This window comes from Leisingera sp. M527 (genome assembly GCF_025141525.1).
GTDB lineage: Bacteria > Pseudomonadota > Alphaproteobacteria > Rhodobacterales > Rhodobacteraceae > Leisingera.
The window spans coordinates 3512599-3568671 of the sequence record NZ_CP081037.1; the positions used below are offsets into that span (position 1 = coordinate 3512599).

54 protein-coding genes, 2 pseudogenes and 1 riboswitch (2 of these 57 cut by a window edge) are annotated in these 56073 nt (G+C 62.0%); of the genes and pseudogenes, 17 read left to right on the top strand and 39 right to left on the bottom strand.

Going from position 1 to position 56073, the window contains the following annotated elements; genetic code table 11:
- Positions 1-821, bottom strand: the 5' portion of a protein-coding gene (locus K3555_RS17375) for a trimethylamine methyltransferase family protein (protein ID WP_260006423.1). The gene continues 700 nt to the left of window position 1, outside the view; only the first 821 of its 1521 coding nucleotides appear in the window; its start codon is at positions 819-821; its stop codon lies beyond the left edge, outside the window.
- A 94-nt stretch (positions 822-915) separates the two neighbouring features.
- Between K3555_RS17375 and K3555_RS17380 the strand changes: the two genes are divergently transcribed.
- Positions 916-1830, top strand: a complete 915-nt coding sequence (locus K3555_RS17380; protein WP_129369497.1) for a LysR substrate-binding domain-containing protein — start codon at positions 916-918, stop codon at positions 1828-1830.
- 1 nt (position 1831) lies between these two features.
- On the opposite strand, the gene K3555_RS17385 is transcribed toward K3555_RS17380, so the two are convergent.
- The 4 genes from K3555_RS17385 to K3555_RS17400 all read right to left on the bottom strand — a co-directional run bounded on the left by K3555_RS17385 (position 1832) and on the right by K3555_RS17400 (position 5487).
- Positions 1832-2692 (bottom strand): metal ABC transporter permease, encoded by an 861-nt coding sequence (locus K3555_RS17385; protein WP_260006424.1) that lies wholly within the window; start codon positions 2690-2692, stop codon positions 1832-1834.
- A complete protein-coding gene (locus tag K3555_RS17390; protein ID WP_259999508.1) occupies positions 2692-3570 on the bottom strand; it encodes a metal ABC transporter permease in 879 nt (292 codons plus the stop codon). Before K3555_RS17390 ends, K3555_RS17385 begins: the two co-directional genes overlap by 1 nt.
- Entirely contained in the window at positions 3570-4487 is a 918-nt protein-coding gene (locus K3555_RS17395) for a manganese/iron ABC transporter ATP-binding protein (protein ID WP_311198485.1), read from the bottom strand. Before K3555_RS17395 ends, K3555_RS17390 begins: the two co-directional genes overlap by 1 nt.
- 97 nt (positions 4488-4584) lie before the next feature.
- Positions 4585-5487, bottom strand: coding sequence for a metal ABC transporter substrate-binding protein (locus K3555_RS17400; RefSeq protein ID WP_311199993.1), 903 nt, complete (start codon positions 5485-5487; stop codon positions 4585-4587).
- 279 nt (positions 5488-5766) lie between these two features.
- Here K3555_RS17400 and K3555_RS17405 point away from each other — a divergent pair, with 279 nt between their 5' ends.
- Entirely contained in the window at positions 5767-6171 is a 405-nt protein-coding gene (locus K3555_RS17405) for a hypothetical protein (RefSeq protein ID WP_260006425.1), read from the top strand.
- Positions 6172-6198: 27 nt separating this feature from the next.
- Positions 6199-9219: a M10 family metallopeptidase gene (locus K3555_RS24830; protein ID WP_311199994.1), complete on the top strand. Its 3021-nt coding sequence runs from the start codon at positions 6199-6201 to the stop codon at positions 9217-9219.
- Between the two features lie 84 nt (positions 9220-9303).
- Here the strand turns inward: K3555_RS24830 and K3555_RS17425 are convergent, their stop codons facing one another.
- From K3555_RS17425 to K3555_RS17450, 6 genes are all read right to left on the bottom strand, one after another.
- Positions 9304-10875, bottom strand: coding sequence for an alkaline phosphatase family protein (locus K3555_RS17425; RefSeq protein ID WP_260006426.1), 1572 nt, complete (start codon positions 10873-10875; stop codon positions 9304-9306).
- 142 nt (positions 10876-11017) lie between these two features.
- The gene (locus tag K3555_RS17430; protein ID WP_260006427.1) at positions 11018-11773 is read right to left on the bottom strand and encodes an aspartate/glutamate racemase family protein; all 756 of its coding nucleotides are present in this window, start codon (positions 11771-11773) and stop codon (positions 11018-11020) included.
- A gap of 13 nt (positions 11774-11786) precedes the next feature.
- On the bottom strand, positions 11787-12953 hold the full coding sequence (locus tag K3555_RS17435; protein ID WP_260006428.1) for a Xaa-Pro peptidase family protein: 1167 nt from the start codon (positions 12951-12953) through the stop codon (positions 11787-11789).
- Positions 12946-14136 (bottom strand): diaminopropionate ammonia-lyase, encoded by a 1191-nt coding sequence (locus K3555_RS17440; protein ID WP_260006429.1) that lies wholly within the window; start codon positions 14134-14136, stop codon positions 12946-12948. Before K3555_RS17440 ends, K3555_RS17435 begins: the two co-directional genes overlap by 8 nt.
- Positions 14137-14138: 2 nt before the next feature.
- On the bottom strand, positions 14139-15284 hold the full coding sequence (locus K3555_RS17445) for an amidohydrolase (RefSeq protein WP_260006430.1): 1146 nt from the start codon (positions 15282-15284) through the stop codon (positions 14139-14141).
- 166 nt (positions 15285-15450) lie between these two features.
- Positions 15451-15993: a hypothetical protein gene (locus K3555_RS17450; RefSeq protein ID WP_260006431.1), complete on the bottom strand. Its 543-nt coding sequence runs from the start codon at positions 15991-15993 to the stop codon at positions 15451-15453.
- A gap of 234 nt (positions 15994-16227) precedes the next feature.
- Here K3555_RS17450 and K3555_RS17455 point away from each other — a divergent pair, with 234 nt between their 5' ends.
- Complete coding sequence (locus K3555_RS17455) at positions 16228-16707, top strand: YHS domain-containing (seleno)protein (protein WP_259987685.1); 480 nt, start codon at positions 16228-16230, stop codon at positions 16705-16707.
- A 108-nt stretch (positions 16708-16815) separates the two neighbouring features.
- Here K3555_RS17455 and K3555_RS17460 read toward each other — a convergent pair whose 3' ends face one another.
- The 12 genes from K3555_RS17460 to miaB all read right to left on the bottom strand — a co-directional run bounded on the left by K3555_RS17460 (position 16816) and on the right by miaB (position 28644).
- Positions 16816-17448, bottom strand: a complete 633-nt coding sequence (locus tag K3555_RS17460) for a d(CMP) kinase (protein WP_260006432.1) — start codon at positions 17446-17448, stop codon at positions 16816-16818.
- Positions 17445-18791: a 3-phosphoshikimate 1-carboxyvinyltransferase gene (gene aroA / locus K3555_RS17465; protein ID WP_260006433.1), complete on the bottom strand. Its 1347-nt coding sequence runs from the start codon at positions 18789-18791 to the stop codon at positions 17445-17447. Before aroA ends, K3555_RS17460 begins: the two co-directional genes overlap by 4 nt.
- A gap of 100 nt (positions 18792-18891) precedes the next feature.
- The gene (locus K3555_RS17470) at positions 18892-19668 is read right to left on the bottom strand and encodes a tRNA (guanosine(46)-N(7))-methyltransferase TrmB (protein WP_260006434.1); all 777 of its coding nucleotides are present in this window, start codon (positions 19666-19668) and stop codon (positions 18892-18894) included.
- 90 nt (positions 19669-19758) lie between these two features.
- A complete protein-coding gene (locus tag K3555_RS17475) occupies positions 19759-20415 on the bottom strand; it encodes a hypothetical protein (protein WP_260006435.1) in 657 nt (218 codons plus the stop codon).
- Between the two features lie 268 nt (positions 20416-20683).
- Complete coding sequence (metK, locus tag K3555_RS17480) at positions 20684-21865, bottom strand: methionine adenosyltransferase (RefSeq protein WP_259987694.1); 1182 nt, start codon at positions 21863-21865, stop codon at positions 20684-20686.
- Positions 21866-21871: 6 nt separating this feature from the next.
- Positions 21872-21921: riboswitch (SAM-SAH riboswitch) on the bottom strand.
- A gap of 53 nt (positions 21922-21974) precedes the next feature.
- A complete protein-coding gene (gene lnt / locus K3555_RS17485) occupies positions 21975-23483 on the bottom strand; it encodes an apolipoprotein N-acyltransferase (protein ID WP_260006436.1) in 1509 nt (502 codons plus the stop codon).
- A complete protein-coding gene (locus K3555_RS17490) occupies positions 23480-24379 on the bottom strand; it encodes a hemolysin family protein (protein WP_259987698.1) in 900 nt (299 codons plus the stop codon). Before K3555_RS17490 ends, lnt begins: the two co-directional genes overlap by 4 nt.
- Before the next feature lie 22 nt (positions 24380-24401).
- Positions 24402-24914 (bottom strand): rRNA maturation RNase YbeY, encoded by a 513-nt coding sequence (ybeY, locus tag K3555_RS17495; protein WP_260008557.1) that lies wholly within the window; start codon positions 24912-24914, stop codon positions 24402-24404.
- 80 nt (positions 24915-24994) lie between these two features.
- Positions 24995-26005, bottom strand: coding sequence for a PhoH family protein (locus tag K3555_RS17500; RefSeq protein ID WP_260006437.1), 1011 nt, complete (start codon positions 26003-26005; stop codon positions 24995-24997).
- A 142-nt stretch (positions 26006-26147) separates the two neighbouring features.
- A complete protein-coding gene (locus K3555_RS17505; RefSeq protein WP_260006438.1) occupies positions 26148-26453 on the bottom strand; it encodes a hypothetical protein in 306 nt (101 codons plus the stop codon).
- Positions 26454-26466: 13 nt separating this feature from the next.
- Positions 26467-27048, bottom strand: coding sequence for an OmpA family protein (locus K3555_RS17510; RefSeq protein WP_260008558.1), 582 nt, complete (start codon positions 27046-27048; stop codon positions 26467-26469).
- Positions 27049-27321: 273 nt separating this feature from the next.
- Positions 27322-28644 (bottom strand): tRNA (N6-isopentenyl adenosine(37)-C2)-methylthiotransferase MiaB, encoded by a 1323-nt coding sequence (gene miaB / locus K3555_RS17515; protein WP_260006439.1) that lies wholly within the window; start codon positions 28642-28644, stop codon positions 27322-27324.
- A gap of 128 nt (positions 28645-28772) precedes the next feature.
- Here miaB and K3555_RS17520 point away from each other — a divergent pair, with 128 nt between their 5' ends.
- The gene (locus K3555_RS17520; protein WP_260006440.1) at positions 28773-29642 is read left to right on the top strand and encodes a glycosyltransferase family 2 protein; all 870 of its coding nucleotides are present in this window, start codon (positions 28773-28775) and stop codon (positions 29640-29642) included.
- Positions 29643-29703: 61 nt separating this feature from the next.
- Here the strand turns inward: K3555_RS17520 and K3555_RS17525 are convergent, their stop codons facing one another.
- Positions 29704-31038, bottom strand: a complete 1335-nt coding sequence (locus tag K3555_RS17525) for a PLP-dependent aminotransferase family protein (protein ID WP_260006441.1) — start codon at positions 31036-31038, stop codon at positions 29704-29706.
- 90 nt (positions 31039-31128) lie between these two features.
- Between K3555_RS17525 and K3555_RS17530 the strand changes: the two genes are divergently transcribed.
- A complete protein-coding gene (locus tag K3555_RS17530) occupies positions 31129-32307 on the top strand; it encodes an MFS transporter (RefSeq protein ID WP_260006442.1) in 1179 nt (392 codons plus the stop codon).
- Between the two features lie 26 nt (positions 32308-32333).
- On the opposite strand, the gene K3555_RS17535 is transcribed toward K3555_RS17530, so the two are convergent.
- The 9 genes from K3555_RS17535 to K3555_RS17575 form a co-directional block, all read right to left on the bottom strand.
- Positions 32334-33128 (bottom strand): hypothetical protein, encoded by a 795-nt coding sequence (locus K3555_RS17535; RefSeq protein WP_260006443.1) that lies wholly within the window; start codon positions 33126-33128, stop codon positions 32334-32336.
- Positions 33128-33508 (bottom strand): hypothetical protein, encoded by a 381-nt coding sequence (locus tag K3555_RS17540; protein ID WP_259996883.1) that lies wholly within the window; start codon positions 33506-33508, stop codon positions 33128-33130. Before K3555_RS17540 ends, K3555_RS17535 begins: the two co-directional genes overlap by 1 nt.
- A 65-nt stretch (positions 33509-33573) precedes the next feature.
- Positions 33574-34533 carry a dynamin family protein gene (locus K3555_RS17545; RefSeq protein ID WP_260006444.1) on the bottom strand — a complete coding sequence of 320 codons (960 nt, stop codon included), beginning with the start codon at positions 34531-34533 and terminating at the stop codon, positions 33574-33576.
- Positions 34530-36575, bottom strand: a complete 2046-nt coding sequence (locus K3555_RS17550; protein WP_260006445.1) for a dynamin family protein — start codon at positions 36573-36575, stop codon at positions 34530-34532. The genes K3555_RS17545 and K3555_RS17550 overlap by 4 nt, the downstream gene beginning before the upstream one ends.
- 88 nt (positions 36576-36663) lie before the next feature.
- Positions 36664-37857: a hypothetical protein gene (locus tag K3555_RS17555; protein WP_260006446.1), complete on the bottom strand. Its 1194-nt coding sequence runs from the start codon at positions 37855-37857 to the stop codon at positions 36664-36666.
- Positions 37854-38837 (bottom strand): PP2C family serine/threonine-protein phosphatase, encoded by a 984-nt coding sequence (locus K3555_RS17560; RefSeq protein ID WP_260006447.1) that lies wholly within the window; start codon positions 38835-38837, stop codon positions 37854-37856. The genes K3555_RS17555 and K3555_RS17560 overlap by 4 nt, the downstream gene beginning before the upstream one ends.
- Positions 38821-40176, bottom strand: coding sequence for an FHA domain-containing protein (locus K3555_RS17565; protein WP_260006448.1), 1356 nt, complete (start codon positions 40174-40176; stop codon positions 38821-38823). The genes K3555_RS17560 and K3555_RS17565 overlap by 17 nt, the downstream gene beginning before the upstream one ends.
- Positions 40177-40187: 11 nt before the next feature.
- On the bottom strand, positions 40188-41546 hold the full coding sequence (locus K3555_RS17570; RefSeq protein WP_260006449.1) for a serine/threonine-protein kinase: 1359 nt from the start codon (positions 41544-41546) through the stop codon (positions 40188-40190).
- Between the two features lie 599 nt (positions 41547-42145).
- Entirely contained in the window at positions 42146-42736 is a 591-nt protein-coding gene (locus tag K3555_RS17575) for a TetR/AcrR family transcriptional regulator (protein WP_260006450.1), read from the bottom strand.
- Positions 42737-42820: 84 nt separating this feature from the next.
- On the opposite strand from K3555_RS17575, the gene K3555_RS17580 reads away from it, so the two are divergent.
- Complete coding sequence (locus K3555_RS17580; RefSeq protein WP_260006451.1) at positions 42821-43696, top strand: NADP-dependent oxidoreductase; 876 nt, start codon at positions 42821-42823, stop codon at positions 43694-43696.
- A 55-nt stretch (positions 43697-43751) separates the two neighbouring features.
- Here the strand turns inward: K3555_RS17580 and K3555_RS17585 are convergent, their stop codons facing one another.
- From K3555_RS17585 to gstA, 4 genes are read right to left on the bottom strand one after another with little or no spacing between them, the layout of a single operon-like run.
- Positions 43752-44723: a nitronate monooxygenase family protein gene (locus tag K3555_RS17585; protein ID WP_260006452.1), complete on the bottom strand. Its 972-nt coding sequence runs from the start codon at positions 44721-44723 to the stop codon at positions 43752-43754.
- Positions 44720-44941, bottom strand: a complete 222-nt coding sequence (locus tag K3555_RS17590) for a 4-oxalocrotonate tautomerase family protein (RefSeq protein WP_129369460.1) — start codon at positions 44939-44941, stop codon at positions 44720-44722. Before K3555_RS17590 ends, K3555_RS17585 begins: the two co-directional genes overlap by 4 nt.
- Before the next feature lie 3 nt (positions 44942-44944).
- Positions 44945-45325: a nuclear transport factor 2 family protein gene (locus tag K3555_RS17595; RefSeq protein ID WP_260006453.1), complete on the bottom strand. Its 381-nt coding sequence runs from the start codon at positions 45323-45325 to the stop codon at positions 44945-44947.
- Positions 45322-45933, bottom strand: coding sequence for a glutathione transferase GstA (gene gstA / locus K3555_RS17600; protein WP_259987739.1), 612 nt, complete (start codon positions 45931-45933; stop codon positions 45322-45324). Before gstA ends, K3555_RS17595 begins: the two co-directional genes overlap by 4 nt.
- 109 nt (positions 45934-46042) lie before the next feature.
- Here gstA and K3555_RS17605 point away from each other — a divergent pair, with 109 nt between their 5' ends.
- Together K3555_RS17605 and K3555_RS17610 are read left to right on the top strand one after the other, a co-directional pair.
- Complete coding sequence (locus K3555_RS17605; RefSeq protein WP_260006454.1) at positions 46043-46927, top strand: LysR family transcriptional regulator; 885 nt, start codon at positions 46043-46045, stop codon at positions 46925-46927.
- A 206-nt stretch (positions 46928-47133) separates the two neighbouring features.
- A complete protein-coding gene (locus K3555_RS17610) occupies positions 47134-48153 on the top strand; it encodes an AraC family transcriptional regulator (protein WP_260006455.1) in 1020 nt (339 codons plus the stop codon).
- A gap of 447 nt (positions 48154-48600) precedes the next feature.
- Here the strand turns inward: K3555_RS17610 and bla are convergent, their stop codons facing one another.
- On the bottom strand, positions 48601-49482 hold the full coding sequence (bla, locus tag K3555_RS17615) for a class A beta-lactamase (RefSeq protein WP_260006456.1): 882 nt from the start codon (positions 49480-49482) through the stop codon (positions 48601-48603).
- 126 nt (positions 49483-49608) lie between these two features.
- Here bla and K3555_RS17620 point away from each other — a divergent pair, with 126 nt between their 5' ends.
- The 4 genes and pseudogenes from K3555_RS17620 to K3555_RS17635 form a co-directional block, all read left to right on the top strand.
- Positions 49609-50517, top strand: coding sequence for a LysR family transcriptional regulator (locus K3555_RS17620; protein ID WP_260006457.1), 909 nt, complete (start codon positions 49609-49611; stop codon positions 50515-50517).
- An 11-nt stretch (positions 50518-50528) separates the two neighbouring features.
- Positions 50529-50669 (top strand): annotated as a pseudogene (locus K3555_RS17625) (integrase core domain-containing protein); the annotation flags it as partial.
- Between the two features lie 104 nt (positions 50670-50773).
- Complete coding sequence (locus K3555_RS17630; protein WP_260006458.1) at positions 50774-50953, top strand: hypothetical protein; 180 nt, start codon at positions 50774-50776, stop codon at positions 50951-50953.
- Positions 50954-51027: 74 nt separating this feature from the next.
- Positions 51028-51780: pseudogene (locus tag K3555_RS17635) on the top strand (IS110 family transposase); the annotation flags it as partial.
- Between the two features lie 342 nt (positions 51781-52122).
- Here the strand turns inward: K3555_RS17635 and K3555_RS17640 are convergent.
- Positions 52123-52770, bottom strand: a complete 648-nt coding sequence (locus K3555_RS17640; protein WP_259996828.1) for a TetR family transcriptional regulator C-terminal domain-containing protein — start codon at positions 52768-52770, stop codon at positions 52123-52125.
- Positions 52771-53002: 232 nt separating this feature from the next.
- Between K3555_RS17640 and K3555_RS17645 the strand changes: the two genes are divergently transcribed.
- The 4 genes in view from K3555_RS17645 to K3555_RS17660 are tightly spaced (at most 20 nt apart) and all read left to right on the top strand, a layout consistent with a single transcriptional unit that may run on beyond the window.
- Positions 53003-53866: an ABC transporter permease gene (locus K3555_RS17645; RefSeq protein ID WP_260006459.1), complete on the top strand. Its 864-nt coding sequence runs from the start codon at positions 53003-53005 to the stop codon at positions 53864-53866.
- Complete coding sequence (locus K3555_RS17650; protein ID WP_259987757.1) at positions 53863-54654, top strand: ABC transporter permease; 792 nt, start codon at positions 53863-53865, stop codon at positions 54652-54654. Before K3555_RS17645 ends, K3555_RS17650 begins: the two co-directional genes overlap by 4 nt.
- Positions 54655-54668: 14 nt before the next feature.
- The gene (locus K3555_RS17655) at positions 54669-55769 is read left to right on the top strand and encodes an ABC transporter ATP-binding protein (RefSeq protein WP_259987759.1); all 1101 of its coding nucleotides are present in this window, start codon (positions 54669-54671) and stop codon (positions 55767-55769) included.
- A gap of 20 nt (positions 55770-55789) precedes the next feature.
- On the top strand, positions 55790-56073 hold the start of the coding sequence (locus tag K3555_RS17660; RefSeq protein ID WP_260006460.1) for a PotD/PotF family extracellular solute-binding protein. It continues 775 nt past the right edge of the window; the window shows 284 of its 1059 coding nt (coding positions 1-284); the start codon lies at positions 55790-55792; its stop codon lies beyond the right edge, outside the window.

The following is a 56073-nucleotide window of genomic DNA, read 5'->3' on the forward strand; positions in this document are numbered from 1 at the left end:
ATCGCCTGCGCAACCGACGCCGCAGTGGACACCGGCCCCATCGCACCGGTCAGGATGAACGGCACAACGATCATCCCCTGCCCGCGGGCGGAATAGGTGCGCACGGCCTCGGTCACCACCTTGTCCACCAGCAAGGGTGAGTTGGTGTTCACATTGCCCATGATCACGCAGTTGTTGTCCATGACATCCTTGCCAAAGACAATTTCCGCCATGTCGACACTGTCCTGCGCGCGGGACATCTCGGTGATCGCGCCCAAATGCGGTTTGTCGCTAAGGGTCATATGGGCATAGAGCATGTCGAAATGGCGCTTGGAGACCGGCACATCGCAGGGCTCGCAGATCACAAAACCGCCATGATGCAGGTTCGGATGCATATAGGTGAGCTGCACCAGCTTCTCGAAACTCTCCATATCGCCATAGCGGCGGCCACCCTCCAGATCGCGCACAAACGGCGCGCCATAGATCGGGGCAAACACCTGATTATTGCCGCCGATGGTCACAGAGCGTTCCCGGTTGCGGGCCAGCTGAGTAAACTCGCGCGGGGCCTTGGCACACAGGGAGCGGATCCACTGCGCATCCGCCCGCACGATGTCGCCATCAATTCGCGCGCCGGCTTCTTTCCAGATCTTCAACGCTTCGGGATCATCGCGAAAGGCAATGCCGACATCTTCAAAGATCCAGTCCACCTGGGCCTCGATCTTGGTCAGTTTTTCCTCATCCAGCACATCAAAAAACGGCAGCGTGCGCTGGATAAATGGTGATGCAGGGGCACCCGCCGGGGCGGTGTTTCGATCGCGGGATGCGCGGGCGCGTCGGGCCATGGGGCTCTCCAGTCTCCAAATGATAAGTCACACTATTCCTGCAGCCCGCGTTTGTGACGGTTGAAAAATCTGATCGTTTGGATAATTGACAGTTATGCAAGAACTCTGGAAGCTCCTCACCAGCCCCCGTCACCTGATTGTTTTTGAGGCCGCCGCCCGGCACGGCTCCTTTACCCGTGCGGCGGAGGAGCTGAACGTGCAACAACCTGCTGTCAGTGCGGCCATAAAGCAGATGGAGGCGTCGTTAGGTGTTATTTTATTCCGCCGCGGCCACCGCAAAGTGGAGCTGACCGGGGCTGGAATGCGGCTGTACACCGATGTATCCAAGGCTTTAGAGGACATCCTGTCCTCTGCTAAAGCGGTACGCCAGTTCGGACGCAATGACCATGTCACGCTCAATTGCTCCTCGGCTTTTGCATATTACTGGGTGATGCCACGACTGCCCCGGCTGCATGATGCGCATCCCGATATCGACCTGCGCCTGCAAAGCTCGGACCGGGAGCCGGATATCAATACCGAAGGCATCTCGCTGGCGGTCCGGCGCGGGCACGGAAACTGGCCGGACTGCCATTCTGCCCTGATCGCGCCCGAGGTGATCTATCCGGTGGCCAGCCCGCGGGTGATGGCCTCGGCCGTCAACCTGGCGACAGTGCCGAACCTGCTGCATGAGCGGCTGATACATCTGGAGGAACCGATCCGCGAGCGTCCCAGCTGGCAGCAATGGTTTGCCCATTTCGGAGTTACAGGCCCGCTGCCCGCGGCGGGTCTGCGGCTCAACGATTACGCGCTGGTACTGCAGGCGGCAATTGCCGGCGAAGGCTTTGCCTTCGGCTGGCAGCATGTGACGCAACCGCTGATCAAACAGGGACTGCTGGCCGCACGCAAGAACTGGTCCTGGACCACCGGCGCCGGGTTTTACCTGGTGTGGTCCAAGACCCAGGATCTGGTTCCCAATGCCGAACTGGTGCGGCAATGGCTCTTGGAAATGGCCCAGCCCGGCGCCGCGTGACTTATGCGATCCCGGAGGGGTTCTTGGCCCGCTGCATCGAGGTCTTGCGGGTCACATACAGCCGCCGCACAAAGGCAAGGATAAACAGCGCGGTCAGGATCAGCACAATGGTCGGCGCCGGTGCACTATCGAGGAAGAAGCTGGCATAGGTCCCCGCCAGCATCGAGAACATGCAGATCAGAACCGACACCCACAGCATAGTGCTGAACTTACGCACTACCAGAAAGGCAATTGCCCCCGGCGCAATCAGCAGCCCGATGGCCAGGATCAGCCCCGCCGCCGACAGAGTCGCCACAATCGTCAGCGACAAGGCCGCCAGCAGCCCATAGTGCAGCACCGTGACCGGAAGTCCGGAGGCCTGCGCCTGTGCCGGATCAAAGCTGTGCAGCAGCAGATCTTTCCACTTCAAGACAAGCGCCACACCGACCACCAGGGAAATGATGCCCGCCGTCAGCAGCTCGTGCCCCTCAACCCCCAGCATGTTGCCGAACAGGATGTGATCCAGATGGGCGTTGGTCTCAACCGAGACATAAAGCACGATGCCAAGGCCGAACATGCCAGAGAACACCACCCCCATCACCGTGTCCTGCTTGACCCGGCTGTTGCCCGACAAATAGCCGGTAGCAACCGCGCAGAGCATACCCGCAGCAAAAGCGCCAAGGATCAGCGGCAGCCCCACGATATAGGCCAGCACGATGCCGGGCAGCACCGCATGGCTGACCGCGTCACCCATCAGCGCCCAGCCCTTCATCACCAGGAAGCAGGACAGCAGCGCGGTCGGGATGGACACGATCAGCGAGATCAGAAAGGCGTTCTGCATGAACGCAAACTGGAACGGCATCAAAAGCGTATCAAGGTCCATCACGCAGCTCCCTGTTGTGCGGCGGGGCCGCGTTTCAGTGCTTCGCGCGCCTTGCGTTTTGCCGCCAGCAACCCGTGTTTCGGAGCAAAGACAAAGACCGTCAGGAAGATCAGCGTTTGCAATGTCACGATGATACCGCCGGTGGCACCGTCCAGAAAATAGCTGGCATAGGCGCCAAAGAAACTGGTGAGCGCGCCGATCAGCACCGAGACCATGATCAGCCGCGGGAAGCGGTCGCAGAGCAGATAGGCCGTGGCCCCCGGCGTCACCACCATCGCAATCACCAGAAACGCCCCCACGGTCTGCATCGCCGCCACAACCGAGGCCGACAGCAGCACAAAGAACACCGCCTTTAGCAATCCTGGCCTAAGGCCGATGGTGCGGGCGTGGTTTTCATCAAAGAAGGTGACCATCAGGTCTTTCCACTTGGCCAGCAGCACTGCCAGCGAGACAAAGCCGATGATTGCAAGTTGAGCCGTGTCCTCGGGCGTGATCGCCAGGATGTTGCCCATGGTGATGGTCTGAACTGAGACCGACATCGGGCTGATCGAGACGATGAACAGGCCAAGCCCGAAGAATGACGTGAAAATCAGCCCGATGATCACATCCACCTTAAGGCCGGATCGTTCCGACAAAAACAGCATCGCCCCCGCCGCCAGCCCGCCGGCGATAAAGGCGCCCAGCGCAAAGGGCAGGCCCAGGATGTAGGCGCCCGCCACGCCCGGCACCACCGAATGCGAGAGCGCGTCGCCGATCAGCGACCAGCCTTTGAGCATCAGATAAGCCGACAGGAAGGCGCAGACGCCGCCCACCAGGGAAGAGACCCACATCGCATTGGTCATATAGCCATAGGAGAACGGCTCCAGCAGGTATTCCATCACGGCTTGCCCCCGCCTTCAGCCTTGCCCTCGCTGGTCTGGGTTTTTTCGCCGTATTGGACAAAGGGCCGCTCGTCGTCGGTCAGAATGGTGACCTCGCGGGTGTCGCCGTCGTCATGCAGCGCGTCGCCCCCCAGGGTGAAATGGCGCAGCACCCCGCCAAAGGCATGTTCCAGATTGGCGCGGGTAAAGGTGGTCTCGGTCGGGCCAAATCCCAGAACGGTGCCCTTGACCAGCACAGTGCGGTCGCAGAACTCAGGCACACTGCCGAGGTTGTGGGTGGAAACCAGCATCACCCGGCCCTCGGCTCGCAGCTCGCGCAGCAGGGCGATGATCTGCTCCTCGGTCTTCACGTCCACGCCGGTAAAAGGTTCATCCAGCAGGATCACCTGCCCGTCCTGCGCCAAGGCGCGGGCCAGGAACACCCGTTTGCGCTGGCCGCCGGACAGCTCGCCGATCTGGCGGTGGCGGAAGTCCTGCATATTGACCCGGCGCAGTGCCTCATCCACCGCTTCGTGATCCGCCGCCTTGGGGCGGCGCAGAAACCCCATATGGCCGTAGCGGCCCATCATCACCACATCCTCGACCAGCACCGGAAAGGCCCAGTCGACCTCCTCGGATTGCGGCACATAGGCAACCAGATTCTTGCGCAGTGCCTCCTTGACGGTCAGGCCGAGGATGCGGATTTCACCCTGTGCGGCCGGCACAAACCCCATGATCGCCTTGAACAGGGTCGATTTGCCCGCCCCGTTCACCCCGACCAGCGCCGCAACGGTGCCGCGGGGAATGGAAAAGCTGGCATTCCACAGCGCCGTGTGGCCATTGCGGTAGGTAACGGTGACATCTTTTGCGGCGATCCCGTCATCTGCGGGCGTGGCGCTGGTATTCATAATGTGGGTCTCACTGGCATCAAGCATGGGGCTGTCCTGCAGAGTTACACACAGAAAATGTGCTTTGTGAAATGAAACACCCCGCAGCATGAACTGCGGGGCGTAGGAATTTCCGTTGGAAGGCTCAGTTGGTGACCTCGGTCAGGCCGCGTGCCACGGTTTCGGATGTGACCCTGAGCAGGTCCAGATAGGTGGGCACTGGACCGTCCGCTTCGCTGAGCGAGTCCACATACAACTCACCGCCATAGGCGACGCCGGTTTCACGGGCCACCTGTTCGGCCGGGGCGGTGTTGACGGTGCTTTCGCAGAACACCACAGGGATATCATTGGCGCGCACCCCGTCGATCACAGCGCGTACCTGCTGCGGAGTGCCAACCTGATCGGCGTTCATCGGCCACAAATACAGCTCTTTCATGCCGAAATCGCGGGCCAGGTAGCTAAAGGCACCCTCGCAGGTCACCAGCCAGCGCTTATCTTCCGGGATTTCGGCAATGGCGCGGCGCAGAGGTTCGATTGTGGCGCGCAAGCGGTCTTTGTATTCACCTGCGTTCTTGACATAGACCGCGGCGTTCTCCGGATCATGCTCGGCAAAGGCTTCGACGATGTTGTCGATATAAATCAGCGCGTTATCCAACCCCATCCAGGCATGCGGGTTGGCCTTGCCCTCATATGAGCCCGCTGCAATCGGGATTGGGTCAATGCCATCGGTCAGGGTCACCGATGGCACGTCTTCCATATTCGACAGGAACTGTTCGAACCAAAGCTCCAGGTTCATCCCGTTCCACAGGATCAGGTCGGCATCGTGTGCCCGTACGATGTCACGCGGGGTCGGCTCATAACCGTGGATCTCGGCGCCCGGCTTGGTGACCGAAACAACCTCGGCGGCATCCCCTGCCACATTTGCCGCCATATCGGCCAGCACGGTAAAGGTTGTGACAACTTTCATCTTGTCTTCAGCCATGGCAGCGCTGGCAGCAACAGCCGCAAATGCGGCGGCGGAAACTGTCTTGAGCAGGTTCGCGAACATTCGTTTCTCCGTTTTGAAGATCTCTTTGATGCATCGTTATTGCAAATCATTCTCATTTGTCAATGAGATTGAGAATGATTTGCAATAACAGGGCCGGATCGGGCCAGGCCGCGGCATCACCACTTCCCTGCCAAATGGTTAACGGCAGTTAATGACGTCTTAATGTTGCCCGGATCGCAACCGGCATTTCGCCCCAATCACCGCCTAAACCTGAAGCTGCAGCCAGAACGGCGCGGGACTGAACCTGATCCTTCGACCTACTGAGCGAGCACATTCCCCATGACTTTACCTGGAAATCTTTCCAGCTGTTCCGATGCAATCCAGCTGCTGGTCACTGACACTTCTGTGGCTGGCAGCCCGGTGCAGATTGTTCAGCTGCAATGCAGCGGATCTTTGCAGCAACCGCTCTGCGATGCGCTGGCCGACGGCTTGCGCCAGAAATTCCCAGGCGCCGCGGTTACCGCCGCGGACGGGCAGCAGGCCGGCCCGGACCTGACCTTTCGTTTCGTCGAACAGAACCAGTCGGCCGATTGGATCTCTGGCTGGCTGGCCTGGCGGCACAGCGACGGCCGCAGCGGCCAAGGCCCGGTCATCGAACAGTCGGTCATGGATGGGCAGCTGAGCGGTGACACTCTTGCGGACTATGCCGGCCAGTTGGTCCAGCACACTGAATTCTCTTTGTAATTTAACGATCTAGGATGGAACACGGACATGTGTGAGTATTGCGGTCAAGCCAATCACAGAATTCCCGAAAGCACCGATAGCGGCGGCACAGGCTCAGGCGGCCAGTCTGCCGGCAGCAAACCGACCTACACCGTCGATCAGGTGGCAGAGTATCTTTACAAGGGATATTGGCAGTCGACCGGCCGTACAGAGCGCTCCTTTGATGTGGAAACCGGCGGTCAGCTCACTGTTAACCTCAGCGGGTTGAATGGAACCGGCAAAGAAACCGCACGCAAGGCGCTGGAGAGCTGGACGGCGCTGAGCGGGATCGAGTTTGTCGAAACCACCGGCAGTGCCAAGATCACTTTTGACGACAACCGGTCCGGCGCCTATGCCAGCTCCTCGGTCAGCAATGGCACCATTCTAAGCTCCAGCATCAACATCGACGATGCCTGGGCCCAATACGGCAATTACTACCTGCAAACCTACATCCATGAGATCGGCCACGCCCTGGGCCTGGGCCACACCGGCAGCTACAACGGCAGCGCCAGCTACGGCTCGGACGCGCATTTTGCCAACGACAGCTGGCAAATGTCGATCATGTCCTATTTCAGCCAGTCCGAGAACACCGCGGTGAATGCGTCCTTTGCCTATCTGGCAACCGCTCAGCTTGCTGATATCGCAGCGGTTCACCATCTCTATGGCACCCCTGTGGACATCGAAACGGGCGACACCATTTACGGCGATGGGCAAACCACCGGCCGCTTCGGCATGGATTTGAACGGCAGCTTCGGCGTGGCTGTTGTAGATAACGGCGGCATCGACCTGATCGACCTCGGCTCGCGCAGCTACAATCAGACGCTGAACCTGAACGAGGAAACCTTTTCCAGCCTCAACGGTAAGACCGGCAATTTTGCCATTGCCCGCGGCACCGTGATCGAAAACGCGATCACCGGCTCGGGTATCGACCATATCACAGGCAACGCAGCAGCCAACCAGCTGGAGAGCGGCGCCGGCAATGACCAGATTGAGGGCGGTGACGGAAACGATACCTTGATCGGTGGCGATGGTGCTGACCTGCTGACCGGCGGCAATGGTGCGGACCGGTTCGTATATACAAGCCTCAGCGAAGCCGGCGATTCCATTGCTGACTTTGACCTGGCAGCAGGCGACAGAATCAACATCGCGCAGCTGCTGCAAGCAATCGGCTATGAAGGGGATGATCCGGCAGGCGACGGCGTTGCAACGCTGCAGGCCGGCAGCGGCGGATCCTGGCTGAAGATTTCACACGGCGGCAACAATGCCCTTTTGGTGTTTCTTGTCGGCGTGAACGAGGACGCCAGCCTGGCTGAGATCATCAACATCTCCGGCACCCCGGGGCCGGCACCGGACCCGACACCCGATCCTGACCCGACACCTGATCCTGATCCGACACCTGATCCGGGTCCGACACCTGATCCGGACCCAACTCCCGACCCGGACCCGACACCCGACCCGGACCCGACCCCAGGGACCATTGATAACGTGTATGTCTTCGATGACACCTTCATGACGCAATGGACCGTTCAGATCGGCACCGTCACTGACACAAATGGCGGTATTGATACCCTGGATCTTAGTGCCGTCACACGGGGTTCCAGGATCGACCTGGCAAGCGGGGCAACCGGTAAAATCGGCTCCAAAAGCCTGACAATCAGTGAAGGCACCGAGATTGAGAACGCCATTCTGGGCAGCGGCAATGACAAGGTATATGGCAATGATCTTGCCAATTTGATCGAAGGCCGCGGCGGCAACGATCTTCTGGAAGGGCGCGGCGGCAATGACACGCTGGACGGCGGCATCGGCAACAACAAAATCTATGGCGGCCTGGGCGATGACAGCCTGACGGCCGAGGACGGTAACGACAAAATCTATGGCGGCGACGGGGACGACGCGATCCACGGCGGCAGCGGAAGAAACTTCCTGACCGGTGAAGAAGGTGACGACACCCTGACAGCCGGCTCTGGCGCAGACCGGATTTATGGCGGCCTGGGCAATGACAATTTGGACGGCGGCGATGGCAAGAACCGGATTGAAGGCGGCGAAGGGGACGACGCCATTACCGGCGGCATTGACAAAGACCGGCTGTCAGGCGGCGGTGGCGACGACACGATGTCTGCCGGCGATGGCAATAACAGGCTGGACGGCGGCGAGGGCGATGACAGCATGTCCGGCGGCAGCGGCAATGACAAAATGTCCGGCGGCGAAGGCGATGATACGATGTCTGCCGGCGATGGCGTCAACAAGCTGGATGGCGGCAGCGGTGATGACGTCCTCACCTCGGGCAGCGGCAAAGACAAGCTTATAGGCGGCGAAGGCGATGACACGCTGTACGCCGGCGACGGCGAAAACAAACTGGACGGCGGTGACGGCGATGACAGCTTGTCCGGCGGCAGCGAACAGGACAACATTAAAGGCGGTGAAGGGGACGACACGATATACGCCGGTGATGGCGACAACAGGCTGTTTGGCGGTGACGGGAACGACCAGATCACCAGTGGCGCAGGTACCGACAAACTGAAGGGCGGCTTGGGTGATGACACGCTTTCGGCTGGCGACGGCAGTAACAAGGTTGATGGCGGCGATGGCAATGACATGCTCAGCAGCGGCAGCGGCAGCGACCAGCTGAAAGGCAGCAATGGCGATGACACGCTGTCAGGCGGTGCCGGAGATGACAAGCTGGATGGCGGGTCCGGCATGGACCGGCTTGAAGGCGGCACCGGGGCGGACCTCCTCAAAGGCGGTAAGGATGCCGATGTGTTTGTCTTCACCTCCGCTGAGGACGCAGGAGATACCATCAGTGATTTCAAGCTGAGCGATGGGGACTTGCTCGACATCGACGGGCTGCTTCTGGATCTGGGCACCAATCTTGACGATGCCCTGTCCAGCGGCAGCCTGAGCCTTAGCGACAGCCGTGCAGTTTGGCTGGAGTATGATGCTGACGGTGCGGGCGGCGAGGACGCGTTTCAGATCGCCTATCTGAGAGGGGTCAGATCAAATGCCGAGCTGACCGAAGACTGGTTCATCTAAGGCCCGCATGAAAACAGACGCCCGGTCTCCGGCAAGGGGGCCGGGTGTTTGTTTTTTCCCCTTACAACCTGCTGAAGGCTGCGGTCAGGATTTCGGCTGCGGAAACCGGGCCACGCCGCGCGCGCCATCCGGGGTGATCGACATCAGCGACAGCGTGTGATCCATGTTTTTCATCCGGTGCCGCAGCATCATCCGGGTCAGCCGGTTCAGATCGCTTGCGTAGTCCGGCTGCCCGGCCACATTCTCCAGCTCCCCCTGCCCTTCGCTGTCAAACAGCATCGGCGGCAGATCAGTGGCAAACTCAACCAGCGTGAACCGTTCGTCCCGCAGGATGCCCAGGCAGCTCTCGCTTGGCGATGTGCCCAGCGCCTGCTGCCATAGCGTCGGCGTCAACGGCTCCGAGAAATCCAGTTCCGAGAAGGAATACTGCCGCCAGTCCTGCGGTTCTTCTCCCCGCAACAGCGGCAGAAGCGACCGCCCGTCCATCGCATTCGGGATCTCCTGACCGGCCCATTCCAGAATAGTCGGCGTCACGTCAATCGACTCGGTGATCTGGCTGAGACAGGCTCCGGCATTCGCCTCATTGCCCGGCATCCGGATGATCAGCGGCGTGTGATAGGCGGCGTCATAGACCGTCATTTTTCCCCAGGAATGCCGGTCGCCCAGCATCTCGCCATGGTCGGCGGTGATCACCACCATCGTGTTGTCGTACTGGCCCGTGTCTTTAAGAAACTCGATCACACGGCCGACATGATGGTCCACCTCGCTCGCAAGCCCCAGATAAACCGCGCGCAGGGTGCGGATGTTATCATCTGTCGGCTCAAGATCCGGGAACCCTTCAACGAACCCTGCGATCGTGCTCTTGCGCAATGCGGGATCAAAGAACGGATGCTGTTCGCACTCCGCATCCGGTGTCGCCAGCCGTTCCGGCAGCGGCAGCGAGGCAGGATCGTACATGGTGTTATAGGGGGCCGGCGCCACCAGCGGCGGGTGCGGGCGGATATAGGTCAGATGCGCGAACCAGCTTTCCTTGTGGTAGGCGGTCATTTTGCCAAGGAAGGAATTGGTCAGAAACGCGGTGTCACTGTCTTCAGCGGCATAGAGCGCGGGATCGTTCAGCCTGGGCGCGCCGCCACTTGGCGACACCGGCTTGTAGACATCCCAATAGTTTTCGAACGCATAGCCCTGGTTCATCAGATGCGATTGCCAAGGATAGGACATTTCCATCCGCATCTCGGTCATCTCGTGAAACCCGTTCATCGGGAATTCATAGGTTCTGAGCGCCGGATCATTGGCATCAAATGCCCGCGGGTCCTGCGACGTATCAGTATAGCCGAACAGCATCGGCATATAGCCTGCCTTGCGCATTTCTGTCGCAATGTTCGGCGTGTCATGACGCAGCGGCGTGCCATTTCGAACCGAGCGATGGTTCATTGCGTACTGTCCGGTCAGGATTGAGGCCCGCGACGGCCCGCAAGGATTTGTGACCGAGAAATGCCGTTTGAAGGACACCGCATCCTTCATGAAGGCACGGATGTTCGGCAGCTCCACATGTTCCGCCAATGCGCCAAACACACAATCCGCGCGCAGCTGGTCGATGATGATGAACAGCACGTTCCGGTTTGCGGGGCGGGTCTCGGGGCGGTTGGCAGGCATCCAGGCATCCTTGCAGGCACAAGACAGTTTTCGACTGGCAATCTGTCGCGATCTGCACAGGGATTTCAAGCACCGTTTACACCGCTCTGCAGGATGCAATCTGAAAAATTGTCAGCTGACAAATCCCGGACAATTGTATCTATCAGGCGGCCAGACCCCGTATGAACAGCCTGCCGAATTGCGGTCGCGGCTCCGTAACACCTGCTAGACGCAGCATGTGCCAGGCCAGCGCCTGGTTGCTGGAAATCACCGGCACCCCGGTTTGCGCCTCAATCTCTGGAATGATCTGCAAGCAGCGCAGGTTGGTACAGGAAATCACGATGGCATCGCAGTCTTCTGCCTTGGCAACCTGCTGCGCCGCATCCGCAATGGCCGCCTCGGTGATCCGTGCCACCACCCGGTCGTCCATTTCCTCAAACGAGCCAAAGCCTGCGATTGCAAATCCCGCCTGTTCCAGATTGGCCCGCATCTGCGCTGAAACTTCTGGCAGATAAGGCGTGACAAACCCCAGCCGGGAGGCGCCCAGCGCCTTGCCCGCTGCAATGATCGCCGCCAGCGGGTCGGTCACCTTGGCCCTGGGCAAGACCGTCTGCACCGCCTCGGCGACCTTTGCCGAACCGATCACGGTTGACGCCGAGGTGCAGCCGTAACCGATCACATCAAAGTCCAGCGAGGACGGGAACAGCCGCGCCGAGGCCGGCAGGTCCGCCTGCATCTGCGCCAGGGTTTCAGGCCGGACCTCGGGCACCATTGGGATACGGCTGTGATAGAGCGCCACGCCGTCCCGCGCCATCATCCGGGCGAATTCCGGCTCCAGCGTCTCGTCGGTTTCCAGCACGATCACACCCAGGGTCGCGCGGGTGCCGATGCCGGCGTCTGTGTCATAAGGGAGCTTCATCGCGGGTCCTCCTTCAGATCACCAGCAGTTCAGGCGCGGCGCGGGTTGTCAGCAATTCGGCACCACCAGCGCGCACCACAATGTTTTCCTCATGCACCATGATCTTGCCGTCACCGTACCCCAGCGAAGGCTCCAGCGTCAGCACCATGTTTTCCTCGATCACCGTACCGTCAAATGCCGCGTGCGAGGGCCATTCGGTCAGCTGCATTCCCAGCCCGTGGCCTAAGCGCCCCACATCGCCGCCCTGATCGTCCAGCTCAGCAATCACGCCCTGCATTGCCAGGAACAGATCGCGGCAGGTCGCCCCCGGTTTGGCGGCTGCAATCCCGGCCTCGGTCGCGCGCCACAGCACGTCATAGGCCCGGCGCGACAGATCGTCGGCGCGGCCAATGGCAAAGTTGCGGTCGAAATCGCAGAAATAACCGTCCCAAGTGGAGCCGGTATCGAGCATCACGATGTCGCCGGCCTGCAACGGCCGGCCCGTCGGCGGTGAAATCACGTCGCTATAGCCGCCCTGATCGGCGCCGCCGACCAGATAGGGCACATCGTCTGCGCCTTGCGCCAGTGCCTCGCGGCGGAAGGCGCGGAACAGGTCCTCGAACGGTTGGCCCTCATGGGCGATTTGCGGCACCTGCGCAAAGCTGCGCGAGCCGATGGCGCAGATATGCGACAGTTTTTCGATCTCGGCGGCGGATTTCACAATCCGCAGGCTGCGCACCAGCGGCGTTGCATCCGCGATTTTCAGCCCCGGCAGGCCAGACACCAGCCGTTCATAATCACCCAGCGGCATCCGCAGCGCGGTTTCATGCCCCTTCATGATGCCAACACTGCCTGCCCGGTCGGCAATCGGCGACAGCAGCTCTGTCAGCAGACTGATGCCGTCGTCCTCGGGCGCGGGGGCGCTCCAGGTGCGGATATCCTCGATCCAGGTGCGGCGCATCAGGTCGGCGCCGATTTCCGGGATAATCGCAATGGGTTTGCCCGCAGGCGGCACAAACAGGAACCAGGGCCGGGTCGGGCTTTGCCAGAACAGGGTGTGAAAACCGCTGAAATAGCGCACCTCGGGTTCTGTCAGCAGCAGCAGCCCATCAAGCCCCTGCTGTGCCATCAGCGCCTGTGCTTTTTCCGTGCGGGCTGCAAACTCCGCCTCAGGAAAACCGCGCATGGGCGCCTTAGACATTGTTTTGCCCTGCCATGATCGCGGCAAAGATCGCCGGGTCGGTGACACCTTCGGAGCCAATCAGCAGCACGCGGGCCTTGGGTCCCAGCCCTAGCTGTTCGGCCAGATCCGGCGCCTGGCAGGCGGCAATCAGGGCTGCAAGGCCCGCAACTGCGCTTTCACCCGCTTCAACCACCGGATCGCCAGTTTCCGCATTAGCCAGCAGACGCACCGCAGGCGCCACAATGCTGTCCGGGATGGTCAGGAAGTCCGAGGCTTCCTCGGCCAGGATTTCCCAGGCCATTCCCGACGGCTCGCCGCAGGAGAGGCCGGCCATGATGGTTTCTTCCTGGATTGCGAAATTGGTCGCCTTGCCATTGCGGGCGCTGTCGAACAGGCAGGCGGCCAGTTCCGGCTCAACGATCACAACCCGCGGTGACTCGGCGCCGTAATACTGCCGCAGCGCCGCCGCAACAGAAGCCGCCAGCCCGCCGACACCGCCCTGCAGGAACACATGGGTCGGTGCTTGCTCCAGCGTTTCGCAAACCTCGCGGGTCATCACGCAATAGCCAGCCATCACATCGCGCGGCGGCTCGGTGTAGCCGTCCCAGGAGGTGTCCGAGACCACAAACCAGCCGTTTTCCTCGGCCTCTTTTTTGGCCAGCAGCACGGATTCGTCATAATCGCCAGTGATGCGGATCACCTCGGCGCCCAGTTCGCGCATGGCGACAGCGCGGCCTTCGCTGACCTCGGCATGGATGTAGATCCGGCAGGGTGCGCCGAACCGCTGGCAGCCCCAAGCCAGCGAGCGGCCATGGTTGCCATCAGTGGCCGAGACCAAAGTGATCCCGGCGCAGGCCTGTTTATGGGCGCCCTTGCGGATCTCCTCCAGGCTGACGTCCTGGCCCGATTGGCGGCTCAGCTCGCGCTGCAGCACCCGCAGCGCCGCATAAGACCCGCCCAGCGCCTTGAAACTGCCCAAGCCAAACCGCGGCCCTTCGTGTTTGTAGTCGATCCTGTCAACGCCGATTTTACCCGCCAGCCCTGCCAGCGAGACCAGCGGCGTCGCTTCATAGCCATCCCAAGCGGTGATTTCTGCGCAGGCATTGCCAAAATCCTGCTCGGACAGAACGGTATAAGCGGCATCGCCGGATTTCGGGCTGCCTGCCGTGTGGCGCATGGCAACTGTAAAGTGTTCAAACATGTTCAGTCCTTTCCCGCTGGCAGCCGGTCACGCACCAGCTGTACCCAGAATTCTGCGCCGATGGGCAGCAGAGCATCATTGAAATCGTAATCCGCCGCATGCAGCGGTTGGCCGTTTGGCCCGTCCTCGCCATTGCCCATCAGCAGAAAGCAGCCCGGAACGGCGGCGGTGAAATGGGCGAAATCTTCGGAAAAGCTCATCGGCGGGCGGTTGCGGATTACTTCGCAACCCGCAGCTTCGCCCGCACGGCAGGCGGCCTCAGCCGGGCCTTCCGCATTGATGGTTTCGACAAATTCGGTATTGAAAGTCATCTCAACCTCCACCGCATGGGTGGCCGCAACACCGGCTGTTATCTGGCGCATGAAACGTTCAACCGCCTCGCGGTCCGCAGGCACCCGTGCGCGGACATCGCCCTTAAGCACCGCTTGGCCCGGCAGCACATTGCGCTGGCCGTTTGTCAGAAACTCCGTGACCGACACCACAGCACCAGCCCCCGGCGCCAGCTTGCGCGAGACGATGGTTTGCAGCGCCAGAACCATTTCCGCCCCGACGGTGATAGCATCGACACCCGCCTGCGGCATCGAGGCATGACCGCCCTGCCCCTTGATCGAGATTTCAAACAGGCTTTCGCTGCCGCAGATCTGCCCCGGGCGGGTCGAGACCTGCCCCGCCGGCGCGCCGGGCAGGTTGTGAATGGCATAGACTTCTTCGATCGGGAACCGCTCCAGCAGCCCCTCGGCAATCATCGCCTGGGCGCCCAGCCCGTGTTCTTCGTTGGGTTGAAAGATGAACACAACAGTGCCGTCGAAACCCTGCTCCTGCACCAGCCGTTCCGCTGCACCCAGCAGCATGGTCATATGGCCGTCATGGCCGCAGGCATGCATCTTGCCGGGTGTTTCAGAAACATAACCGTGTGTGGAGGTTTCAGTGATCGGCAGCGCGTCCATATCGGCCCGCAGCCCAATGGCCCGGTTGCCGGTGCCCGCCCGCAGCAGGCCGACAACGCCAGCCCCTTCATGCACTTCCAGCCCGAGGCCGCGCAGATGATCGGCGACCTTGGCCCTGGTCCGGTCTTCCTGAAAGCCAAGTTCCGGGTGCCGGTGGAAATCCCGGCGCAGCGCGGTCAGGCGGTCCTGAAAGCTGTTCATATGCGTTCCCCAAGCTGATTGCAGAGACCTTATTCTGCGAAACATGACTTGGCGCGTATATTTCTGGTGACGCAGTGACGAAATTTATTGCCGCGAGCGGGTTGCGGGCGGAAATTCGTACCTGTCAGAATGGCTGCAGTTTGGACCGCATTCCGGGAACTTAAGCCTAGATTTCCTCGCCCTTTTCCAGCAGCTCCTCGATCAGCTGCCGCTGGATGCCCGGGCTGTCGCCGCCGCCGAACTGCAGCGCCCCGCCGGTGTAAAGCGTGCCATAGGTGCGGGCGATATTGACGGTCTGGCCAAGCGAGGAGATCAGCTGGTCTTTCTCCAAAGGTGACAGCGGGTGGATGAACACCGCCCAAAGCCGCCCCTTGGCCACGGCATAGCGTGCATCCAGGGCCGTGTCGAAATTGGCCTGCATCATCCGCATCATATCTTCCGTTGTCAGCCCCTCGGCCGGGCGCAGCGGCACCATTGCCCGCATCCGGTCCGCCGTCCGGTCGGTCACCACCAGCATCGGTACGCCTGAAATGGTCAGCTGAAACCCGGTGCCCGCGGGCTGCGCGTTTTCGTCCAATGCAAAGAGTATCCGCCCCAGCCGTTCATAGGTCATCGGCGGCTCGGGGGAGACAGGGGCCTTCGGCGCGTCCTGCGCCAAAGCAGGCACCGCAAGAACACACGCTGTCACAATCGTCCGCAACCAGGCCATAACGGCACCTCCTCATTGACACATGCACACAGGCTACTGCGCCGCGGCGCGAGGCTCCATGCACAGATGAGTGAGGCGCTGTGACTAAGCTCAAACGAAGATCGGGACGATCTGCAATGTCAGACGAACGAACGGGAATTAAACGTCCAGGATTTCGGACCTAAGTTCAACTCATCGGGCTGCACAGCCTGAACTGAACAGAACAACCCGCAACTGAACCTGATGAGGACACCCATGAAAATTCTTCTGACAACCGCCCTGATTTCGCTCTCTGCCGCGCTGGCCGCCCCGGCCTTTGCCGCTGATGAACTCAATGTCTCCAACGGTATCTCTGCCGGCGGTGCGCCGCTGGCTGCGCATGGCGTGGATCTTGTGTCGCTGCTGGACAGCCGCAACCCGGTGGAAGGCGTGGCAAACTACTCTGCCACTGTGGATGGCGCCTCTTATTACTTCACATCCGAGGAGAACAAGACCGCGTTTGAGGCCGATCCGGCGAAATACCTGCCGCAGCACGGCGGCTTTTGTTCCTATGGCGTGTCTGTGGGCAAGAAATTCGACGGCGACCCGGACCAGTACCTGGTGCATGACGGCAAGCTGTTCCTGTTCCTGAACGCCGCCACCCGCGCCGCCTTCCTGGAAGACGTACCCGGCACCGCCAAAACCGCAGACACCCAGTGGGGCCAGATCAAGCACACCGCCGTCAGCGAGCTCTGATCGCGCACCACCCTGCGTCCCGGAGGGCCAGGCGGTTCCGCTCCGTCCCGCCTGCCCTTGCACCCGCGGCTGTTGCGTCAGCTGCGGGTGTTTTTGGTTGTTTGATGATTACGCCAGTGTTTCGCCGGCCTCGCGGCGGGCTTCGATCACTGTGATCGCCTTGGCCAGGGCTTCTTCGATGCTCAGATCGCTGGTGTCGATCAGAATTGCATCAGCCGCCGGCCGCAATGGCGCCTCGGCACGGTTCATGTCGCGCTCGTCGCGTGCCTTCACATCCCCCAGCACCTCATCCAGCGTGGTTACCTTGCCCGCAGCGGCGAGTTCCAGGAACCGGCGCCGGGCGCGGACTTCGGCGCTGGCGGTCACAAAGAATTTCACCTGCGCATAGGGGCAAATCACGGTGCCGATGTCGCGCCCGTCCAGCACCGCGCCCCCGGCCCGGCGGGCAAAGGCGCGCTGGAAATCAATCAGTGCGGCGCGCACTTCGGCTATCACCGCCACTTTGGAGGCCGCCTGGGCCACCTCCCGCCCGCGCAGGTCGTCACGCGCTAGGTCTTCCGGTGTCAGGTTCTGCGCGGCCTCAACCGGTGCCACACCATCCAGCATCTTGGCCCCGACCGCACGGTACAAGAGGCCGGTATCCAGGTGGCTAAAGCCGTAATGGGCCGCCAGCGCCTTGGACAGCGTCCCCTTGCCAGCCGCCGCGGGGCCGTCGACGGCTATCGTGTAACTTTGGCTCATGTGCGCTCCAGCTTGGCGCCGAGGTCCCCCATCAGGCTCTCGAAGATCGGGAAGGAGGTTGCAATCGGGCCGCCGTCATCGACGGAGACCGCGTTCTGCGCACCCATGCCCATAACCATGAAGGACATGGCGATGCGGTGATCCAGGACGCTTTCGCAGGTGCCGCCGCCGGGCACGCCATTGATGCCCAGGCCGGTGACTTCCCACCAGTCTTCGCCTTCCTCAACCGTCACGCCGTTGACGCGCAGGCCCTTGGCCATGGCGTCGATGCGGTCGCTTTCCTTGACGCGCAGCTCCTTGACGCCCGCCATCATGGTCTTGCCTTCCGCAAAGGATGCCACCACCGACAGCACCGGGTATTCGTCGATCATCGAGGCGGCGCGTTCCGGCGGAACCTCAATGCCCTTCATATCGGGAGAGTATTTGGCCCGCAGATCGGCAACCGGCTCGCCGCCCTCTTCGCGCATGTTCTCAAACGTCAGATCCGCGCCCATGTCCTGCAGAGTATAGTAGAGGCCTGCACGGGTCGGGTTCAGGCCGATGTTCGGCACCAGCACGTCGGAACCGGGGGTGATCAGCGCGGCACAGACCGGGAAGGCGGCGGAGGACGGGTCGCGCGGCACCGTGATCACCTGCGGGTTCAGCTCCGGACGGCCGGTCAGAGTGATGACGCGGCCCTCTTCGGTTTCCTCAGTGGTGATCTCGGCGCCGAAACCGGCCAGCATCCGCTCGGTATGGTCGCGGGTGGCTTCCTTTTCGATCACCACGGTTTTGCCCGGTGCGTTGAGACCGGCAAACAGCACCGCTGATTTCACCTGCGCTGACGGCACCGGAACCTCGTAACGCACCGGCACCGGATCAGCCGCACCCACGATGGTCATTGGCAGCCGCCCGCCGGAGCGGCCTACGGATTGCGTGCCGAACAGCGCCAGCGGGTCGGTGACACGTGCCATCGGGCGCTTGTTCAGCGAGGCATCGCCGGTAAAGGTCGCAGTAATCGGAGAGGTTGCCATCACCCCCATGATCAGCCGCACCCCGGTGCCGGAGTTGCCGCAGTCGATCACATTGCCCGGCTCAGCAAAACCGCCAACGCCAACCCCGAACACCGACCAGCTGCCGCCGCCGTGGTTCACCACCTCGGCGCCAAAAGCCTGCATTGCTTTGGCTGTGTCCAGAACGTCCTCGCCCTCCAGCAGGCCGGAGATCCTGGTCTCCCCCACCGACAGTGCGCCCAGGATCAGCGAGCGGTGCGAAATCGACTTGTCGCCGGGCACATTTGCCACGCCTTTCAGCGGGTCGGCACGGTGGGAGGTCATCGGGATGGGCGTGCCGTGTCCGGACATGGGGCTTCCTTCGTCTGTCGGTGCTTACTTACGTTGGCGCTATCGGTAACGGATTGGCGCTGGACGGTCCAGAGCCTTTGCCCGCAGCCCGCCCGCACCCTCAGCCAAGGCGGCGGAAGGTCAGGTAATGCGGCGTGCGGCCCTCGCGCAGGGCTTTCTGCTCATAGCGGGTGGAAATCCAGTCATCCCAGGACTGGCGCCAATCTTCGGGACCTTCGGCCAGCCACTCGAAACCGGCCTTCGGCACCTCCTCCAGGGTCTGGCGCACATAGTCGGGAATGTCAGTCGCCACCCGGAAGATCGCGCCCGGCTTCAGGCAGCGGGCCAGCGGCTCAAGATGCTCTTGCGTCACAAAGCGGCGGCGGTGGTGGCGGGCCTTGGGCCAGGGATCGGGATACAGCAGAAAGGCACGCGAAATGGAACCCTCGGGCAGCACATCCATCAGGTCACGCGCGTCGCCGGGATGCACCGCGATATTCTCAGCCGCCGCTTTGCGGATCTTGCCCAGCAGCATGGCGACGCCGTTGATAAACGGTTCGGCCCCGATGATGCCAACATCCGGGTTGCTTGCGGCCTGATGCACCAGATGCTCACCGCCGCCAAAGCCGATCTCAAGCCAGACATCTTTGCCGCCGAACAACGCGTTCACGTCCAGCGGGGTACGGTCCGGGTTCACATCCCAATCGACCGCACCGGGGCTGAGGCTGGCCAGATCTTCGTCAAGATAGCGCTTCTGGCTGTCTTTCAGAGTCTTGCCCTTGAAGCGGCCATAGAAGTTGCGCCAAGGCGCGCCGCTGGCATGTTTATCGGCCGCATTGGCAACAGCGGTCCGGGCATTCTTGGTCTTGTCGTCGCGGGGCTTCTGGTCGCCGGACATGCGTCTAGGCTCCTGTTCAGGGCGTCGTTTGAAAGGCTGGACGCTCCTCTGCCGCATGCGGGCTTCGTGGTCAAGCCTGTGTCAAGCCGGCTAGCGGGTTTGCCCCTGCCGGACCTCGCGCAGAACGCCCGCTGCAATCAGCCGCAAGCGGCTGGGATACCATTCGCCATCCGGGTCCGTGCGCAGTGTCTCAATCGCAAAGCCGGGATCGACACCGCGCGCCACCATATAGCTGAGATGGTCGTGGATTTCGCGCTGCGTATCCACATAGATCCAGGATCCGAACTCAAAAGGCGTCGCCCAGCGCTGCGCCTTCCGCTCGCTCCGGTAGTATTTATGCACCGCTGCCGCCGGCCAATTGCGCTGGTGAAAGCCGATCTTGGACCCGATTGTCATCCGCCTCCGGCTGCCGGCCAGAAAGACATCGACACAGGCGCTGATACAGGCCCCGTCAACCGATGTATCCAGCCCGTGTTCCAGCACCAGCCCGGCCATCTCTTCCCCGGCATAAACACTGCCGCCAATGCTGTTGAGCTGCAGTTCGGAGATTTCCGGGTTTTTCTTCAGAATTTCCTGCAGGCGCCCGATGTCTTGCTCGGTGATTTCCGCCGGCTCGTCTTCCGTTTTCCGTTCGGTGTCATAAACCAGCGTTCCGCCTTGCAGGCTGAATTTTTGCGGCAATGTATCCTTGGCGGACGCAGATGACGCCAGAGCCAGAAAGGAAAGAACAGTTATCACGCGCAGCATCGCAGTCCCGGCAGCTGGAAACACTCTTCCTTGCACTATGGTGCAGCGGACCGGTGTCTTCCAGCCTCAAAACGTCAGCTCTTCTGCCTCAGTACTTCGCGCGCGAAACACCCGGTCAGCATTGCTGACCGGCCCGCCGCGCCGCAGCGCGGCGCCGGGCCCAACGGGAGAGGCGCATTCCCGGAATGCGCCGAAACGGGCGGGAGCATCACCCAAACGAAAAAGAGCGGCCCCTGCGGCCCGCTCTCTTGTTTCGATCAGCCCGGTGTCAGACTGCTTTCTTCAGCGCCCCGGCCAGATCAGTACGCTCCCAGCTGAAACCGCCATCGGCTTCCGGGTCGCGGCCGAAATGGCCATAGGCAGCGGTGCGCTGATAAATCGGCTTGTTCAGGCCCAGATGCGAACGGATGCCGCGCGGGGTCAGATCCATCACCTGGTCGATCGCCTTTTCAATCGCCGCTGCGTCCACTTCACCGGTGCCATGCGTGTCAGCATAGATCGACAACGGCTTGGACACGCCAATGGCATAAGACAGCTGAATGGTGCATTTCTCCGCGATGCCCGCAGCCACGACGTTTTTGGCCAGATAGCGCGCTGCATAGGCTGCCGAGCGGTCCACCTTGGTCGGGTCCTTGCCGGAAAACGCACCACCGCCATGCGGGGCCGCACCGCCATAGGTGTCCACGATGATTTTACGGCCGGTCAGGCCTGCATCGCCATCCGGGCCGCCGATCACAAACTTGCCGGTCGGGTTCACATGCCATTCGGTGGCGCTGGTCAGCCAGCCTTCGGGCAGGGTTTCACGGATGTAGGGTTCCACCAATGCACGAATGTCAGCCGAGGTCAGGCTTTCATCCAGATGCTGGGTCGACAGCACCAGCGAGCTGACGCCCACCGGCTTGCCGCCCTCGTAGACCACCGACAGCTGCGATTTCGCATCCGGGCCCAGCGCAGGCTCGGTGCCGTTTTTGCGCACTTCCGCCAAGCGGCGCAGGATCGCGTGGGAATACTGGATCGGCGCAGGCATCAGCGCATCGGTTTCATTGGTGGCAAAACCAAACATAATGCCCTGGTCGCCGGCGCCTTCGTCCTTGTCGCCGGACGCATCCACGCCTTGGGCGATATGGGCGGACTGTTCGTGCAGCAGGTTGGTCACTTCCACGGTTTCGTGGTGGAATTTGTCCTGCTCGTAGCCGATGTCCTTGATGCAGGCACGGGTGATCTCATCGATCTTGCCCATGTAGTCGTGCAGCTTGTCCTGATCGGACAGGCCGACTTCGCCCCCGATGACAACACGGTTGGTGGTGGCGAAAGTCTCAGCTGCCACGCGTGCTTCGGGTTCTTCCGCCAGGAAAGCATCCAGCACCGCATCTGAAATGCGGTCGCAGACCTTGTCCGGGTGGCCTTCGGAGACAGATTCCGAAGTGAAAGTGTAGTTCATACGGGTCATGAAAAGTGCTCCACTGGTTCCATCCTTGCCACGCCAGGAAGCCGTTGTGGCAGGTATCAAGCCGCAGTACGCGGCCCATCCGCGCGGGTCAATCTATATTCCAATAGAGTTAAGCAGCTATGACCGCGGCACAAGGGCGCGGGAGCGCAAAAAAAACCGCTGCCGCAGCCAACAGGCACAGCAGGAACACCGGCCAATCCCCTATGCGGCTGTAGAGCGTCGGCGGCAGCGGCGCAGGCAAGGCCGCATCGATGTAACCCGCGTCACCCAGCGGCAGGCTGTTCAGCAGGGTTCCGTCCGCTCCGATCATTGCAGACACCCCGGTATTTGCAGCCCGGATCATTGGCAGGCCTTGCTCGATGGCCCGCATCCTGGCCTGCACCAGATGCTGAAAGGGGCCGGACCGGGTGCCGAACCAGGCGTCATTGGTGACCTGCACCAGCATGTCGGGGCGGGTCTCTGCGGCATTCACATCCTGTGGAAAAACAGCCTCGTAGCAGATCAGCGGCAAGGCGCGGCCAATAGGCAGATCCATAATTTGGGGCCCGGGCCCGGCGGCATATCCCGCACCTGCCCGCGACGCAAAACCATAGATCCCGAACCGGGCCATGACGTCGCCAAACGGCACATATTCCCCGAACGGCACCAGATGCGCCTTGTCATAGGCGGCAGCGGGCTGACCGTCCATGTCCAGCAGCACCGCAGAATTGTAAAAAGCGCCCGCCTCCTCCCGCTGGATGCCCAGAAGCACCGGCACCCCGCCGGCGTTTTCGGAAATGACCTGCAGGGTGTCATCCGCATAATTCAGCAGCTGCGGCACCGCGGTTTCCGGCCAGACAATCAGGTCCGGACGCGGCGTTTCGGCAGAAAAAGCAACAGCGCGGCGGACAAATTCCCAGCGGTGATCCGGGTGCCACTTCAATTCCTGCGGTGCGTTGGGCTGAACGATTCGCACGGTCTTGCCTGTTGGATTTGCCTGCGGCGGGGCGGGAACGGCAAAGGCAGCGGCTGCCGCCAGTCCCAATGGCGCCAAGGCTGCCGCCGGGGCCCGCCGCAGCAAGGCCAGCGGCAGGAAGGCCGCAAGCGTCAGCAGCGCCAGCCCTTGCGGGCCGATCCAGGGCAGCAGGTTTGCAGCAGGCGTATCAATCCAGAATTGTCCGAAAGCCGCCCAGGGAAAGCCGGTCAGCAGATAAGCACGGCCAAATTCCACCAGGGACCAGGCAGCAACCAGCATCGGGATCCGCCAGACGCCGGCGCTGAACCGGGCGGCCAGTCCAAACGCAGCGCCCCAGAACAAGGCAAGCCCCGCCGCCAGAAACAGCAGCGCAAAAGGCGCCATCCAGGCATGGCGTTCCGGATCGATCTGAAAGGGTTCAAGGATCCAGGACAGGCCAAAGGCAAAATACCCCAGCCCGAACAGCCAGCCGGCCAGCATCGCCGCGCGCGCCGTGGCGGCCTGCAGAACCAGCCAGCCTGCGGCGCCCAAGGCAAGCGGCAGTCCGAACCAAAAGCTCCAGGGGGCAAGTGCCAGAGACGCCAGCGCGCCGCCGCCAAAGGCCAGACCGGCACGGGCCGGACTGAACCGCCGCACGGCCCGCCGCAGCCCGGTTGCCATCATGCAGCGGCGTCCGGCAGCCGCACCCGCAACCGCTTGATCCTGCGGGGGTCGGCGTCCATCACTTCAAATTCGGTGCCTTCGGGGTGTTCGATCACCTCGCCGCGGGCTGGCACCCGGCCCGAGAGCATGAAGACCAGCCCGCCCAGGGTCTCGATCTCTTCCTCGTCCACGTCGTCGTGGCTGGTCAGAGACTGGCCGATCTCAGTCTCGAATTCCGGCAGCGGGGTCCGGGCAAGCGCGATGTAGCATCCGGGCTTTTCCTCGAACCAGGTCTGCAGCTCATCGGCGTCGTGCTCATCTTCGATCTCGCCGACCACCTGCTCGATCAGATCCTCGATGGTGACAAGCCCGTCCACACCGCCGTATTCGTCGATCACCAGCGCCATATGGCGGCGCTCGGCTTGCATTTTGGTCAGAAGTACCCCGATCGGCATTGACGGTGGCACAAACAGCAGCGGACGCAGCATTTGGGACAGCTCAAAGTCCGAGGTACCACCGTTGAAACCATGGGTCAGCGAGAAATCCTTGAGGTGAACAAAGCCCAGCGGCGTGTCCAGCGTGCCCTCATACACCGGGATCCGGGTAAAGCCGCTTTCGCGGAAAATGCCAACAAGGTCTTCCTTGGCGATGGAAACCGGCACAGCAGCGATTTCTGCAGATGGAATCGCAACGTCCTCAACTCGCAGCCGGCGCAGGTTCATCATGCCGCGCGGTTCCGTCCCGGCAACGGGCTGTTCGCGGCCACTGTCTTCTTCGGACTGCGGCTCTGCACTGAAGGCCCCGAAGAGCCGTGCCCAGAAACCGGTTTTCCCAGAGGCCGGCGCATCCGCTGCCGTGCCATTGATGTTCTGCAGCGCGCCCTGCGCCGCGTTAGAACTGCCTTCTATGTCGCCCATCGATCCTATCCAAAGGCCCCGCTTAAGGGGCGTCCTCACTCATATATGGGTTCGCGATACCCATTTTGCCAAGTAGCAGCACCTCAATCCCTTCCATCAATGCGGCATCGCGGTCACGAATGTGATCATAACCTAAAAGATGCAACATTCCGTGAACGATCAAATGGCGGGTGTGATCGCCCAGCGGCTTGCCTGCTTCGGCAGCTTCGCGGGCGCAAGTGTCAAAAGACACCGCAATGTCGCCCAGCGGGTATTCGCCGGTGAAATCGGCCTGGGGCCGCGCCGGGGTGCCGCCGTCTTCTTCCGCGGCAAGGTCTTCGGCAGGCCAGCTCAGCACATTTGTCGGCTTGGCCTTTTCGCGGAATTCGGCGTTGAGATCCGCAATGCGCGGGTCATCACAGGCCAGAAGCGAGATTTCGCAATCTTCCGGGTCCAATGCGAAATGCGCCAGAACCGCTGAGACAGCCTGTTCAGCCAGTGCTTCAAGCCCGGCCTCTTGCCAGCGGCTGTCTTCGATAGTGATGTCGAGCGTCATGGAGCCGTTGCACATGCGGGGGCCAGCCCCCGCACCCCCGGAGTATTTTTACAAAGGTGAAACCCGGCAGAGCCTTAGCATCAGGCCGGTTTAGCATCCGCGTCATAGGCCTCGATGATCGCCGCCACAAGGGGGTGCCGCACCACGTCGCGGGCAGTGAAGTAATTGAAGCTGATTTTAGGGATCGCGTTCAGCAGCCGTTCCGCGTCTGCCAGACCCGATTGCACGCCGCGCGGCAGATCGACCTGGGAGCGGTCGCCGGTGATCACCATGCGCGAACCTTCGCCCAGGCGGGTCAGGAACATCTTCATCTGCATGGTGGTCGCATTCTGCGCCTCATCCAGCACCACAAAAGCATTGGACAGCGTGCGCCCGCGCATGAATGCAAGCGGCGCGATTTCGATGCGCTTTTCCTCGATCAGTTTGGCCGCCTGTTTTTCCGGCAGGAAGTCGTTCAGCGCATCGTACAAGGGCTGCATGTAAGGATCGACCTTGTCCTTCATGTCGCCGGGCAGGTAGCCGAGCTTTTCGCCCGCCTCCACCGCCGGGCGGCTGAGGATGATGCGGTCCACATGGCCTGTGATGAACATGGAGACACCCACCGCAACGGCGAGATAGGTCTTGCCCGTGCCCGCCGGGCCGATCCCGAAGGCCAGTTCACTTTCGAACAGCGAATGCACATAGGCCTTCTGTGCTTCGGTGCGCGGTTCCACCAGTTTTTTGCGGGTTTTGATTTCCACCCGGCCGCCGCGGAACATTTGCAATTGGCCGTCCGGTTCGGCATCCGCCGTCTCTTGCCCCATGCGCAATTCGCGGTCGATATCGCCGCTTTCGACGCTGCGGCCGGTTTCCAGCCGGTCATATAGCGCGGTGAGCACCCCGGCTGCCTGACCGCGTGCCGACTCCTCGCCCATCACCGACAGCTGGTTGCCGCGGCGGACGATCTGCACGCCCAGTTTCTGTTCGATGTCAGCCAGGTTGCGGTCGTATTCGCCGCACAGGTCGATCAGCAATCGGTTGTCGGGAAATTCCAGAAGCACTTCATGGGCTGCGGACTGGTCTTGCGCGTCATTCAGGGCACTGATGGCCAAGCTGATCTCCTCAATCTGGCGTTGCTCTTTCAGTTTGCCCGCGAAGTGGAATTTGCGCAAGATCCGGCGCACAAAATTCACACCGCTGAAACAAAACAGCCGCCCCGGAGGGCGGCTGAAAAGCAATTGGCACAAAGTCCGCTTACAGCGCGTCGCCGAAGGTAGAGCCAGCCTTGAACGGGCCGGTGGCAGTGTTGCGCGGCAGGTTGCTGTTGCAGACCGGCTTGCCGTCAGGTGTGCGGCGCAGGTCGGCGTAGCCTTCGAGACCGTCGTCGATGATCCAGTGTTCGCAGCCCTGCGGGTCGACCCAGATGCCGGCGGTCATGTTCGACAGATGGCTGGAAGAACCATCGCCGGCATGCTGGTCACGGGTTTTGTCCAGGGTTTCGGAACAGGCCGGGACCAGGGCCGCGGCGGCGAGGAGCAGAAGTGTTTTACGCATCAGCATGGTTTCTGTCTCCTCAGCGCAGGCAATAGATTTCGACACGGCGGTTTTGCGCCATATTTCCGGCACTGGTGTTGGGCACCCGCGGGTCGCGTTCACCATAGGCGCGCACATCATTGATCCGCGCACCCACCGAACGGCCCGCCTGAGCCACGGCATGGGCGCGGCGCTCGGACAGGCGGATATTATATTCATCCGATGCCCGGCTGTCGGTATGGCCCGCCACGACAAAGGCACGGGCGCCATTGGATTTCGCCTGCTGGAAAAACTCCCCCAGGCGCTTGCGGCCTGCGGCATTGATGTAGTGTTTGTCCGTGGCAAAAAACTGGTCTGTCGGCATCACGCCGCAAATGTTGCCGCGGCGGCAGACCGGCTTGCCATCCGGGGTCACATGCGGGGACATGAAGCCTTCGGCGCCGTCATCCATCACCCAGTGTTCGCAGCCGTCCGGGTCAACCCAGATGGTGGGCACATAACGTTCGCCCTTGATGGTCCGCTGAGTTTGCGCGCTGGCAGGCGCGGCAGCAATGCTGAGCGCAGCCGCAGCAGCGGCGGCCAGCGCAACCGCTTTATTAAATTTGAGTATCAACACAACCAGATTTCCTTCACCTAAGTTCCCCCAGCGCGCTTGCCGCTTACGTGCCCACCGCTCAGGCCATAAGAGTCAAACTACCTGAAATTGATGCAGTATACCTGCTAAATTAATTGTTATTCCGCGCAGATTAATCGCATTTTCCGGGACACTCAAAGCACCCAAATAATATTGTCGCCGGAACCGATGCAATCGGGACTCACCTGCGCAATCCGGAAAAACGGAGATAGAGCCGCTTTGAAAAAAGCGGCTGGAAAGATTCGCGCTGTGGCGGAAGCTTTAGCCGATCAATTCCCCGGCCAGGGAATTTGCACCAGAGGAAATGATGCGCACCCGGGCCAAGTCCCCCGGCGCGCGGTTGCAATCAGCGACATGAACGGCGTGGAGGTAGTCGGATTTACCAACCATCTGGCCCGGCCGGCGGCCTGGCTTCTCAAACAGAACGCCCACTTCGCGGCCCACCATGCTGTCCTGCACCTCGCGCTGCTGCCGGGTCAGCAAAGCCTGCAGGCGCTGCAGCCGGTCATCCGCCGCGGCCGGATCGACCTGGGCGCGTTCGGCTGCAGGGGTGCCGGGGCGGGTCGAGTATTTGAAGGAATAGGCAGTGCCGTATTTCACCTCTTCCACCAGATCCATTGTGGCCTGGAAATCTTCCTCGGTCTCTTCCGGGAAACCGACGATGAAGTCGCCGGAGATCAGGATATCGGGCCGTGCCGCGCGGATGCGCTCAATCAGGCGGAGGTAGCTTTCGGCGGTGTGGGCGCGGTTCATCCGCTTCAGGATCTTGTCCGATCCCGCCTGCACCGGCAGATGCAGATAAGGCATCAGCTTGGCGCAGGTGCCATGCGCCTCGATCAGGTCGTCCTGCATGTCGTTGGGATGCGACGTGGTGAAGCGGATGCGCTCCAGCCCGTCGACCTTGTCCAGCTCCCAGATCAGCTGTGCCAGGGTCAGGTCGCCATTGGGCCCGGCCCCGTGATAGGCGTTCACATTCTGGCCCAGAAGGGTGATTTCGCGCACGCCGCGCTCTACCAGATCGCGGGCTTCGGTCAGGATACGATCCGCAGGGCGCGAAACTTCGGCGCCGCGGGTATAGGGCACCACGCAGAAAGCGCAGAATTTGTCACAGCCTTCCTGCACCGTCAGGAACGCAGTGGGGCCGCGCTTGGCCTTGGGGCGGTTCTTGAGCTTCTCAAACTTGTCTTCCTCGGGGAAATCGGTGTCCAGCACCTTTTCCCCTTCGCGCGTCTTGGCTTCCATTTCGGGCAGACGGTGATAGCTTTGCGGGCCGACCACCAGATCCACCAGCGGCTGGCGGCGCATGATCTCTTCGCCCTCGGCTTGGGCGACACAGCCGGCGACACCGATCTTCAGATCCGGCTTTTCTGCCTTCAGCCCTTTGAAACGGCCCAGCTCGGAATAGACTTTCTCGGCGGCCTTTTCCCGGATGTGGCAGGTATTGAGCAGGATCATGTCGGCGTCATCTGCCGATTTGGTCTCGACATAGCCTTCACCGCCCAGCGCTTCGGCCATGCGTTCGCTGTCATAGACATTCATCTGACAGCCATAGGTCTTGATAAACAGCTTCTTCGGGGCGCTCATGCGGGTCAGCCTTCCAGCCAAGGTGGGTAAACAGCGGCCTGCCTTACAGACAAATGCCGCCGCTTGCAATGAGACGGGATTTACCCGATTTTGGCCGCAATGGCCAGAAAGGCAAAAGGCAGACGGGCATGATGTATTCTTCGCTGCAGGATTTCCTGAAAGAGGGCAAGGCGTTGCTGGTCAAAGGGCCGGTTGCGCTGGTCTTTGTCGAGGATGAGGTGGAGATCGCAACCACCCTGCGCCACCACCTGCAAAGCGGTTTCAAGGCCGTTGTGGCGCTGATGCCGGATGCCTTTGACCTGCCGCAGGATGTGCGCGCCAAGGTGCACCGGGTGCCGTTTGACTGCGCCCTCGAAGGCGCGCTGACAGAGGCCGTCAATGCGGTGATCGCTGCGGCGCAACCCGGTTGCTGGCTTTATTACTGCTACAATGCGGAATATCTGTTCTACCCGTTCTGCGAGACCCGCAGCGTTGGTGAAATGCTGACCTTCCATACCGAAGAGCGGCGGGATGCGGTGCTCAGCTATGTGATCGACCTTTATGCCGGCGATCTGGAGGCCTGCCCCGGCGCTGTCTCGCTGGAGGCGGCCTATCTCGACAAATCCGGTTACTATGCCCAGTCGCGCAAGGACCCCGAAACCGGCCATCCGCGTGAACGGCAGCTGGATTTCTTTGGCGGGGTGCGCTGGCGGTTCGAAGAACATATCCCGGAGAAGAGCCGTAAAATCGACCGGATTTCACTATTCAAGGCCAAACCGGGACTGGTGCTGCAGCAGGATCACACTTTCAACGACCAGGAATACAATACCTATGCCTGCCCCTGGCATCACAACTTGACCGCTGCGGTCTGTTCTTTCCGCACCGCCAAGGCGCTGAAGCGCAATCCCGGCTCTACCTTCGACATTGAAACCTTCCGGTGGCACAACTCCGCGCCGTTTGAATGGCATTCGCGTCAACTATTGGATTTGGGGCTGATGGAGCCGGGGCAGTGGTTCTGAACCCAGCCGGCGGCGGCTGAGGAAACATCCGGCCTGCGGGCCGCTTTTTGGCTGCCCGCCCCTACCCTGCCGTCTCAGCCTGGACCGCTTGGCGCACTGTCTCCAGCGTGCCGCGCAGCTCTGCCATCGGCAAGCCGCCAAACGCCAATCTCAGGGCCTGCGGAGCTGCGGCAGCGGTAGCAAAAGCGTCCGCGCCGGACACCGAGATGCCCTGATCTTTCAAACGCGTCACGATAGGTTGCGCACGTGCGCCTTTTTCAAGCGGCAGCCAGGCGAAGCCCGCGTTGCGATGCGAAATGACCGAAGCCTCGCCAAAGACCTCCCGGCACAGCGATTGGCGCGCGGCGCCATCTTGCCTGCGGGCTTCCTCGGACTTTTCAAGCGTCCCGTCTTCGATCCATCCCGTGACCAATGCAGAAATCAGCGCGGGCGTGTTCCAGGTCGTCGCGCGGATCGCTTCCAGCAAAGCCGCGGTGCGGTCTGCAGGCGCGACCGCATATCCCAGCCGCAAACCGGTGGCGAGGCTTTTGGAGAAACCGCCGATATGCACCGTCCGGCCGGGTGCCAACGACAGGAAGGCGGGTGGCGGATCCGGTTCCAAAAACGCATAGGCCGCGTCCTCGATGATAAGAAGGCTGTGCTGCTGTGCCACGTCAAGCAAGCGCAGACGTGTGGTTTCATCCATGACGGTTCCCAGCGGGCTTTGGACCGTTGGCATCAGATAGACAGCAGTTATGTTCCGCATGCGGCATTGCCGGTCCAGATCATCCGGGTTCATGACACCGTTCTGCGTCTCCACCGGAGCAAGCTCCAGGCCGTTCAAGGCGGCAGCGGATTTGAAGCCTGGATATGTAAGCGCATCAGCAGCGATCACATCGCCGGGCTGAAACAGCCCCAAACAAGTGATCGCCAGCCCGTGCTGACTGCCTGAGGTGACCAGCAAGTGCTCGGGGTCAATCCGGCCCAAAGACCGTCCGAGGCTTTCGGCGATGATCCGGCGTTCGTGCATGCGGCCGCCGTGAGGCTGATAGCGCAGCATCGCATCCAGATCGCCAGCCGCCGCCAGCCGCCGCAATCCAGCCCGCAAAATGTCTGCGTCTGCGGGGCCGCCTGGCATATTGAAAACCAGATCCGTGATCCCCTCAGCCACCGTTTGATGCACCCCCAGTGTCATGGGCAGGCCAGGATCGCGCACAAAGGTGCCGCGCCCGGCCTCGCCGCTGACAAGCCCCCTGCGTTCCAGTTCCTTATAAACCCGCGTTGCGGTTGCCAGCGCGACGCCGGATTTCTCCGCAAAGGCCCGGTGCGGCGGCAGTCTGGAGCCCGGTGCGAGTTTGCCCTCGCGGATTGCGTTGGCGAGCATGTCGGCCAGGCGGATGTATCTGGATTTGCTCATGTGCCCACCGTCATTAGTACAATAGAAAAATTGTCATACGCTGGAACGTCATGGCATTGCGGAGGCAAGTCAACCTGTGAGGTCCGCCCAATGCTCCGATTTCTGTCAGCTGCTTTGCTTGCCGCAATACTGTTTACTGTGACATTTGCCGTGAATCTTCAGGCGCCGCTGTATGATGCCTATGCCGCCCAGAACGAGGCCGGCGCCACCGCAGTTACAATTGCCTTCGCCGCTTATGCTGGCGGGCTGATGCCGACGCTGCTGCTGCTTGGCGGGCTGTCGGACCGGACCGGGCGGCGTATCCCTCTTGCTCTGGCCCTGGTCCTTGGCGCGGTTGCGACAGCGGTACTGGTACAGTTCCCAAACTGGGCAAGCCTGGTCGCTGCGCGGATATTGCTGGGTATAGGAACCGGGCTGGCGACCACTGCGGGCACGGCGTGTATGGCCGAAATCCTGGGCGTCACCCGGACCCGCAACGCGGCCTTGATTGTGACATCGGCAACATCGCTTGGTTTCGGCGGCGGCGCTTTGGCAACCGGGCTTAGCCTTGGCCTGCAAGGGCCGACATTCCTGCCATACAGCTATCTGGTGCTTCTTGCAGCCGCGCCTGTTCTGGCCGCAGCCGCATTGGCCCTGCCCAAGGCGGACAGTCCGAAACCCGTCACACCGCTGCGGCTGCCGGTCTTTCCGTCCGGCACCTGGGTGTTCGGTGCGGCAATGGCGCTGGCCTGGTCGACAACCGGCATGACCATTGCCGTGGTGCCGTTGCAATTGGCCGCCAATGGGCTTGGCGGCTGGACCGGGCTTGTCATCTTTCTGGCGATCTTCGCAGGGTTTCTCTGCCAGCCCGTCGCCCGGCGCATGTCCAACGGCCGGGCACTGGCACTCGGGTTTGTGCTGATCCCGCTGGGCTTTCTCGTGCTCCTGGCCGGTGTCTGGCTGACATCACTGGTGCTGGTCCTTGCCGGAACCTGCATCACCAGCGCGGCAAGCTATGGCTTTACCTATCTTGCCTCCCTGGCGGAGGTGTCACTGCGCGCACCCGACGACAGGGCGCGGGCAACGGCGGGCCTGTTTGTCTATGCCTACTGCGGGTTTTCGCTGCCGGTCATTGCCAGCGGCGCGCTGGCCGACACCTTTGGGCTGCTGGCTGCAATGGCCCTTTTTGCTGCCGCGCAAATATCCGCTACGGGGGTCATCGTCCTGTTCTGGAGGAAAAGCTTGCATTCTGCCCGGTCAGGAACGGAACAGGGTTTGGGGATCATTTGATCCGGGCGGATTTCCGCAAGCACAGATCAAGAGCCGGGAAACATTTCCGTCCACATACGCAGCACCGCATCTGCCGCGTCGGCACGCAGGGTCAAAAGCAGCTGTTCGCCACATACCGAAACCACGGTGATGCATCTCTGAGGTGAGACCGGCAGCATCAGGCATTCCGGCTTGGGCGCAGGCATTCGGGCCGCGGACGGACAGGCACCTTTGGCCGCGAGGACGGTGCGGACTGCGTCCAACTGGCAAAGCAGTTCCTCCGGCCCGCCGCTGCCGTCCAGATTTCCACCCCGACCGCATGACATCCAAGCCTCTGCCTGAGGGGTAGCGCGAGCGTGGAACCGGTCCAGCGGGCTGCTGTTCCCGGCTGCGCCCATGGCGTCGCTCAGCATCTTGGCAGTACAGCTGCCCGCGCCTTCGGTTGCCTTGCAAGGACGGCGTTTGATTGTGAAGCCTGCGCCATTGGCAGCGGCATCCAGAGTGCGCAGCCGCGCGGCAAAGATCCGGGCGGCTGCATCTGGATCCTCTGCCCCGTCCGCGGGATCTGCGGAGCGGCACAGGGTCAGCCCCGTCAGCCTGCGTTGCGCAATGGTGAGCACAGCGGCAGGCTGCTGGCCGACACAAATGGTCAGTTCCCGGGGCAATACGGTTTCGCTGATTTCGCGCAGCACTTCAGCGGCGAGCGGTTCCTGCCCGGCAGCAGCCTGCTGCACGCGTGCACGGATTGCGGCTGGTGTTTCAGCCAGCCGGTTCAACGCCTGCTGCAGCGCGCCACCTGCCCCGGCCGGCTGCGGCAAGAGATGAGCAGCCGCGTCTGCCATCATGCCCCCCCGGCCATTGCTGCCAGCAGGCTCCGCGCCGGGGCAGCAAGCCGCCCGGCGCTTGCCGCATCTGAGCAGACACACAGCACCGCGTCACCCGATCCATCTGCGGCGCGGATGAAAACACGTGCTTCGCCCGGGGTCAGAATCAGGACATCATCGGCTGCCGCTGCGGATTGCGGATCTCCGGCTGCCTCAGCGGCATCAAGCAGCAAGAACCCCAGCCGGGCCTGCTGGCAGAGGCCGTCAAGATATTCCTGCGGATGGCTGGCGGCACTGCTGCTGCGCAGAACAATGCTGGCGCCGAGATCACCAAAGGCGGCCAAACGGCAGCCCTTGGCGGTCTGACGCAGCGCATCAAGCTGCAGGGAAAGCGTCACAGGATACCCCCGTTCCCGGCAAGGGCCGCTGTGCATTCTGCTGCGGGACGTTTGGATATCATGCGTTACTCACCAGTTGGATAGGTTTCGGGCCGGGACCGGGCAGGCCGCTTGCTGCGCTTGACCGGGGTGACCCGGCGCGGTGTCACACGGCCGCCGGCATCCGCGCAGGCAGGGCTTTCTTGCAATTGCGGCTGTTCACCGCTCTCGCGCCTGCCGCCAAAGTCCAGCACATCAGCCCCTAAAGGCTGCTCCGTTTGCGGATTTGGTGCAGAAACCGCAGGATTGGATTGTGCAGGCGCAACGCGGTTTGGCTGTGCCCAAGTCACAAGCATATCCACCAGGTATTCAATGAAACTGTCAGCGCCGCTGGTCTTCCAAACTTCCATGTCCTCGCCCGCGGCCAGTGCCTGACTTAGCGACAGCGGAAAGATTGCGCCGAAGGCTTCGCCGGTTTCCTTCCTGACACGCCGGACCACACGGTCCTGATCACGGCTGTTCCGCAGCTTGTCGAAATGCGTGATCAGCAATGTACTCGGGCCTTCAAAGCGGTGTGAAATCTCCTCCCACACGGCGGCTTCGGACTGACGCCAGGCCTGGGTGGCATGGGTGCACCAGATCACACCGTCAACTTCGGGCAGCAGGTTTTGCCAGACACTGGACGGCATGTTGGGGTCCGAAATGCCCGGCATATCAATGAGATCGCACAGCTCCAGCGCCTCTGCCGGGAGGGTCAGGCGGATCAGCGCCGTGGTGTCCATCGGCACATTGGCAAGGTCCTCGGGCAGCAGCGGTGTTTTGCTGCCGTCGGTGGCGGTGATGCTGGCCGCCTCAGGCCCGTGCGATATCCAGACCGGCGGCAACCGGGTGGCGGTCACGCGGGTCGGCAGCGGCTGGCGCCCCACAAGCAGGTTGGTCAGGGTGCTTTTACCGGCGCTGAACTCGCCCATCAGTGCCAGGCGTGGCTTGCGCTGTGGTACAGCAGCCGGGAAGACGGGAGTGTGCATGGCGGATTCCTGTGTCATTCGGTGAAGCTCCTGAGCGTTTGCAAGGCGTCGTTGGCCTGTGTCCGGCGGCTGTCATCGGCAATCAGCCCCTGAATATCATCGCCGCAGCGGCTGTGGTCTGCGATTTCCATCAGGATGTCGCGCTGGTCGTCGAAAAAGCCCTGCAGCCTGGCAAGGACGGCGGCGCCGGCATCTGCTGTCTGCACGAATTTAAGCTGGGTCATGAAATCTTCGGTCTCGCCCGCGATCAGACTGCGGAAACGTTTGGCAAAAGCCTGATAACCGCGGGTGCGGCGCCACCAGGCGGCCCACCAGCTGTCATTGAAATCCAGTGCGATGGCCTGCCCCAGCGCAATCGGAGAGCTGGCCGGGGGCACCTCGGGGACGGACAGCTGAATACCCTCGACCGCTGCGCCGAAACCGTCATACAGCAGCTCCGCGACGTCCTGCACCGCGGCCTTGTAACGGGCCTGGGCGGCAGCCTGCAGGCGGCTGGTCATCACCGAATAAGCCGAGCGCAACAGCATCCGCAGCCCGGCGGGATCATATTCCCAGTGGCAGTCTTCGCCCCATTTCTCCAAGTGTTCGATCAGCGCGTGGGTGGCCCGGTCTGTAAAGGTGGTATGGGCCCGCTCAGCGCGGTCGCGGAAGGCGTCGAGGATCTGCGCGGTCTCGGCCTCCAGTGCGTCCAGATGGGATTTGCAGATGGTCTCAAACGCGGCGCGGGTGTCGTGGAGACCGGCCTGCGCGCCGCCTTCGCCCTGCACTCTGACCGCATCTGCCGCCTGCTGGCCGGTGGCGGCGGTAACGGCAGAGCCGGCAACGCGGGCCAGCAGCGGCGTGCCGAGGTCGGTCACGATCCGCTCAGCCACCACCCGGTTCAGTGCAGGCAGCCCGGACAGCTCCCAAACCATGTTCTGGGCCGACAGATCTGCATGGGAACTGTTGACCGAGGCTTCGGCCCAATTGAGCAGCGCGGCGGAACTTGCCTTGTCCATGTCCTCCAGCCCGCCGGTCAGCACCTTGTTGGCCCAATAGGCGCTGCCAAAGAGGACGGTTGCGTCCTCGGGCCCGTGATAACTGTCCAGTGTCTGGCGGATGCTGGCCTCGATCTCGGGGATCTGGGCGGCAGGGGCGGCGAGTTCGTCGATGCGGTTGACGAAAATCACCACCTCACGCGATTTGAGGTTGGAGAGCATCCGGATCAGCCCCATGTCAACCGAGGTCAGCGCCTGGCCGGCAGACAGCACCACCACGCAAAGGCGGCTGTCGCGGATTGCCTGGATGGTGATCTGCTCGCGCATCATGAAGGTGTCGTTGACGCCGGGCGTGTCGCGCAGGCACAGGCGGTGGGGCACGCTTTGGCAGTTCAGGTACAGATCCGCCGCGCGGGTGATATCGGCAAAGCGCCCCTGTTCGCCGGCACCGCCCTCCTCCTCGTCAAAGTCGTCGCCAAGGCAGATGTAGCGTTCGATCAGGTTCTTGTCGAAATAGCCGTATTCGTGTTTCTGCCCCATCAGCAGTTCGAATTTTCGGCCCAACCGCTGGCGGGAGCGTTCCCGCATATCTTCGATCTGGGTACGGATTTTTTGCAGCTCGCTGCTGGCGCCGGCACGGCCCGCCATTTCACCGATGCGCCCGCCCTTGGTCAGCAGCCGGTCCCATTCCGCCTCGGTCATGAACTGGAAACAGGCCTTGTTCTCAATCCGGGCATCCCCCGGTGTCAGGTGCAAGGAGGTGACAACCGAGGTCCAGGGGTTCACATCCGACGGCAGCAGGTCAGCCCAGCCCGCCATCGCATTGACCAGGGATGTCTTGCCCGACTTCACCTGTCCCAGCAGCGTGACACTGGGTTCAAAACTGCTGAGTTCCGACTGCAGCCGCGACAGGCTGCGCTGGACGCGCATCCCCGAAACTGCGGACAAGGCGGACAGCGCTGCATCAAGCCGCTGCGCCTTGCGGGCAAAGTCCAAGAGCGGTTCCAGCCCCGCATTCAGATTGGTCGGACGCGCGGAGGCGTGGATGTCGGTGGCACTCTCGATCTGAGTTTCCATGTTCATGGCTGAACCTTGCTGTGTCTTGCTTTGGCGTGTGTGTCAGCCCTGCCGGGCCGCGAGGCGGCGGCGGCAAGGGAATTGCGGTTGGTCATCACCCCGGGATGTCTTCGGTCAGCTCCTTTTTCAGCTGTACCAGCAGCGTCACCGCATCGATGGCCGCGTCTTCATCCTGCTCCAGTTGGCAGAGCATCAGCATTTCCTCTCCGTCCTGGGCTGCTTCGCGGGCGGCCTCCACTGCTGTGCTGCCTGGCATCGTTTCCAATGTCTGCGACAAGCCGCGGATCATCTCCATGCATTGCGCCAGCACCGGACCGGCTTGGGGGCCGCCTGCGGCTTCGGCCTCTGCCAGCATTTCCTCGGCCCGGGCTTGCATCTGGTCCAAGGCGCTGCTGAGGCCGGCAGCAGCGGTCAGCGGCGGGGCCGCAGCAGTAACTGCAGACTGCAGGCCGGCAGGGCCGGCTGTTTCACCGCCAAACTGGCGGATCAGCAATTCGGCCTGATCCACATCCGAGGCACGGCCCGTTTCAACCTGCCGCATCACGCCATCCGCCAATTGCTTGCCGCCGCTGGAGCGCCAAAGATCATGTGCCGGTGCGGGTGCTGCCTGGGCCGTCAGCCCCTGGATCGCGGCGACAGGATAGACGCCCAGAAACTCCTCAGCGGCAACCGGTTCCACCGTCTTGATCAACCCATCCAAATTTCCCCGCATGATCTGCCGGTCGGCCATGGTCAGCACCAGAAAGCTGTGATCCTTGGTACTGTCAGGAACTTCGGCCCACAGGCCCTGCTCCGTGTCCGGAAACGCCTGGCTGCACCACAGGATAATATCCGCCGCGCCAGAGGCCTGCTGCAGAAGGTTCTGCTGGCGGGCCTGCGGGCCCGCAAGCGGCAGTTCCGTATAACTGTGCGTGCGCAGCCGCAAATCTGGCAGAAACTGGCGGATCCTCAGCGTGCCCGCCGGCATGTCAAGATCTGCCAGAACACCCGCCTGTTGCAGGCGCTCGCCCTTGGCGGTTTCAAAAACCGCGCATTCCTGATCGCCGTGGCAAATGTCAATGACGACGCTGCCCGCGTTGCGGCCAATGACCACCCGCCCCAGCAGCATATCAATCAGCGCCGACTTGCCGGAACCAATGCCGCCGGTGACAATGATCTGCACCGGCTGGCGCAGCCGGCGCAGCAGCTGGCTGCCCCAGCCTGAAAACTCTGCCGGCAGCTGCCCTGTGCTGAGCGTGTGCTCCAGCCGGCCTGCCAGCGGGCTGATATCTGTCTGAAGAAGGCTCAAGCCGATGCATCCGTCTTGTTGCGGCGGGCGGCGGGTGCTGAATCCCACGTCGCCGAAGCCAGGAGGGTGATCACCCGGCGGCCGCTGCGCTGACGCGGCGGCGCGGGCGGCTGTTCAGCCGGCGGCGGGTCCAGAACCGGCGCGTCCATCGGCGGCGCTGATGGCTGTGCCTGGGCAGGAAGAGCGGCCTGCGGGTCAAGGGGTTTGATCACGCAGAACGCGGCATTGTCCTGTTCGGGGGCATTCAGCACCTCCAGCTGCCGCATCAGCGCTGCGCCGATACGGGCGCTGGAACTGCCGCATTCTGCAGCGAGGACGGCGGCGATCTCGTCCTCCTCCAGGAATTGCAGCCCGTCGCTGGCGGCCAGCACGATATCGCCATGCTGCAGCCTGACGGGTGTGCTGCGGCAGTCGATGCGGGGGATGTCCGCCCCGGTCAGCACCGAAGTCACGCAATGCCGGTCCGGATGGCTGGCGGCCTCAGCCGGGTCCATGCGGCCCTGGGCGGCCAGCCTGTCGATCTCTGCTGCCATCGAATGATCGGCGTTGAGCCGGATCAGCGCGCCGTCACGGAACAGGTAGAGCGGCGAGTCACCGACCGAGATCCAGTAAAGCCGGTCGCTGAACAGCACCGGAGCCAGCAGCGTCGCGCCCATTCCGCGGGCCTGAGGCTGATGGCTGGCATATTCGCCAAGGCAGGCATTGGCGCCGCTGGCGGCCTGCTGCAGAACCGCACCGATCGACTGTTCCAGCGCACCCGGGTCGTCCGTGCGCAGCTTCAGCTCGCTGAATACTTCGGTGACCACAATCTTACTGGCGACATCACCGGCGGCATGGCCGCCCATGCCATCGGCCAGCACCGCAAAACCGGTGCCGGTGCCGGCCAGGAAATCGGCGGCAAGCGCGTCCTCCTGGCGCTCGCGGCGGCCCTTGCTGATGGCCGTCGCGGCATCATATTCGAACTCAGCGGTGCACAGCATGGTCGGTATCGCTGGGTTGCGGCTGGTCCCAGCCGAAATCGGCGCCGCACAGCGGCACAAAGCGCAGGGTGGTCTCGCCAATGCGGATCACATCGCCTGCCGACAGGGTTTCGGTGCTGAGCACAGGGCGGTTGTTGCGGCGCACCAGGTTCGCCTTGCCGCCATGACCGACATAGAAAGCCTTTTGTTCCGGGTCATAGGCGATGGCAGCGTGGTTGTCGCGCGAGATGCTGTTGTCACCGAAGTCCAGCCTAACAGTCTGGTCGGCGCCGCGGCCGATCACAGTGACGCCGCTGAACAAAGTAAAGGCAGCACCGCGGCCCGGCCCCTGCACGATGGCAAGCCAGCCGACAGGGAAACGGGTGTAACCGGGCGCAGTGTCTTTCTGGCTGCGGGCAAAGGGATCGCTGTCTTCGGCTTGAGCGGGGCTGAAACCCAGCAGGCGGGTCTTGACCCGTCCCGCCCGGCTGGCGCCGCGCCCCATCGACGGTGCCGGCACATCAATTGACACGTCTGCCGGGCTGTCCATGGAGGCCACGGGTTGCGAAGCTGCGGGCGCCGGTTGCGGGGCGGAAACGGGAGCCGCCTGCGGAGCAGGAGCGGGAGCAGCCGGCTGGGTGGGGCCGGCCAGGATACCGGCAGGCTGTGCTTCGACGGCGCGCGGGCTGGTTTCTTGCTGTTGCTGAGGCTGATTTTCTGGAGCAAAGGCTGCAGAAAGAGTCTCCTCAGCATCTGGCGCGCTGCCTTGCTCCTGCACGCCGGCCTGGGTTCGCTTGAAGACCCTGTAGGATTCGCTGCTTTCGACTGCTGGTTCAGCCAGTTCCGGGCTGCGGAAACTATCCTTCATGCCAACGCGCGCAGGCGCTTCGGCGCCAGGTGCGAAGGGATCATCTGATGCGGCGCCTGCGAGGCTGGCAAGGGTTCCGTTATCCCTAGGGTCAGCAGCGGCCGCTGGCACTGCCGCGGTTTCTTGCTCGCGGGCGAAAAAGGCCGCGATGGCCGGGTCCTGCGGCTGCCCTTCAGCAAAGCCTGGCAAGCCTTCGCCTTCTGCCAGCGCGTCTTCAAGCCCTGCGTCATAAGTCCAGCCGTCCTCCGCCGGCTTGCCGGCCAGCGGAGCAGCGGGCTCCGCGGAGGATGCCGCCTGAGCTGCTTCCGGCACCGCATCCAGCAGGAAACCGCGGTCAAGGCTGAGTGGCGGACGGGCAGCCCCGGTATTGGCGACGTCAGGAGCAACCGCATCCTGCACAGGCGCCTGGGCCGGGTCTGCTTCTGGCGCCGCATGACCGTCCAGGCGGACCCTCTCCCGCTTTTCGCCAATGATATCCTTGATGAATTTCATACTCATTCCCTTCAGTTCTTAACCGTTTCCGGGTTGCTGCGCTGGCGCCCGAAGATCTTACGCAGCCGGCCCGCGAAACCGGGCTTTTCCCGGCGCAGTTCCAGAACCGGATCTGCCGGGAGGTCCGCGGCAGATCCGGCGGCGGGCAGCCGTTCCACGGCGGGTGCGTTTTTCTTCCGCCGGGGGATAGCGTCCTGTTCCTTCAGCCAGGCTTCCACGTCGCTGACCGGCTCACCGAAGATATTCACCAGCTGGCGAAGCGGCTTGGAGGGTTTGCTGGCAGGCTGGGTCAGCTTTTGCCTGACCGAACGCGGTTGCCCAGGTGTCAGGCCGCCATTGGCCGTCGCGACCAGCTCGGCGATGACGGCATCCAGGTTGGCATTGCCTTCAGGCGCTGGCGCAACCGTGCCAGGCAGTTGAGCGTCTGTTTCCGCAGCGTTCTGTGTTTCGCAATCATTTTCGGCCAGCGCGCCCGCCCAGTCACGCGCCGATTGGAACCGTTCAGCCGGAAGTACGGACATTGCCATATCCACAGTGGCCAGCACCGCAGGATCCGCGTTCCACGGCCTGCCCAGCAGCGGTTGGCAAGGGTCCGGGTCTCCCGCCATCACTGCGCTCAGCCGCTGCTGGCTGCTTGCGGGCACGTCGCCGGTAATCAGGTAATACAGCGTGGCGCCCAGCGCATAGAGATCACAGGCCGGGCGCTGAGGAAACTCGGGCTTGTACAGCTCATGCGCGGAGTATCCATCCTTGACCGCCAGCAGCACCGGCAGCGCGGTATCGTCATTGGGAAGACTGCCGCAGGCGGCCCCGAAATCGATCAGCGTGAGGCTTCCATCCTTGCCAAGGATGAAGTTGTCCGGCGAGATATCGCGGTGCAATATACCTTGCCCGTGCAAGCAGTCGAGCGCTTCCAGCGCCTGGCAGAGAATGTGCCGCAGAAGCGGCCCGGTCAACCGTTCAGGCTGGTCCTCACGCACGGTCAGCAAGTCCAGACCGTCGACGAATTCCATCGCGATATAGGCGGTTTGATTTTCCTTGAACACCTGATGCACGCCGACGATGCCGGAATGCCGGGCGCGGGCCAGCAGTTGCGCCTCGCGCAGAAAGTTGCGCAAGACATTACGGCAGGATTTGGCGTGCTCTTCCGTGTTGGGTTCGACGTCCGTGCCACTGCGGCGGCAAATGCCTGCCGGAAAGCACTCTTTGATGACAACGCGGCGTTCCAGGCTGTCGCGGGCCAGATAGGTGATCCCAAAGCCACCGCTGAGCAGCGGCTGCTCGATCTGGTACTGACCTTGCAGCAGCTTGAAGCCGCAGGGCAATTCACAGGCGAGAGCCGGATCAGCAGAAGATGTGTCGTGAGGCACAGCGTCAATTCCTTGTGGCAGCCTGGGCTTTGGCCGGAGCGGGGCGGATGAACCCCAACGCTGAAAGCAGAATGCGGAAAGATCGCGGCGCCATTCAGGCAATCAAGGCGGTTGCGTCCAATTTCCGCCGCAATTGGCGCGGGACGCTTGGAAAGACTGAGTTAACGGGCCCATAACTACTTGCGTCGAAGTTAGTTAAACTGCGTGTGTAGGTGATGATTGCCCGTAACCCTGGCCAGGACAGCGGTGGATTTGGCTGTAAACGCAGCGGCAAGGTGATTTGCGGGAAGGATTCCAATGCCCCGTTTCAGCCAAAGGCCCGGCAGCATTTTCGCTTGCCTTGGCCGCGGACACCAGCCTGCCCGTCAGCGGCCAAGGCCGCATCCCATCGACTGACAGAGGCAGCTTGGGGACTTGGTGTCTTCCAGGTGATGCAAGAATCTTGCGGACAGCAAACATGTGCTTTGGAACAGATCCGGGCCTTAAAACAGGTCTGCAGACACGTTTTTGGAACCTTTGAACATCTTTCGGATGCGACAGCAGCTAGGCTTGTCCCAGCGGCTTTCAAGATAGGGCCAGGTGAGGGGCATCCTTGTTTTCTAAGGCAAAACCGCAACCTGGCCCAGCGCCAGTTCAGCCACGCTGTGCAAAGCATCCGCTGTGGCACCATCGCGGGCTTGCGCCGCAAGCCCCTGAATCAGAACTGCAATGTACTTCGCCAATAGATCCGGATCACTTGCTGCGGGCATGTCTCCGTCTTCGATACCGCGCCGGATCCGGGCGGCGACCATTGCCTCGCTGGCCTGCCTGTATCCGGCGAGCAGTTTCTGCGCACCGGTGCTGGCGGTACCGCAATTGGTTGCGGCACTGACCAGCAAGCAGCCTTTGGGTCTCTCCTTACAGGAAAACGCCTCGATGGCCTCAAACACATAACGGTGCAGGGCTTTGGCAGCCGTTGCTTCCTCGTCCAGTGCGCGGGGGGCATAGGCCGCAATGTTCTGCGCGTAATGGCTCGCACAACGTTCAAACAACGCCTGTTTGTTGCCAAAGGCCGCGTAGATGCTTGGGGGGTTCACCCCCATGGCCGCACTGAGATCGGCCATGGATGCGGCTTCATATCCGCGCTCCCAAAACAGAAGCATCGCCTGTTCAATCACATGGCCGGTGTCAAAAGCTCTTTGCCGCCCCAAGGTCGCCTCCGAATTACTTATCGATCATTACACAAAATGCTTGACCCGGCAAGCTGCTCATTATTTAACGATCACTACAAAACAATGGAGGCACGGATTAAAGCTGCAATCATAGAATCCTTTGGCGACGCGGATGTGTTCCGGATGGCAGACCTGCCGCGTCCCGAACCCAAACCGGGAGAGGTGCTGCTCCGCATCCATGCGTCCAGCGTGAACCCGGTGGATGCAGGGGTGCGGTCCGGGGCCATCCTGCCTGATGATCCCGCCCTTTTCCCGATGATCCTGGGCTGGGATGCAGCGGGGACAGTCGAGGCGCTTGGCCCGGAAACAGAGGGGTTTGCCCCCGGCGACCGGGTGATGGCAATGTCGCCGCAGCCTGGGTCAATGGTCGGTACCCATGCGGAATTTGCCGCCTTGCCAGCCAGTCAGGTTGTGAAAATTGCCGATGCGGTTCCCTTCACCACTGCCGCCGCAGTGCCGCTGATCGGCAGCACAGCGCTGGCGGCTCTTCAGGCCCTGGCATTGCCGCCGGACGCGCGTGTCCTGATCAACAACCCAAAGGGGGCGGTTGGCGCAATGGCGGCAGCAATCGCCCCTCTGCTGGGGTTCGAACTCGCCGCCCCGGACGCGCGGCAGGTGGACGGCGCCATTGACGTGCGCGGGCGCAAACACGCGCAGCAGGCATTTGCTGCCGTGAAAGATGGCGGCGCCTATGCAACGATTGTCCCGGAGTGGTGGAAGCCAGGCGGGGTTTTCACGGAAGCGCGGGGGATCACCCCGGTGACGGTTCAAAACCCCGCCAATCAGGAGGTTCTGCTGCCATTGGCGGGCTGGCTGGCCGAGGGCGTTCTGATGCCGGAGATCGAGGATATTCTGCCGCTTGATCAGATCGCAGAGGCGCACCGCAGGCTGGAGACCCCCGGGCATACGGGCAAATTCGTTCTGGACCATACCTTCTGATATCAGCTGGAAAGGGAACAGGCGGGCGGGTCTCCGCCTGTTCCGGTACAATAAGCTACTGTAGTCCGGACTGGCTTTGCCCTGCCAGACACTGCTGCGCCTGCGCCGTGATGCAGGCCAGAATATCGCTGGCGGACTGCACTTTATCAATCAGACCAATGCCTTCACCGGCAAAAGCGGTGGCAACATCCGGATCGCCAGCCTCCTGGGCTGCTGACCATTTTGCGGCCTCTGCGCCCGCTTCCAGTTTCAAAGCCTCCTCGGAACCGTGCCATTTCTGAATGAACCGGTTGCGCAAAACGCGGCCATTGTAACGGCCGGGCCAGTCATAACCGCGGACCACATCCACCACCCGGGTGCGGATCGTGTCATCTCCCGTTGCCGCCAGCGCGCGATCCAGAATGCGCGGGTGCACCAGCGCCTCGTGCGAGGCCCAGAACCGCGTGCCGATCACCGCCCCATCCGCCCCCAGCATCAGCGCTGCCGCAAGGCCGCGCCCATCCGTGATACCGCCTGCGGCACAAAGCAGCGCTTTGCTGTTCCGGCGTGCGATCTCGTCAGCGATCTCGGGCACCAAGGCAAAGGTGCCGCGGGCTTCGCCATGGCCGCCAGCGTCCGCACCCTGGGCGACAATAATGTCTGCGCCGCAGTCCAGCGCTTGCCGGGCATCGCGCAGGGTCTGCACCTGGCAGATCAGCGCCACACCCGCGTCCTTGATCGCAGGCGCGAATGGTGCAGGGTCGCCAAAGGACAAGAACAGCGCCGCCGGATCGCGCGCCAGCACCCGGTCCAGCAGCTGCGGCTGTTCCGCAAGTTTCCAGGTGATCAGCCCGCAGCCGACGCGGGCGTCCGCCGCAAGGCCGAACTGCTGGTCGATCCAGGCGGCATCGCCGTAAGCGCCGCCGATCATGCCCAGACCGCCGGCACTGGAGACGGCGCTGGCCAGCGCGCCGCCGGCTGCAAAGGCCATTGGCGCCTGGATCACCGGACAGGTGATCCCCAGCGCCTCTGTCAGCCGCGTCTTCATTGCGCCTGTTTCCGGTACTCCTGCACCGGCAGGCCGCCAACGCCCCAATCTTCCAGCGGGACTTCGTTGATTACCACAAAGGTTGTCGCCGGGTTTTTGCCCAGAACTTCCTGCAGCAGGTCCGTAACTCCGGTGATCAGCTGTGCCTTCTGGTCCGCACTCGGGCCGGTGCCGTCAGGGCCGCCTTCACGGGTGACTTTGATATTCACATAAGGCATCTGTCAGCCCTTTCGCGGTACATATGAGAACACTTTTGCAATGATGCGCCATTCGGCGCCGTGGCGGACAAGGGTAAGCAGGTCATGGAAATCCCGGCCCATCATGGTCATCCGGGCGCTGACGCGGGCCAGCCGGTCGCTGGCAAAGGCTATCTCCAGGATCTCCTCCTCACGCGGGTCCCCGCGTTTGGCTGGTGGCTCGCGCCCGTCGACGCGGGCCATGTAGGTTTCAAGATCCAAGTAAAGCTCATCACCTTCGGTGGCGCAGATGTAGGCCAGCTGCGGATGAAAAACGTCGCGCAGCATGGTGCTGTCGGCATGATGGAGACCCTCGAAATAGACCTCCATCAGTGCGCCGACCACTTTGTGATCGGCTGGTGTCATTGGATCAGCCCTTCTGCGCGCATCGCAGCCTGAGCGGACGGGCGGGCAGCGCTGCGGCTCACGAACGCCGCCAGCCGGGGCCAGCGGGCCAGGTCGATGCCGGTGAAGTTCGCCCAGTTCGAGACCGCGAACAGATAGGCATCCGCGACCGAGAACCGGTCCTCTACCAGCCACTCGCGGCCATCCTCCAGCTGCGTCTCGATGAAATCGAACTTGCCCGCTACAGCGGTGCGCGCATCGTCTTTGCCGCCCTCGGATATGCCGTCGCGGAACAGCGGGTTAAAGGCTTTGTGCAGCTCGGTTCCGATCCAGTTGAGCTGTTCCTGCATCCGGGCACGGGCCAAGGTACCGGCTGCCGGCGCCAAATCCGCTTCCGGGTTGCTGTCCGCAATGTACTGCAGAACCGCCGCCCCTTCGGTCAGAACGCTGCCGTCGTCCAGGCCCAGGGCCGGTACATAACCCTTGGGGTTGATCGCGCGGTAGTCTGCGCCGCTTTCGGTCCGGCCTGCCGCGGTATCGACAGCTTCGATTTCAAATGGACGGCCGGTTTCATGCAGGGCGATATGGCTGGCCAGCGGACAGGCGCCGGGTTTGTAGTAGAGTTTCATGACAGTCTCCTGTGTTTGGTGATGTCCTCTGACTACCCGCTGATATGATTGATTGATAATATTGAGTACTCATGAATATGATCCAAAAAAATAATCATGTAATGGTCCCATGAAACACGATCAGCTCATTGCCCTTGAGGCGATTGTCTCAACCGGCACCTTCCGCGGCGCGGCGGAGCGTCTGAACAAATCGCAGTCCGCCATCAGCCACACAATCCGCCTGCTGGAAGAGGAGCTGGAGCTGGAGCTGTTCAGCCGCGCGGCCTACCGGCCGGCGCTTACCCCGGCAGGTGAAATTTTCTACCGCGAGGCCTCCCGTGTGCTGCGGCAGATGCAAGGCCTGAAAACGACCGCCGCCCGGCTGCGCGCCCGCGAAGAGCCAGAGCTGAACATTGCCGTCAGCGCCACAATGGATCTGGACCCATTGCTGCCGGCGCTTGCCGAAACCGGACAGCGTCACCCGGCCACCCATCTCCGGCTGCGGATGGAAATGATGGGCGGCCCGATCGCCCGGCTGATGGAGGGCAAGGCAGACATCGCGCTTGCTTCGCTGGAAGGGGTGCCGCTGGATGATGTGGAAGCTGTGCCGGTCACGGAGGTGACAATCCGGCCAGTGGCCAGCCCCGGGCTGAACCTGCCCGTCGGCTCCCGTGCATTTTCAGCATCCGAAATGCAAAGCTACGTGCAGGTGGTCGCGGCGGGCACAGGCGGCGCCGCGCATGAACAAAGCCGCGACCTTCTGCCGGGCGGGCTGAAGTGGACCGTTTCCGATCTTGCGGCCAAGAAAAAGGTGATCCTCGCCGGTCTCGGCTGGGGCGGCCTGCCGGACCATATGACCGAGGAGGAGCGGCTGTCCGGTGCTTTACTTCCCCTCAACCTGGAACGATTTCCTGTACGCCAAACGATGATTTTCAAGATGAGACGCAGAGACCGCCCGCCCGGCGTCGTGGCCAGTGAACTTTGGAACAGAATCGGGGCAGCCGAACCGGCCTAGGGCTTGAACATGCCCGGCAGCAGGTCACGCCGCAATCGTCGGCAATTTCGCCTGAGGGCACGCAGAAACGCTCCCGCGGTTGTTGCTTTCCGCCGTGGGCGCGTACTGTTACCTGATGCCAGATGCGTGTAGAAGTTGACCAGATTCACGTTTGAAAAAGGCGGTATGCTTTCCAAAAATGACAATCGGCGCTGGAGCCTAAGAAAATGACAGCTTCGGATCCTTCAAGCCTGGCCACGGTTTCGTCGCAGTTTGCCGGGCATTGGATTATGGCCTTGCGGCACTGTTGCACGGATGCCCAATTGGCCTCCTTTCTGCAGCGCGCGGGGATGCATGCAGTCCAGGGTCGGATTGCCCACCGCATCACTTTGGATCAGATTGTCCGGCTTTACCAAATCGCTGCCATCGAAACCAATGATGAAATGATGGGCCTTTGGAGCCGGCCGATCCGGGCCAGAGCACTGCAGCACCTGCTGACGACGGTCCGCGAAGCCAGCTCTCTTCCCTCAGCCTTGCACCGGTTCTCTACGTTCTGGAACCTGCTGCTGGACGATTACCAGATTGAACTCGCGTCCGGAAACGGCAGCATCAGCCTGCGGCTTGTGCCGCGCGGTGCGCAGCCCTGTCAGCAGTTCGGCCATATGCTGATCCTGAAACTGGCGCATGGGCTGCTGTCCTGGCTTGCAGGATATGAAGTGCCTGTCCAGGCGGTTCAGTTTGCCTTTGAGCGCCCTGGGTTTTCAGACGATTATGCGGTGATATTTCCGGCTCAGATCAGCTTCATGGCACCGTGTTCGGCAATTACGTTTGAGGTCGCGAAACTGGGGCCAACAAAAAGACGCAGCTCTGCGGAGCTGAAGGAGTTTCTAAGCCGGGCCCCCCGCGACTGGATGTTCACAGGGTATAGGGAACATAAGCAGTCTCTGAGAGTCCGGGAGTTCCTTTATCAAACAAGCTGGGAGGGCGGCCACTTGGCAGATGCCGCCCGCGCATTGAACGTCACACCTAGAACCTTGATGCGGCGGCTGGATGCGGAAGACACCTCTTTTCAGGCGATCAAGGACGGGCTGCGCCGGGACATAGCCATTCATGACCTGCAGGCCGGGAGCAAGAGCATCGAAGAAATCTCTCAGGATGTCGGGTTCTCCTCTCCCGCGAATTTCCATCGCGCTTTCCGGCGGTGGACGGGTGTAACACCAAGTTCGTACAGAGCATCGAAAAACTGAACACTGGCCTGTCCCCAAAGAAGATCGCAGAGGTGCTCAATAAGGAAGGCGTGCCGGGCCCGTCCGCCCGCTATTGGGGGATTTCACCATCCATGGCAACCGCCGGAGAGGCACCGGCATTCTGCACAAAGAATTCTATAACGGACGCCAGATCTGGAACCGGCTGTGTTTCGATAAGGTCCCTCAGACAAATCGGCGGATGTCCCGCCTGGACCCGCAAAGCGAAGGGGCCATCACCGAGGTTCCAGAGCTGCGCATCATTGAGCGGCATTTGCAATTACATCCCTGCCGCCAGATCCGGCATTGATTTTCGTTGTACCGCCGCGGTCCAAACCGGCCGGCTGCCAGGCAGAGTGCCGGCATTAAACCGGCACAGTTTCATGCTGCACTCCGCTGCGCCGCAAAATTTCTTCGGTCCCGGATTTCCGCGCCCCGGCCCGAACCCCTTCAGCCCCGGATCACTGCCATGACTGCACTGCCAAGTTCCTGCAGGGCCGCGTTGCGGGTGCCGAAATCCGCATCTGCGTCCGACAGAAAGATGGTGATGATCCACGGCGCCCCTTTATCGGGCGTGACCATTGCAATGATGTTGCGGGTGTGGCTGCCGCTGCCGGACTTGTCGAGGACTTGCCAGTCCGCGGGCGCGTCAGCGCGCAGCAGGTTGCCTGTCACGCCGCCATGGCTCATCCAGTCTGCCAGTTGGTCGCGCGATGCCTGGGACAGCGCATTGCCCAGCAGCAGCTTTTCCAGCGTGGCAGCCATTGCCGCCGGGGTCGTTGTGTCGCGCGGATCGCCGGGGGCGAAAGTGTTCAGTTCGGGCTCACGCCGGTCCAGACGGCTGATCGGATCGCCAATGCTGCGGAAGAATTGCGTAACTGCCTGCGGCCCGCCAAGCCGGTCGATCAGGATATTGGCTGCAGTGTTGTCACTCATGTCGATAGCGGCAAAGCACAGCGCGCCGATCGTCATGTCCTCGCCAACCCGTGTTTTTGCAACCGGCGCGTAGGACTGCAGATCCGCCTCGCGCACCGGCAGCGCGTCGGAAAGAGCCAGTTCCCCCGCATCGCGCTGCGCGAGCACGGCCCCGCAGATTGGCGCCTTCACGGTGCTGTTCATCAGGAAACGTTCATCTTCCCGGTGCGACCAGGACGTCTGCCCGCCAACCTCTTTGATCGACAAACCGACGCGCCCGCCAAGCCTCTGTTCAACGTGCGACACGGTTTCGGCCAGTGCCGCGAGGCGCATGTCAGCTGCGGACATGGTGGCCAGAGACAGGCCAAGAGCGAGCCCTGCCGCAGCGCGCGACAGGACGGAAGCGGTGAACCGCATGGGATGTTCCTTTCGGGATAAGAGCCAAAGACGACATCAGGTGATGTCATGCGTCTGGTATATTTCAGCTTGATCCGGCGCTACAAACGACAAATCTTATCGCCTGCCATTAGCTGAGGTATTGCCATGGATCGCCCCGACCTGCCTTTGAACGCCCTGCGCGTGTTCGAGGTTGCCATGCGCCAGGGCAGTTTCACCAAGGCCGCCGTCGAACTGCGGGTGACCCAGGCCGCGGTCAGCCATCAGGTCGCGCGGCTGGAAGATCTGCTGGGAGTCACCCTGTTCCTGCGCACTTCGCAGGGGCTGGTGCCGACCGACGAGGGGCAACGGCTTTTCCCGGTGCTCGAACACGGGTTCGACGCGATGGCGAGGGTTCTTGGCCGCCTTGGCGGGCAGCGCGACGTGGAGGTTCTGAAGGTCGGGGTGAACACGACCTTTGCGCTCGGCTGGCTGATGCCGCGGGTCGATGCCTTCCGGCAGGCCCATCCGGAGATCGATCTGCGGATTTCGACCAACAACAACCGGGTGGAAATCCTGCGCGAGGGACTGGACATGGCGATCCGTTTCGGCACCGGCGGCTGGACCGGCCATGACGCAATCCCGCTGATAGAGGCACCGTTGGCGCCGCTCTGCGCGCCGCGGCTGGCGGCGCGCCTGCAGCATCCATCGGACCTCGGGCATGTGACGCTTCTGCGCAGCTACCGCAGCGCCGAATGGCCGGGTTGGTTCGAAGTTGCAGGCGCGCCCTGTCCGCCGGTCACGGGCCCGGTCTTTGACAGCTCGGTGGCTCTTGCGGAACTTGCCGCCTCGGGAGCAGGCGCGGCGCTGCTGCCAGTCGCCATGTTCGAGAGATTCATTGCCCAAGGCCGGCTGGCACAACCCTTCTGCGTCACCTTTTCCGCCGGGCGTTACTATCTTGCCTGGCCCTCAGACCGCCCTTCAACACGGGCGATGAACACATTTTCCCGATGGCTCTCCGGGCAGAGCGCGGGAGAAGAAAAGCTGATGCCTCTTGTTGGATCGGGAGACGCATGATCCGTCAGCCTTGGCCGGGGCAATACAACTTTGAAACCGTCGAGGAGGCGCAGAACCAGGCAACGGAATGGCTTTGGACTTACAACAACGAGCGACCCAAAATGGGCATCGGCGACATGACACCCGCAATGAAACTGAAAATAGCCGCATGAATTCTACGGCTGAGTTCCACTAAAAATGGGGGACTACCCGATCGCCGGCCTTGCGCTGTTGGTAGGCTCGTCCTGGCGAAGTCTGGAACCTGGACGAAGTTGCCGTGAAAATCGCGGGCAGGTCATTCTGGTTGTGGCATGCCGTCGATCAGGAAGGCGCCGTATTGGAAGAAATCCCCCAATCCAGGCGGAATATGCGGGCGGCTGATCTGAGCCCCGGCGCAACTGTCTTGAGCCAGACCCGACTTACAGGCTCAAATAATCTGAGCCGGATACGCCGATGATCTCGGCCCGGCGATGGATGATCTCAAGATACCGTAATGGGCTGCTCAAGCCGCACGTTTGGTTACAAGCTCCTCGTGAAGGGAAGTGGATTGCCCAACTCTTGCGCACTGGTTGGTTTCGGCCAGTGCATTGCAAATCAATCTCGGCGCAGGAGATCCGAGCTTTGCTTTCAGGACGTAAGCTGCTGCTGAATAAGCTGATTGAAATCGAGCATGGCTTAAGAGGTATTCTGCGCGGCTTTGGTTTGAAAATGGGCAAAGTCAGCAGGGGGCGTTTTCTAGAGCGGGTGAATGAGCTTGTTGCAGGCAACCCTATGCTTGAGGAGATCTCGCAGGCGATGTTACAAGCTCGCTCGGCGCTCCAGACGGAGGTTTCGGATCTTGATCGCCGCGCTCGAAGCCTGGCCCGCGCTGACGGCCCTTGCCGATTGATGATGACAGCCCCCGGTGTCGGAGCGCTGACGGCCCTCACCTTCAGAGCGGCGGTGGATGATCCTGCCCGGTTCCGGTCATCAAAGCGCGTCGGGGCGCACTTTGGACTGACACCGCGAAAACACCAATCCGGTGAGACCGACATAACCGGTTCGATCACTCGGGCGGGCGACGCCGGAGTCCGTGCCATGCTCTTTGAGGCGGCGCAGGTCTTGCTGACCCGTGTGCAGGCGCCGTCGGATTTGAAAAGCTGGGGGCTGGCAGTAGCTCGGCGGCGCGGTTTAAAACGCGCCATTGTCGCCGTTGCACGTAAGCTTGGAACAGTGTTGCATCGAATGTGGTCGGATGGTGCCGAGTTCCGCTCTACGGTCGCCGCGCCTGCGGCAACCACATGATTGTACAACGAAAGAAAAACCAGATCCGGTTGAGCTGAACAGCCAGCTCACCGACGTCCCCCACCGGGACGCGGATCCCGAAGACGCCGTGTAGCGGCTCGTGGCTCGCAAAAGTGAAGCCCGCTCTCAAGATTGGCGCTCGGGGTCTTTCTAACAGGTATCATGTGGCGGCCCACGTCGACCACGAACGGAAGCATGAAACCGGTGGATGGACGAAATTGGGAGCTTGACTAAACTCAGGCCATTACGGAAGCCGCTACAGCTAGGGTGAGATCGAGGCCGCTGACGTGGGGCTTGCCCTGGTGTGCGGCGCGGCTATACTTTGAAGCCGCGCCGAGGTGCCTATACTTTCAACGGGCGCACGGCACCCTTCAGCGAAAAATGCTCCGGAAACATGGCCGCCAGGAAGCGGAAGATGATCCGCGATGCCTCTTCGCGGTCGAAGCGGTCAGGGTGCAGCAGGAAGTCGGTCCACATGCCCTCAAGCAGTGCCAGTGTGCCATGGGTTGCATCCCGGGCCGCACCGGTGGCATCCGGTGTTCCGGCCTCGCGCACGATCCGGGAAAAGGCGTTGTGGATCATGCCGCGCAGCCGTCCGTCGCGGGTATCGGAATACTCGGCAACGGCCTTGCGGTTCCTGGCCTCGCCGCGGAAGGCGTACCAGATGCTGACATTGCGCCGGTTCAGCACCCGCGCGCTGAGGTCGCCGCGCACGATCATCTCGACCCGTTCCTGCGGGCTGTCTCCTGCGGTCTGCAACAACGCTTCCAGCCCGTCGTAATATTCCTCTGACGAATGATGCGCCGCCGCCTGAACCAGGTTGTCCTTGCCGCCGAAATGCAGGTGGATCATGCCGCGTGACAGGCCGGCGCGCTGGATGATCTCGCTGACGGATGTTTCCGAAATACCTTTCTCCGCCACCGAATCCAGCACCGCCCCGATCAGGGCCTGGCGGTTCTGCTCGCGGTTCTGTTCCCGTTTTCCCGGCATATGACTCTGTTGGTTATTGACGGCATTCACAATTCGGCACCCTGCAGCAGGCAGCGCCATGCCAGCATTGGTCGCATATCACCCGCAGAATATCCAGTCAAAATGGACGCTTGTCCATTTCCTTAAGAAACCTGTTGACAGATGCATGCCCTGACCGCCACTCTTTTATGGACGATTGTCCATTTTTCGATGCGGCACCCGCGTAAACAAAAACGGTAAGCGATACCCAGCAATGGCCGGAATTCTAAAAACCGAAGCAGGCAAAGGTCTGGCGCTCAGCGCCCCTGCGTCGCTTTATGTGGGGCTGCTGGTAGCTGCGCCGCTGGGCATTCTGGTGGCCTACAGCTTCTGGACCCAGTCCTATGTCGACATCGACAAGACGCTGACCTGGGCCAATTACGCCGAGGCCGCCACCGATCCGCTGGTGCGGCATCTAATGCTGCGCTCGATCCTGATTGCCGGGGCGGTGACCATAGCGACGGTGGCGCTGGCCTATCCGATTGCCTATTTCATCGCCTACCGCACCCGCAAGAAAACCCTCTGGCTCTTGCTGATCACCATCCCGTTCTGGTCAAGCTACCTGCTGCGGGTGTTCAGCTGGAAGCTGATCCTCGGGTTCAACGGGGTGATGAATTCCGCTCTGCTCTCAATGGGGCTGATCAACGAACCGCTGACCTTTCTTCTCTACAATGAATTCGCGGTGGTGCTGACACTGGCCCATGCCTGGGCGCCGTTTGCGATCCTGCCGATCTATGTCTCGCTGCAGAAGATCGACCGGGCATTGCTGGAGGCCGCCACCGATCTCGGGTGCTCCAAGCTGGAACGGTTCTTCCGGGTCACCCTGCCGCTGTCGGTGCCCGGCATCATCGCCGCCAGCCTGATCATCTTTATCCCCACCGTCGGCGACTACGTCACCCCGTCGCTGGTCGGCGGCTCGCAGGGCAAGATGGTGGCGAACCTCATCCAGGTGCAGTTCGGCCCGGCCAACAACTGGCCGTTGGGCGCGACGCTGTCGCTGGTGGCGATGGCCTCGGTCGGCTTTGTCGCCATCCTGTTCGTTATCCTGGCCACCGCCCTGGGGAGGAGAATCCGTTGAGCAAGTCACTCCGTTTCCCCTGGCTTCTGGCCTATGCGGTGGCCTATCTGATCTTCCTCTACCTGCCGGTGCTGCTGCTGCCGCTGTTCTCCTTCAACGACGGCACCATCGTCGCCTTCCCGATGAAAGGGTTCACCCTGAAATGGTATGCCCAGCTGGGCGCGCAGGACACGCTCTTGCAGGCGATGGCGAACTCGCTGATCGTCGGCGTGGTCACCGCAGTGGTGGCTACCTCGCTGGGGCTGTTTGCGGCCCGCGCCTATGTGCGCTACCGCTTCACGGGGCGCGAGGTGTCCGAAGGGCTGGTGATGCTGCCGCTGGTTATCCCCGGCATTATCGTGGCGTCGTCGATGCTGGTGCTGTTCATCTCGCTGGGGCTGCGGCCGTCGCTGACCACGGTGATCCTCGGCCATGTCTTTGTCGCGCTGCCGTTTGCCGTATCAATCATGAAATCCGCCTTTGACGACTTTGATCAATCGCTGGAGGAAGCCGCTTTTGATCTGGGCGAAAGCGTCATCGGCACCTTCCGCCGGGTGACCCTGCCGATCGTGGCGCCGGGGATTGTCGCCAGCCTGCTGGTCACGTTCACCGTGTCGTTCGACGAGTTTGTGCTGGCCTTCTTTCTGTCCGGCAACCAGCCCACCCTGCCTGTCTATATTTGGAGCCAGATCCGCTTTCCGGCAAAGCTGCCGAACACGCTGGCGCTTGGCTCGCTTTTGCTGCTGGCCTCGGTGCTGTTGCTGCTGACAGCCGAATACTTCCGCCGCCGCTCCACCAAATCCGCCTGAAGGAAACGAAGCAGATGACCAGTCAGAACATCATCGAAATCTCCGGGGTGGAAAAGCGCTTTGGCACCTTTGTGGCGGTGCGCGATCTGAACCTCGAACTGAAGGAGGGCGAGTTTTTCTCGCTCCTTGGCCCCTCGGGCTGCGGCAAGACAACGGCGCTGCGGATGATTGCGGGGTTTCAAGACCATGACGAAGGCACCATCCGCATCGGCGGCCAGGACATGGCCCATATTCCTGCCAACAAGCGCCCGGCAAACATGGTGTTCCAGTCCTACGCGATCTTTCCGCATCTGAACGTCGGCGACAACGTGGCGTTTGGCCTGCGCAAGCTGCGTCTTGGCAAGACCGAGATGCAGGACCGCGTCGCCGAAGCGCTGGAGATGGTGGAATTGGGCGGTCTGCAGGCGCGCAAGGCCGATGAGCTGTCGGGCGGCCAGCGCCAGCGGGTCGCCCTGGCCCGTGCGCTGGTGATGCGGCCCAAGGTGCTGCTGCTGGATGAGCCGCTGTCGGCGCTGGACAAGAACCTGCGCGAGGCGATGCAGTTTGAGATGCGCCGCCTGCAGCAAAAGCTTGGCATCACCTTTGTCATGGTCACCCACGACCAGTACGAGGCGATGACAATGTCCGACCGCATCGGCGTGATGTTCCAGGGCCAGCTCAAACAGGTCGACAAGCCGGAGGTGCTCTACGCCCGTCCCTGCAGCCAGGAAGTCGCGGCGTTCATCGGCGGTATGAACTTCCTTGACGCGGCGGTGACGGGTGAGGCGGACGGCAAGCTGCACGCCCAGGTGCAGGGCTTCGGGCCGCTTGCCATTGATATGAACCCCAATGTGGCCCGGCGCGGCCCGCAGCTGCTGACGGGCATCCGCCCCGAACAGCTGGAGATTTCTGCCCAAAAGCCCGATGGCTATGACGGCTATCTGCAGGGCACTGTCACCAACGCCGCGTTTTATGGCGAGAACGTCCACTACCACGTCACCGCTGACGGGTTGCAGCAGCCCATTGCGGTGTCGGTGCCGAACTATTTTCACACGGTTGATCACCAGCAGGGCGATCCGGTCTGGCTGGGGGTGCAGAACGCCTCGGTCATTGATCTCGGCGCCCGCGAGGCATGAGAAAAAAGGGAGGAAGAAATATGAAACATTTCAACACGGTGCTGGCCGCTGCCACGGCTTTGACCGCCTCAGCCGGCATTGCGTCCGCCGATGCCGCCAGCCTGTCGGTCTTTGACTGGTCAGGCTATGAGGACCAGGGATTTTATGGCGATTATGTCGCCAAATACGGCGGCGCCCCCAGCTATACCTACTTCGGCAGCGTCGAGGAGGCCTTTACCAAGCTGCAATCAGGCTTTGCCGCTGATCTTGCCCATCCCTGCACCGACGGCTTGCGCAAATGGGTCGCAGCGGGGCTGCTGAAACC

Excerpts from the sequence above, each read along its gene's own strand:
- K3555_RS17380 (WP_129369497.1), top strand. The coding sequence starts at position 916 with ATGCAAGAACTCTGGAAGCTCCTCACCAGCCCCCGTCACCTGATTGTT.
- K3555_RS17385 (WP_260006424.1), bottom strand. The coding sequence starts at position 2,692 with ATGGACCTTGATACGCTTTTGATGCCGTTCCAGTTTGCGTTCATGCAG.
- K3555_RS17390 (WP_259999508.1), bottom strand. The coding sequence starts at position 3,570 with ATGGAATACCTGCTGGAGCCGTTCTCCTATGGCTATATGACCAATGCG.
- K3555_RS17395 (WP_311198485.1), bottom strand. The coding sequence starts at position 4,487 with ATGCTTGATGCCAGTGAGACCCACATTATGAATACCAGCGCCACGCCC.
- K3555_RS17400 (WP_311199993.1), bottom strand. The coding sequence starts at position 5,487 with ATGTTCGCGAACCTGCTCAAGACAGTTTCCGCCGCCGCATTTGCGGCT.
- K3555_RS17405 (WP_260006425.1), top strand. The coding sequence starts at position 5,767 with ATGACTTTACCTGGAAATCTTTCCAGCTGTTCCGATGCAATCCAGCTG.
- K3555_RS24830 (WP_311199994.1), top strand. The coding sequence starts at position 6,199 with ATGTGTGAGTATTGCGGTCAAGCCAATCACAGAATTCCCGAAAGCACC.
- K3555_RS17425 (WP_260006426.1), bottom strand. The coding sequence starts at position 10,875 with ATGCCTGCCAACCGCCCCGAGACCCGCCCCGCAAACCGGAACGTGCTG.
- K3555_RS17430 (WP_260006427.1), bottom strand. The coding sequence starts at position 11,773 with ATGAAGCTCCCTTATGACACAGACGCCGGCATCGGCACCCGCGCGACC.
- K3555_RS17435 (WP_260006428.1), bottom strand. The coding sequence starts at position 12,953 with ATGTCTAAGGCGCCCATGCGCGGTTTTCCTGAGGCGGAGTTTGCAGCC.
- K3555_RS17440 (WP_260006429.1), bottom strand. The coding sequence starts at position 14,136 with ATGTTTGAACACTTTACAGTTGCCATGCGCCACACGGCAGGCAGCCCG.
- K3555_RS17445 (WP_260006430.1), bottom strand. The coding sequence starts at position 15,284 with ATGAACAGCTTTCAGGACCGCCTGACCGCGCTGCGCCGGGATTTCCAC.
- K3555_RS17450 (WP_260006431.1), bottom strand. The coding sequence starts at position 15,993 with ATGGCCTGGTTGCGGACGATTGTGACAGCGTGTGTTCTTGCGGTGCCT.
- K3555_RS17455 (WP_259987685.1), top strand. The coding sequence starts at position 16,228 with ATGAAAATTCTTCTGACAACCGCCCTGATTTCGCTCTCTGCCGCGCTG.
- K3555_RS17460 (WP_260006432.1), bottom strand. The coding sequence starts at position 17,448 with ATGAGCCAAAGTTACACGATAGCCGTCGACGGCCCCGCGGCGGCTGGC.
- aroA (WP_260006433.1), bottom strand. The coding sequence starts at position 18,791 with ATGTCCGGACACGGCACGCCCATCCCGATGACCTCCCACCGTGCCGAC.
- K3555_RS17470 (WP_260006434.1), bottom strand. The coding sequence starts at position 19,668 with ATGTCCGGCGACCAGAAGCCCCGCGACGACAAGACCAAGAATGCCCGG.
- K3555_RS17475 (WP_260006435.1), bottom strand. The coding sequence starts at position 20,415 with ATGCTGCGCGTGATAACTGTTCTTTCCTTTCTGGCTCTGGCGTCATCT.
- metK (WP_259987694.1), bottom strand. The coding sequence starts at position 21,865 with ATGACCCGTATGAACTACACTTTCACTTCGGAATCTGTCTCCGAAGGC.
- lnt (WP_260006436.1), bottom strand. The coding sequence starts at position 23,483 with ATGATGGCAACCGGGCTGCGGCGGGCCGTGCGGCGGTTCAGTCCGGCC.
- K3555_RS17490 (WP_259987698.1), bottom strand. The coding sequence starts at position 24,379 with ATGGGCGACATAGAAGGCAGTTCTAACGCGGCGCAGGGCGCGCTGCAG.
- ybeY (WP_260008557.1), bottom strand. The coding sequence starts at position 24,914 with ATGACGCTCGACATCACTATCGAAGACAGCCGCTGGCAAGAGGCCGGG.
- K3555_RS17505 (WP_260006438.1), bottom strand. The coding sequence starts at position 26,453 with ATGCTGATGCGTAAAACACTTCTGCTCCTCGCCGCCGCGGCCCTGGTC.
- miaB (WP_260006439.1), bottom strand. The coding sequence starts at position 28,644 with ATGAGCGCCCCGAAGAAGCTGTTTATCAAGACCTATGGCTGTCAGATG.
- K3555_RS17520 (WP_260006440.1), top strand. The coding sequence starts at position 28,773 with ATGATGTATTCTTCGCTGCAGGATTTCCTGAAAGAGGGCAAGGCGTTG.
- K3555_RS17525 (WP_260006441.1), bottom strand. The coding sequence starts at position 31,038 with ATGAGCAAATCCAGATACATCCGCCTGGCCGACATGCTCGCCAACGCA.
- K3555_RS17530 (WP_260006442.1), top strand. The coding sequence starts at position 31,129 with ATGCTCCGATTTCTGTCAGCTGCTTTGCTTGCCGCAATACTGTTTACT.
- K3555_RS17535 (WP_260006443.1), bottom strand. The coding sequence starts at position 33,128 with ATGGCAGACGCGGCTGCTCATCTCTTGCCGCAGCCGGCCGGGGCAGGT.
- K3555_RS17545 (WP_260006444.1), bottom strand. The coding sequence starts at position 34,533 with ATGACACAGGAATCCGCCATGCACACTCCCGTCTTCCCGGCTGCTGTA.
- K3555_RS17550 (WP_260006445.1), bottom strand. The coding sequence starts at position 36,575 with ATGAACATGGAAACTCAGATCGAGAGTGCCACCGACATCCACGCCTCC.
- K3555_RS17560 (WP_260006447.1), bottom strand. The coding sequence starts at position 38,837 with ATGCTGTGCACCGCTGAGTTCGAATATGATGCCGCGACGGCCATCAGC.
- K3555_RS17565 (WP_260006448.1), bottom strand. The coding sequence starts at position 40,176 with ATGAAATTCATCAAGGATATCATTGGCGAAAAGCGGGAGAGGGTCCGC.
- K3555_RS17580 (WP_260006451.1), top strand. The coding sequence starts at position 42,821 with ATGGAGGCACGGATTAAAGCTGCAATCATAGAATCCTTTGGCGACGCG.
- K3555_RS17585 (WP_260006452.1), bottom strand. The coding sequence starts at position 44,723 with ATGAAGACGCGGCTGACAGAGGCGCTGGGGATCACCTGTCCGGTGATC.
- K3555_RS17590 (WP_129369460.1), bottom strand. The coding sequence starts at position 44,941 with ATGCCTTATGTGAATATCAAAGTCACCCGTGAAGGCGGCCCTGACGGC.
- K3555_RS17595 (WP_260006453.1), bottom strand. The coding sequence starts at position 45,325 with ATGACACCAGCCGATCACAAAGTGGTCGGCGCACTGATGGAGGTCTAT.
- gstA (WP_259987739.1), bottom strand. The coding sequence starts at position 45,933 with ATGAAACTCTACTACAAACCCGGCGCCTGTCCGCTGGCCAGCCATATC.
- K3555_RS17605 (WP_260006454.1), top strand. The coding sequence starts at position 46,043 with ATGAAACACGATCAGCTCATTGCCCTTGAGGCGATTGTCTCAACCGGC.
- K3555_RS17610 (WP_260006455.1), top strand. The coding sequence starts at position 47,134 with ATGACAGCTTCGGATCCTTCAAGCCTGGCCACGGTTTCGTCGCAGTTT.
- bla (WP_260006456.1), bottom strand. The coding sequence starts at position 49,482 with ATGCGGTTCACCGCTTCCGTCCTGTCGCGCGCTGCGGCAGGGCTCGCT.
- K3555_RS17620 (WP_260006457.1), top strand. The coding sequence starts at position 49,609 with ATGGATCGCCCCGACCTGCCTTTGAACGCCCTGCGCGTGTTCGAGGTT.
- K3555_RS17640 (WP_259996828.1), bottom strand. The coding sequence starts at position 52,770 with ATGCCGGGAAAACGGGAACAGAACCGCGAGCAGAACCGCCAGGCCCTG.
- K3555_RS17645 (WP_260006459.1), top strand. The coding sequence starts at position 53,003 with ATGGCCGGAATTCTAAAAACCGAAGCAGGCAAAGGTCTGGCGCTCAGC.
- K3555_RS17655 (WP_259987759.1), top strand. The coding sequence starts at position 54,669 with ATGACCAGTCAGAACATCATCGAAATCTCCGGGGTGGAAAAGCGCTTT.